Raw genomic sequence first — 56,538 nt, 5'->3', positions numbered from 1 at the left:
TGCCGTGACCGGGACGAGCGACACAGTCGCCGACGACGACGCGCTGTATGTGCTGACCGCGGTACTGCTGACACCGGCGCAGTTCCCGAGCGTGCTCGGTGACGACTACCCGGCCGCGTGCGCGGCGCTCGCCCTCGAACCGTACGCCGAGGGATACGGGCTGGTCCTGGGGCAGGACGGCAGTGGTGCGCGGTGGACCGTCGTCGTCGAGGACGTGTCGCTGGTCGCCGTGGCGATCGCGTCGTGGGACTGCGGAATGGACTACGACCTCTCTCCCGACGACCGTTCGGTGGTCTGTGCGCTGCCCGGCTGGCCGCTCGCGGTGGGGGTCGCGGCGCCGGGAGTGGCCGCCCCGCACGATCCGTTGCCGGATCCGGCGGCCGAGGGTTCCGATCCCGCGCCACTGGCACCGCCCGACACGGATTCGTGGGGCCCGGCCCAGAGGCGCATGGGTGCGGACGAGATAGCGCATCAGTGGGCGGCCTGGCGCGAGCAGATCGACGACGAGACGGCCTTCACGACGCCGAAAGTCACGGACGGCTCCAAGGGCGCAGGCGGCGCGGCCGACGACGCCACGGGGGTGCGCGCCATCACTGGGAAGGCCGAGGCAGCCGACACCGGCACCGGGACCGGGAGTCGAACCGGAGCCGGCGGCGGGGTCGAGGACGACGGTGAGGGCAAGCAGGGGGGCGCGATCGAGGGCGGACTCGAAGCCGCGGTCGGGGTCGGGGCCGATGGTGGAGCCGAGCCCGAGGCCGGACTCCCGGGCGGATCAGATGCAAAGGCCCAGGACGCGGCCGAAACCGGAGCCGGGGCCACGGCCGAGGGCGAGGCCCGGACCAGCGACCCCGGCGCCACGGCCGAGAGCCCCGCTCCGGACGGCCCTTCCGGGGCACATCCCGGTGTGCGGCGGGCGCTCGCGGAGGCACATGCCTATGTGGACACCCAGCCGCCCCCGGGCCGTGTCCGGTCCTCCTTCGCCACGGGCGAGGCCCGCATGCTGCGCGCCGACGGCCCCGGCTGGTCCCTGGTCGCCAGAACCGATGACATCGCGTTCGTCCTGCTGGACGAGGAACCGGGCGAGGTGCTGCCGGTCGGGCGGGGCGCGGCGCTGCCGGGCCTGTTGAAGGCCCTGGACGAGATCGCGGTACGGCCGGCCTGAGCACGAGACCACCACGCTCGGCAGGAGGGCGACCGCTGTCGGCAAACAGCGGAGCGCCGAGTCGGCCGAGGCGACCGGCCTCGCCTCACCCGCGCTCCGACTACACGCGTTCGAGCGCCCGATGCGGGCCCACGGGCAGCTCGACCTCGATCGGGTCGCCCGGACGGACCAGTCCGCCGACCGTGACGATGCCCATGATCCCGGCCTTGCGCACGACCCGGCCCGTCGCATCACGGCCGACGACCTGCTGGAAGTAGACCGTCCTTGAAGTTGTCGATCTGCAGACAGGGGTTACGGAGTCCGGTGACCTCGACGACGGCCATGTCACCGGGGTGCAGCAGAGTGCCGACGGGGAGCGCGAGGAGATCGACACCGTTGGTGGTGACGTTCTCCCCGAGGTCACCGGGAGCCACCTCGAAACCGGCTGCCCGCAATTCGCCGAACAGCTCCTCGTGGATGAGATGGACCTGGCGCAGATTCGGCTGGGTGGGATCCTGCGCGACCCGGGACCGGTGCTTGACCGTGCCCCCCGCGTGCACGTCCCCCTCCACGCCGAGCCCGGCCAGCAGCGTGACGCTCCGCCTGTTCGGCTTGGTGAACGAATACGCCTCGTTCCTGCTCACCGCCGTCACTCTGCCACTCACCGCGGCGCCCCCGTCGTTGTCAGCGGCCTATTTCCTTGCGGGTGATCCTGCGGAGCCTGCGCCGCTGGCCGGGATCCAGCATCAGATAGGCGACTGCCGGAACCCCGACCAGGACCAGCAGCGACAGCCAGAATCCGATGAACGGGATCAGGATGACTGCTGCGACGACTCCCCCGATGGCAATCTTCGCGCTGTTCGACATCGTCCACGCCTCCTTCGCGACCCGAGGCCGCTCCTGCTGTGAGAACGCCTGTACGCGCCTATCGGTTCCAGCCGGACGGGAGTCCTCACCTCAGGGGTTCGCCGACCTCGTGCATGTGCTGAAGTGCCTGCCGGTAGGACTCGATCAGTCCGGTCTCCGCGTACGGCATGCCGAGTGCCTCGCAGTGGGCGCGCACCATGGGCTGCGCCAGGCGCAGATGAGGGCGGGGCATGCTCGGGAAGAGATGGTGCTCGATCTGGTAGTTGAGCCCGCCGAGGAACCAGTCGGTGAGAACGCCGCCGCGCACGTTGCGCGAGGTGAGGACCTGGCGCTGGAGGTGGCCCCAACGGTCGCCGTCGGGGTCGGGCATCTCCATGCCCTTGTGGTTCGGGGCGAACGCCATGCCCAGGTGGAGCCCGAACAGTGCGTGGTGCACCAGCGCGAAGACGACGGCCTTGCCCGGGGACATGACGGTGAGCAGCAGGGTCGCGTAGAGACCGAGGTGGGCGACCAGGAGCAGTGCCGAGAGGGCGCGCTCCCCGGCGGGCTGCCGCCGCAGGTACTGGAATCCGGAGATCTTGAGCGCGATGCCTTCGAGGAGCAGCATCGGGAAGAAGAGCCGGGCCTGGTTGCGGGTCAGCCAGCGGGCGAATCCTTCGCGCTGGGCCGCCTGCTTCTGGGTCCAGACAAGGGCGCCGACTCCGACGTCCGGGTCCTTGTCGATGTGGTTGGGATTGGCGTGGTGGCGTACGTGCTTGTCGTTCCACCAGGCCTCGTTCATGCCGAGCAGCAGGTTCGCGTGGAACAGCCCGATGACCCGGCTCGCCCTGCGGTCACCGGATATCTGGGCGTGTCCGGCGTCGTGTCCGACGAACGCGGTGCGGGACCAGAAGACCGCCAGTGGCAGCGCGAGCAGCAGGGTCCACCAGCTGTTGCCGAGGAGGAACATCCCGGTGAGTACGGCACCCAGGGCGACCAGATTGGTGGCTATGCCCGCCGTGTACCAGCCGGTCCGCCGTTCCAGGAGTCCTTGCCCCTTGACCGCCCGCAGGAGCGGCGCGAAGTCGCTCCCCTGGCTCGGGGCGGCTCCGGCACCGCCGGCACTGACAGCAGCTCCCGCACCGTCACGGGTGCCTTCCACAACGGTGGCTACGGCCTGGGGCATGGGGTCTCCGGTCTCTGGAAAGCTGCGCTGACCTGTAGAAACGTATGGTGACCAGAGGCAGGGCGGCCATGGCGCCACCACCCGGGGCGTACGGGGGCAAGCCCCCTCCCTCCAAGGGGGTGCTGGCTCCACCCCGGGGATTGACACGCCGCAGTGTCCGACAGCCCCGAGGTACGGCACGCCGCCGTGCCCGGCAGCCTCGCAGGGCGGCCGGGGCGCGTGAAAGTGAGCTGGATCACGACGATTGCGCTCACGGTCGTACGTATCGGTGAAGTACCCTCGGCGACTCGACCCCGACTAGTCAAATTTGAGGAATTCGACATCGCTGTGCACAGGCTCCCCGCGGCAACGCTCTCCGAGATCTCCGCACTCTCCGGCTGCTCCGTGGTCTTCCTGCCCTCGGACCCCTCCCGTGCCGGCCGCATCGCCTTCTGGCATCCGGACGGCAGCAGTCCGCCAGACGCTCCCGGCTCCGTGGAGGAGTTGACCGTCGTCGACGCCGACGCGCGGGTCCACGCCGTGCCGGCGCTGTTGCTCCCGGTCCGCGACGCGCTGCCCGTACTGACGCGTGCCCGGACTTCGGCCCATGCCTCCGGCGCCGCCGCGTTCTGGGGCGCCGCCACGCTCCTCGCTCTCCAACTCGCCGCCCGTGGCCTGCTGCTTCCCGGGTTGACCGTCACCGATCACGATGCCTGGCGGGCCGGGCCGCTGACCGCCGACGATCAGTCCCGGATCCGTACGCTCGCGGCCTCGATGCCTCCCCGGGCACACGCCGTACCGCTCGACCGGACCGCGCGGCCCGTTCTGCTGCCCGAACCCGAGCGGCTGCTGCGCGCGTTCCTCGACGCGGTTGCGGACGGGCTGCCCCGCACCCCCGCCGCGGCCTTCGCCACCGGCGCCCCGGCGTTCGCCGTCGACGCGCCACAGCACCTGCCCGACCAGCGGGCCTGGGCCGCCGACATCGCAGCCGGGCACGACGCCGGCGTCCGGCTCTCGCTGCGAGTGGAGGTGTCCGGGCTGACAGCGCCGGACGAGGACGCCCGGCCGTCCTTCCGTACTGTTCTGCAGATCCACAGCGTCAACGATCCGACGCTGGTCGCCGATGCCGCCGAGGTATGGACGGGGTCCGCGCCGGCCGCCGCGGGCTTCGGCCCCCGTGCCCGGATGGATGCCCTGCTGGCGCTGCGCCGGGCCGCCCGTGCCTGGCCACCGCTGTCTCCGCTGCTGTCGGCCGCGGTGCCCGACTCCGTCGAACCGGCCGACGAGGAGCTCGCCGACCTGCTCGGTCACGCCGGTCGGGCCCTCGCCGCGACCGGGGTCCAGGTGCACTGGCCCCGGGAACTGTCCCGCAAGCTCACCGCACGGGCGGTGATCGGTCCGGCCGAGGACGGGGAGGACCCGGAACACGAGGCGTTCACCCGCACCGGATCCGACACGCCGCCGCTCCTGTCGGCCGATGCGCTGCTGACGTTCAACTGGTGGTTCGCCGTCGGTGACCAGAAGCTCAGCCGCGCCGAGCTGGACCTCCTGGCCGAGGCCAACAGGCCGGTGGTGCGGCTGCGCGACCAGTGGGTGCTGATCGACCCGGAGGAGGCACGGCGCGCCCGCGAGACCGAGGACCGCAAGGTCGCTCCGATCGACGCGCTCGGTGCCGTACTGACCGGATCCACCGAGGTCGACGGCCACAGGGTCGATGTGCGGGCCACCGGCTGGCTGGAGCGGTTGCGCCGTCGGCTGGCCGATCCCGAGTCCGACGGACCGGGGAGCGAGGCACAGACGGTCGGTCAGCCCCCGGCGCTCACGGCGACACTGCGCGACTACCAGCTGCGCGGTCTGAACTGGCTGCACACCATGACCTCGCTCGGCCTCGGTGGCTGTCTCGCCGACGACATGGGGCTGGGCAAGACCATCACGCTGATCGCTCTGCATCTGCACCGCCAGACCATCGAATCCGCCGCCGGGCCGACGCTCGTGGTCTGCCCGACGTCACTCATGGGGAACTGGCAGCGGGAGATCGAGAAGTTCGCTCCCGGTACGCCGGTGCGCCGCTTCCACGGCGGTTCGCGCAGCCTCACAGGCCTGGCGGACGGCGAGTTCGTCCTCACCACGTACGGCACGATGCGGCTCGACTCGGCGAAACTCGCCGGCATCCGGTGGGGCATGGTGGTCGCCGACGAGGCGCAGCACGTCAAGAACCCGTACTCGGCAACGGCCAAGCAGTTGCACACGATCGGCGCGGGGGCACGGGTGGCGCTCACCGGCACCCCCGTGGAGAACAATCTGTCCGAGCTGTGGGCGATCCTGGACTGGACGACGCCCGGTCTGCTGGGCCGGCTCGGCATGTTCCGTACCCGATACGCGCGCACCGCCGAGGGCGGCGATCCGGCGGCGGCCGAGCGACTCGCCGCGCTGGTGCGGCCCTTCCTGCTGCGACGTCGCAAATCGGATCCGGGTATCGCCCCCGAGCTGCCGCCGAAGACCGAGACGGACCGCACGGTGTCGCTGACGGCGGAACAGACGGGCCTGTACGAAGCGGTGGTACGGGAGACGCTGACCGCCATCTCCGGCGCCGACGGCTTCGCGCGGCGGGGCCTCGTCGTGAAACTGCTGACGGCCCTGAAGCAGATCTGCAACCACCCGGCGCAGTACCTGAAGGAACAGGAGCCGCGGATCGAGAACCGTTCGGGAAAGCTGGAACTCCTGGACGAACTGCTCGACACCATCCTGGCGGAGGACGCGAGTGTGCTCGTGTTCACCCAGTACGTGCAGATGGCCCGGCTGCTCGAAAGGCACCTCGCGGCGCGCGGGATTCGCACACAGTTCCTGCACGGCGCTACACGGGTCGCCGAGCGGGAGGCGATGGTGAACCGTTTCCAGTCGGGCGAGGCCCCGGTCTTCCTGCTGTCGTTGAAGGCCGCCGGCACCGGACTCAATCTCACCCGGGCCGCCCATGTCGTGCACTTCGACCGCTGGTGGAACCCGGCGGTGGAGGCACAGGCCACCGACCGCGCGTACCGGATCGGGCAGACCCAGCCGGTGCAGGTGCACCGCCTCATCGCCGAGGGCACCATCGAGGACCGGATCGCCGACATGCTGGCCCGCAAACAGGGGCTGGCGGACGCGGTGCTCGGCTCCGGCGAGGCGGCGCTGACCGAACTGACGGATGCGGAACTGGCCGGTCTGGTGGAGCTGCGAGGGGGCACACGATGAGCGACGGATACGACGGCGGAGGCTACGAGCGCGTCACGTACGGCGATGACGGTCACCGGTACGACGACGTCGGACACGACGGTCGAGGGGCCGATTCCGCCGTCGGCGACGGGCGCGACGCCCCGGTGCAGGAGCGCACCTTCGCCGCGCTGCCGCCCGCGCGCGGCCGAGGCTTCGCGGAGTCCTGGTGGGGCCGGGCGTGGCTGAAGTCCCTGGAGGACACCGCGCTGGACGGCGAACAGCTCAAGAAGGGGCGAAGGTTCGCCCGCGAGGGCCGGGTCGGCGCGGTGACCGTACGGCCCGGCCGGATCACCGCTGTCGTCCGGGACCGGGACGCGTCCACGTACCGCGGTGACGTGCTCCTGCAGGAGCTGAGCGGGGCGGACTGGGAACGGTTCCTGGACATGGCCGCCTCCCGGGCCGGGCACATCGCTGCGCTCCTCGACCGGGAGATGCCGCCCCACCTGGTGGAGGACGCGGCGGCGGCCGGGGTGGATCTGCTGCCGGGGATCGGCGATCTGGACCCGGAGTGCACCTGCGAGGCGTGGGATCACTGCCCGCACACCGCCGCCCTGTGCTACCAGGTCGCGCGGCTGCTGGACCAGGATCCGTTCGTCCTGCTGCTCATGCGCGGGCGCGGTGAGCGGCGGATCCTGGACGAACTCCAGGTGCGCATCGCGGGCCGCGCCGAGGAGCGGGCGCCGTCGGGTCCGGCCACCTCCGACGGTTCCGGCGCGCCGGAACCCGGGGCGCGGGACCGGGGCGTACGGGCGGACGAGGCCTTCGACGCGCGGGACATTCTGCCCCCGCTGCCCGCGCCCCCGTCGCTGCCGGTGGAGCCGGGCCCCGCTCCGTCGCTGGACACGGAGACCGCACCGGAGCCCGGCGTCGAACCGGCGGTCCTGGAGCTGCTGGTCGCGGACAGCGCGGCGCGCGCCTGCCGGATGCTGACGGATGCGCTCTCCCCCGGCCATGAACATCAGCCGCTGCCGATGGAATTGACGCCGGGGCAGGACGCCGTACGGCTGATCGCGGACGCCGGGCCGGAGCCGTGGATCGCCACCCGGCTGGCCGCCGGATCGGGGCGTTCGCGTCCCGGGCTCGATGCGGCGGTGCGTGCGTGGCGGTACGGCGGGGCGGCCGCGCTCACCGTGCTCGACGAGGAGTGGACCCCGGATCCAAAGACCCTGGCCAGGGCCCGTACCCGGCTCGCCGAGGCGTGGCAGGAGGGCGAACAGCCGCGGTTCTGTTCGGCCGGCAACCGGTGGACGGCCGTGGAGGAGGGTGTGCAGCTCCGGTTCGGGCGGGACGGACGCTGGTGGCCTTACCGTGCGGAGAGCGGGCGCTGGGTCCCGGCAGGCCCGGCGGACGTCGATCCGGCGGCGGCGCTGGGAGGTTGGGGCGTGACGGACGACTGAGGTCGTTGTCCGCGAGGCCCGCTCGGCGCTCGATGGCGGGACGGGCGGCGGCCGGGCAATGCGCCCGTCCCCTGTCCGTCGCCGCGTTCTGCCCCGGCGTTCAGCTCGAAGTCACCGCCCGTTGAGGGTAAGGGCGGAACCTGACGGCCGTCCGAGCTGTTCATGCCTCAGGAGGCCCCATGTCCCAGCGTGTTGTCCGTCGTTCGCTCGCCGTCGGGCTGCCGCTCGCCCTGCTCGCAACAGTGTGTGCCGCCGGGACGGCGACGGGCGCGCCGGACCGGCACGAGCACCAGGAACCCACCGCTCGGGTCATCGGGAGCGCCGTGCTCCCTGACATCCCGCTCGCCGGTTTCAGCAACGGGCTGCTCCCCGGGACGGTCGCCGACGACCGCGGCGTGATGCTCGGCGGTATCGGCAGCGACCTCTACCCGGCGTGCCGCAAGGGCGAGTTCTGGACGGTGACGGACCGCGGCCCCAACGGGCAAATCAAGATCGACGGAAAGAAGCGGCGCACCTTCCCGGTCCCTGGCTTCGACCCGGCGATCGTCAGGATCCGGGTCAGCGGCAAGCACATCAAGGTGCTGCGGGCCATTGCGCTGACCACCCGCTCCGGTGCCGCCGTCACCGGTCTGCCGAACCAGCGGGGCCGCGACGAGGCTCCGTACACGTACGACGCGAAGACCCCGCTCGCGTACGACCCGAACGGCCTGGACACCGAAGGCATCGTCCGGGCCGCCGACGGCACGTTCTGGCTCGTGGACGAGTACGGTCCCTCCCTGGTGCATGTCTCGGCCCGCGGCCGGGTGCTGACACGCTACGTCCCTCAGGGGCTCGGGCTGACGGGCGCCGACTATCCGGTGATCGAGGCGCTGCCCGGCGTGCTTCTGAACCGCAAGACCAACCGCGGGTTCGAGGGTCTGGCCCTGCTGCCGGGTGGTGACCTGGTGATGGCGGTGCAGAGCCCGCTCTCGCTGCCCGACCAGGACGCGGGCGAGTCGTCGCGCAATGTGCGGCTGCTGCGCTTCTCGACGAAGAAGCGCGCGGTCACGGCGGAGTACGCCTACCGGTTCGACCCGGTCGATGTCGTGGACCCCGGCGAGGACGACACCTCCGAGCTGAAGATCTCCTCGGTCGTCGCGGTCGGCCGCGACGGACTCCTGATCGAGGAGCGCACGGACAGGGTGGCGCGGCTGCACCGGGTGACACTCCCCCACGGATCCGGAATTCTTGGTTCCGCCTGGGACGACCCAGCGACGTCACCCTCCTACGAGGAGCTCCCCGACCCCTCGGCGTCGGGCGTACCGACGATCCGCAAGAGCCTGGTCGTCGACCTGGGCGAGATCACGGGTGTGCCGGGGAAGATCGAGGGTGTGGCGGTGACGGGCCGGGACACGCTCGCCCTCATCAACGACAACGACTTCGGGATGACCGACGGTGCCGAGGCGTTCGACGCGAACGGCCGACTGGTCGACAGCGGCATCGACACGTCGGTGACGCTGCTGAAGCTGCCGCGCCCGCTGCACGGCTGACCGCGCTCCGCCCGGCGGTACGGGGGCACACGCTCCCGTGCCGCCGTCGCCGTGCGATTCTGTCCGCTTCCCCGTCCGCGTACCCGATTCCGGGCTCCTGCCGTCTTCCGCCGCCCGCGTGACGCCCGTACGGTAGGGCGCGCGAGAAGCTGAGCCGTACATCGGACAACACCTTCCGGTCATCGGACAAAGGGAGCCACAAGGGTGTCGGGGGATTCGAGCAGCGGACTGTTACGTGATGCCGTCGGGCTGCGCGAGGTCCTCTTCCAGAGCATCACGGCGATGGCGCCCGCCGCAGCCATCGCCGCTTCCATTCCCTCCGGGGCCACGTTCGCGGGCGGGAGTCTGCCGCTCTCCGTGGTCGTGGCACTGATCGCCTGTCTGTTCACCGCGTCGTGCGTCGCGGAACTGGCCCGTCATCTGCCCGCCGCCGGTTCGGTCGCCACCTACTCCGCGCAAGGCCTGCACCCGGCCATCGGCTTTCTCGTCGGCTGGGGCTATGTCTTCGTGGAGGCTCTGGTCCCCGCACTGCTGCTGCTCCAGCTCGGCTTCACGACAGCGGGCACCCTGCACCAGGAATGGTCGTCCTACCCGGCACACCTGTGGTGGCCCTGGTCGCTGTTCGGCGCGGCGGTCATCGCGCTCGCCGGGTTTTTCGGCGTACGGGCCTCCGCCCGGTTCGGAACCGTGCTCGGAATCTTCGAGGTGCTCGTGTTCGTCGCCTTCGCCGCGCTGCTCATCGGACAGGCCGGCTCGGACAACACGCTCTCGGTGTTCGGCACTTCGCACACCGCGGACGGCTTCGACGGCATCAGCGGGATCTTCGCGGGGTCGGTCTACACCGTGCTGGCCTTCGCCGGATTCGAGGCCGCGGCACCGCTCGCCGAGGAGACGAAGAACCCGCGGCGCACCATGCGGCGTGCGGTGCTCGGTGCGGCACTCTCCATCGGCCTGGTGTACGTCCTCACCACCTATGCAATGTCCGTGTACTTCGGGCCCGACAGGTTGGCCGGATTCGGGGCTTCGGGAGCGGCGTCCTGGGAAGGCGTGGCACGCGCCTCGTTCGGGCTGTTCTGGGTGCTGCTCTTCCTCGCCGTGGTCAACTCGACGGTGGCCAACGCCAATGCCTGTGCCACCGTCTCGACCCGGACGGCGTTCGCCCTCGGCCGGATCGAGGTCTTCCCACGGGCGTTCGCACACCTGCACCCCCGCCGTCGCTCCCCCGTCACCGGCGTGGCCGTGCAGTTCGTGATCGCGGTGGGCGCGACACTCGGACTGGGGTTCGGCTACGACCCGGTGACGGCCTTCGTGCTGCTGGCCACCGTGATCGTCACGGTGATCATCGGTGTGTACATCATCGTGAACCTCTCCTGCGCCGGGTACTTCCTGCGACGGCGGCGGGACACGTTCAACCCCGTACTCCATCTGCTCTTCCCGGCATTGGGCACAGCTGCGTTCGTGCCCGCGCTGCTGACAGCCGCCGGAATCCCGGCCTTCGACTTCGTCTCCGAGCTGAGCGCGCCCGTTTCATACGCCGGTCCGGTCGTCGGTGTCTGGATGCTGATCGGAATCGTTGTACTGGCGGTGCTGCTGCGCAGACATCCGGAGCGGGTGGCACAGACCGGACGGATCCATCTTGACGACGCCCCGGAGCCGGCCGGGGAACCCGAGACAGGAGCGGCACAGCGATGAACGACCCCCGAATCCTGACCGTCCGTCCCAAGGAGGGCGAGTACGCCTGGACCTTCGGCGGAGCGGCCCCGGTCGCCAGCATCGAGCCGGGGACATTCCTCGACGTGTACACCGAGGACTGCTTCGCGGGACGGGTGCGTTCCGAGAAGGACCTGGTCTCCGAAGTCTGCGAGTTCCCGTTTCTCAACCCGCAGACCGGGCCCTTCCATGTGGTGGGTGCGGAGCCCGGTGACACCGTCGCGGTGCACTTCGTGTCCGTCGAACCGGCCAGGGACTGGGCCGCCTCGACGACCGTTCCGCTCTTCGGGGCGCTCACCTCCACGCACACCACCGCGTCGCTGCAGGATCCGCTGCCCGAGGTGGTGTGGATGTGGCAGCTCGACCGGGCACGCCGCACCTGTCTGTTCAGCGCCCGGGACAGTGACGTCCAGGTGGAGCTGCCGATGGATCCGATGCACGGCACGATCGGGGTGGCTCCGGCGAATCTGGAGGTACGGTCCGCCTTGGTGCCCGACGCACACGGCGGCAACATGGACACCCCGGAGATGAGGGCGGGCGTCACCTGCTACTTGGGCGTCAACGTCGAGGGGGCGCTGCTGAGCCTCGGCGACGGTCATGCCCGTCAGGGCGAGGGCGAGACCTGCGGGGTCGCCGTGGAGTGTGCGATGAACACGGTGGTGCTCGTCGAGCTGCTGAAGGGCGTCACGACTCCGTGGCCGCGCATCGAGTCCGACACCCATCTGATGTCGACCGGTTCCGCCCGCCCTCTCGAAGACGCCTTCCGGATCTCGCAGTTGGACCTCGTGCGGTGGGTGGCGCGCGACTACGACCTCTCCGAACTCGACGCCTATCAGCTCGTCAGCCAGGCTGGCGAGGCACCGTTGGCCAATGTGTGCGACACCAACTACACCTGCGTGGCGAAGATCCGCAAGGAGTGGCTGCCCGCGGGTGATCCCCATCGCGGACTCCACCGCCATCTGCGGGAGACGTCGACGCTGCTGTCCAGCCCGTGACCACACCACCCGCCCCTCGTCCCTCCCCCCACGCACAGGAGTGTTCATGCATCGCAGGAGGATTCTTCAGGGCGCCGCGGCGACGGCGGCCGCCGCGCTGATCCCGGCATCCGCCCGCGCCGCGGCTGCCACGACGGCAGGCGACACGGACTATCCGCTCGCCCACTGGAACCCAGCCTCGACGTCCAACTACACCGCGTCGAGCCGTCCTTCGGCCTATCCGGTCCAGTATGTGATCATCCACGTCACCCAGGAAACCTTTTCGAACACGATCGGGATCTTCCAGAATCCGGCGAAACAGGTATCCGCGCACTATGTGGTGCGCTCGGCGGACGGCTATGTCGCCCAGTGTGTCCGGGAGCAGAACATCGCCTGGCATACGGGCAACTGGGACTACAACACGCGCAGCATCGGGATCGAGCACGAGGGCTGGGTGGACCAGCCCTCGTACTTCACCAACGCCATGTACGAGAAGTCGGCGCTGCTGACCGCCTCGGTCTGCGACCGCTACAACATCCCCAAGGACCGCGCGCACATTCTCGGCCACGTCCAGGTCCCGGGCACCGACCACACGGATCCCGGCCCGAACTGGGACTGGGTGCGTTACATCCGGCTCGTCAATCTGTACTCCGCCGGCTGACGCGTCTTCGCCGCCACGTCCGCTCACTCTCCGCACCCCGGTTGTCGCAGGCGTCGACTGCGGCCACGATGGGACGGGCACGACGCCCCTGGACGGGAGAGTGAGTTGACGGACCCCTGGGTGGCCCTGACAGCCGATACGGATCCCGGTGTACGGCTCGGCCAACTGCGGCACGCGCACGAGGTGTTCACCACGGCCGGGCGGCTGGAGCGGCCGGTGCGACCGGTGGTCGGCGAGTCGTGGCGGCGCTCGGCACGGGCACGCGTCAGCCCGGACGGCGCTGCCCTGGTCGAGCTGGGCGCGGACGATCTGGGGCCGTACCGGGACGGGCACCCCCTGGCCCCCGCTATGCCGTTGATCCGTGAGCTGATGAGCGCGTACGCGATGGACGGGGAACACCTCCTCGCGGTGTGCGACGCGCACGGCAGACTGCTGTGGGTCGAAGGGCACGCGTCGACCCGTCAGGCCGCGGACCGGATGAACTTCGTGGAGGGCGCCTGCTGGGCCGAGTCCGTGGCCGGGACGAACGCGCCGGGTACGGCCATCGCCGTGGACCGGCCGGTACAGGTCTTCGCGGCCGAGCACTTCCTGCGACCGGTCCAGCAGTGGACCTGCGCGGCGGCACCGCTCCACGACCCGCACACGGGGCGGGTCCTGGGCGCCGTGGACATCACCGGTGGAAACCGACTGGCGCATCCGCACAGTCTGGCGTTCGTACAGGCGGTGGCACGCGCCGCCGAATCACAACTCGCCCTGCGTACACGCCCACCCGACGGCGGGACCATCCGGCTCAGTGCGCTCGGGCGGGACGAGGCACTGCTGGTCGCGGAGGGGCGCAAGTTCCGGCTCAGCAGACGGCACAGTGAGATCCTGGTGACGCTGGCCCGCCATCCCGAGGGCCTCGGCGGCGACGAACTCCTCGTCGAGCTGTACGAGGACGAGTCGGTGACTCCGGTGACCCTGCGGGCCGAGCTCTCCCGGCTGCGGCGGCTGCTCGGCCCCGAGCTGCTCCCCTCCCGCCCCTACCGTCTCGCCGCGCCGGTCGACGCCGATTTCGACACGGTGGCGCGCAGGCTGGCGTCCGGCGCGGTCGCGGCGGCGCTCAACGCCTACCCGGGCCCGCTGCTGCCCGGCTCGCAAGCGCCCTCGGTCGTCCGGCTGCGGGGCCGGCTCGACGGGCAACTGCGGGCGGCGCTGATCGCGCGCGCCGACCCGGGGCTGCTGGCCGACTGGGCGTACAGCCCTTGGGGCGAGGACGACCTCCAGGCCTGGCGGGCGCTCGCGGCGGCCGTACCCGCAGGACAGCGCCCCGCGCTCCTCGCCAGGATGCGAGCCCTGGACGCGGAGCGGCGGTAGCCGCGTTTCTCCGCAACGGGGTTGCAACGTGGCAGCGCCTATCCTCACGCCGAGGGCCGTCCAAGGGCGGACGGCACGGATCCGGGAGGCCACAGAGATGACCCGTTACGCTGCGCCGGGCACCGAGGGTGCCATCGTCTCGTACGAGTCCCGCTACGACCACTGGATCGGCGGCGCCTACGTCCCGCCCGCCCGTGGCCAGTACTTCGAGAACCCCAGCCCTGTCAACGGCCGGCCCTTCACCGAGATCGCCCGTGGCGGTGCCGAGGACGTCGAACGGGCCCTGGACGCGGCCCACGCGGCGGCCCCCGCCTGGGGAGCCACCGCGGCAGGAGACCGCGCCTCGGTCCTGAACAGGATCGCCGACCGGATGGAGGCGCACCTGGAGGAGCTGGCGGTCGCGGAGAGCTGGGACAACGGCAAGCCGGTCCGGGAGACCCTGGCCGCCGACATCCCGCTGGCCATCGACCACTTCCGCTACTTCGCCGGCGCGCTCCGCGCCCAGGAGGGGTCGCTCAGCGAGCTCGACGACGACACGGTCGCCTATCACTTCCACGAGCCACTGGGCGTCGTCGCACAGATCATCCCGTGGAACTTCCCCATCCTGATGGCGACCTGGAAGCTGGCCCCGGCACTCGCCGCGGGCAACGCGGTGGTCCTCAAACCGGCCGAACAGACCCCTGCCTCCATCCACGTATGGCTGAAGCTGGTGGCCGACCTCCTGCCGCCCGGTGTCCTCAACATCGTCAACGGCTTCGGCGCGGAGGCCGGCAAACCACTCGCCTCCAGCCCGCGCGTCGCGAAGATCGCCTTCACCGGTGAGACCACGACCGGGCGGCTGATCATGCAGTACGCCTCCGAGAACATCAAGCCGGTGACGCTCGAACTGGGCGGCAAGTCTCCGAACATCTTCTTCGACGACGTGTGGAACGCGGACGACGACTTCCGCGACAAGGCCCTCGAAGGCTTCACCATGTTCGCTCTCAACCAGGGTGAGGTCTGCACCTGCCCGTCACGCGCACTGATCCAGCGCGGCCACTACAGCGAATTCCTGGAAGCGGGCATCGCACGCACCGAGAAGATCGTGCCGGGACACCCGCTGGACACGGACACGATGATCGGCGCACAGGCCTCCAACGACCAGTTGCAGAAGATCCTCTCGTACCTGGACATCGGCCAGCAGGAGGGGGCGAAGGTCCTCACGGGCGGCCAGCGGATCGAGTACGACGGGGAACTGGCCGGCGGCTACTATGTCCAGCCGACCATCTTCGAGGGCGACAACCGGATGCGGGTCTTCCAGGAGGAGATCTTCGGCCCGGTCGTGGCGGTCACATCCTTCTCGGATTTCGACGACGCGATCAGAACGGCGAACGACACGCTCTACGGCCTCGGCGCGGGCGTATGGACCCGCGACATCAACACCGCGTACCGGGCCGGCCGTGCCATCCAGGCAGGCAGGGTCTGGACGAACTGCTACCACGCGTACCCGGCCCACGCCGCCTTCGGCGGCTACAAGCAGTCTGGGATCGGCCGCGAGAACCACAAGATGATGCTGGAGCACTATCAGCAGACGAAGAATCTTCTGGTGTCGTACTCGCCGAAGAAGTTGGGCTTCTTCTAGGCGCAGAAAAAGGGCGCCTGACCAGGCAAGATGCCCGTCAGGCGCCCTTCGCAGCGCACGGCTAAGTGGTCGGCTCCGGAAGTCCTTCGGGGGTTGATCAAGCTGCTGGCGCGGCGGAGGATTCTTCGTGTCGGTCGGCGGTGTGCTGGTCGAGCCTGGCCAGCAGATCGTCCAGGTCGGAGGTGGTGAACTTCCACTGGAACGGCTGTGCCGTGGCGTTGAAGCGGTCTTCGAATGCTCGGAGCCGGTCCCCGACCTGAGTGAGGTCGGTGAAGTCGTTAGGCGTCACGCCCTTGCGCTGCACGACGGAGAAGTAGATCTCCACCTGGTTCAACCAGGAGGCGTGCACCGGGGTGTGGACCATCACCGCGTTCGGGAACGCGGCCGACAGCCGGTCGGCGGCCTTCTTGCCGCGGTGGGAGGAGCCGTTGTCGACGATCCAGAACACGCGCTTGGCGCTGGCGTAGGGCTCCTGGGCCATGACCTGGGGACCAGGTGCATGAACGGGTCGATGCCGGTGGTGGGTTCGGTGCGGCCGAACACCTTCGCGGCGTGGGTGTCGTAGGCGGCCAGGTAGGCCAGGGCGCCGCCGCGTCCGTAGGTGTGGTTGACGCGCATCGCCCGGGCCTGGCCGGGGGCGAGGGTGGGGTGGCAGCGGCAGCGGGCCTGGATGGAGGTCTTCTCGTCCGCGCTGATGACGTACTCGTCCTCGCCGAGCGGGACGCCCCGCCAGGTGCGGGCGTACAGGTCCAGCACCCGCTGGGTCTTGGCACGGAAGCCGGGATCGGTGATGAAGATCCAGGAGCGGTGCTGCCAGGGCTTGAGCGCGTCGTCCCTGAGCCAGCGTCGCACGGTCGAGGCGGAGACGGGGCCGGTGATACCGCGCGCCGACAGTTCGGCGGCCAACTCCGGGCACGACCAGCGCGCCAGCGGCACCCCGGTCTCGGCGGGCAGGCGGCAGGCCAGCGCTTTGGCCTCGGTAACCTGCAGCGCGGTGAACGACGGCGGCCGCCCCGACCGCTCGCGGTCGGCCAGAGCACCCAGACCGTGCTCGGCGAACCGGCCGCGCCAGCACCGGACCGTGTCCAGGTGCAGGCCGGTGGCGCGGGCGATGCGCGCGTTGGAGCGTCCGCGTGCGGCGTGCAGCACCACCTGCGCGCGTATCCGCAGCCGGTGCTCGGTCTTGTGGCCGTAGGCCATCTTCTTCAGCCGCTCGCGCTCGGCGGCGCGCAGGGCTATCGGGCGGGCGGCGACAACGGGCAAGGCAGGCAGGCCGATCGGAAGAAGTGGATCACGACCCGCCAAAGCGTGCCGTATCCGGGGACCCGCCCGTCGGGCGGGATGGGCGCCATCCCCACGCCTTCGGAACGCCCCCAGCCGGTAATGCGTGGCGGGTGGTGGACGGCCGGTGTCAGGATGGCCGGATGCCGACATTTCCTGCCCCGGACGGAACCCGCCTCGCCTACCGCATCGTGGGGGAGGGCGATCCGCTGATCTGTCTCCCCGGAGGCCCGATGCGGGCCTCCGCCTACCTCGGTGACCTGGGCGGCCTGCCTGCCATCGCAGGGCGTTCGCTCGTGCCGCTCGACCTGCGTGGCACGGGGGAGTCCGAGACTCCGGCCGACCCGTCGAGCTACCGCGTCGACCGGCAGGTGGACGACGTCGAAACGCTCCGGGCTCACCTCGGGCTGGAGCGGATCGATGTGCTGGCCCACTCCGCCTCCGGCGACCTCGCGTTGCTCTACGCCGGCCGGTATCCGCAGCGGATCCGGTCGCTGGTGCTGGTGACCGCCCGGGCCCGGGCGGCCGGGATCGAGTTCCCGCTCGAGGGACGGCGCGAGGCGCTCGCGCTGCGCAGCGGTGAGCCCTGGTACGACGAGGCGGTGCCCGCCTTCGAGCGGGCGATGGCCGGGGAGGCGAGCGAGGACGATTGGCGGTTCCTGGACCGTCTCATTTACGGCCGCTGGGATGCGGCGACGGAGGCCCACGCCGCCTCCGGCGAAGACGGTTGCAACGAGGAGGCTGCTCACGCCTACCCTGGTCCCGGCGCGTTCGATGACGCGGCTGCAGTGCGCGAGGTGCTGACCAAGCTCGACGTGCCGGTGCTGGTGCTCGCGGGTGAGCTGGACCCGTCCCCTCGCCCGGACAAGGCTGCGGAGGTCGCGGCGCTCTTCCCGCGCGGGGAGTTCGTCGTCCAGCCGGGCGCCGTGCACTTCCCGTGGCTGGACGACCCGGAGTTCTTCGTCCGGACCGTCGGTGAATTCCTAAGCCGAAGCGACGCGTAGTGGTCGGCTCCAGAGTCAACCCCCGAAGGACTTCCGGAGCCGACCACTTAGCGACATGCTGGCGACCGCGTCGCCTCTGTGTCGGTGGCGGGCCAGGTGTACTCGAACTCGGGAAGCTCAAATCCCTGGTCGAAGCGGCAGATGCGGGACGCGGTACGGCGTCCTCCATGGCGTTCGTAGAACTTGACCGCGCGGGTGTTGCCCTGCAGGACCTCCAGGTAGACGTCCTGGCCGGGGTGTGCGGTGGTGGACCAGGCCAAGGCATGCTTGAGAAGCCGACTGCCCAGCCCCCGCCCGGTGTCGCCGGGACGGGCATGCAGGTTGTCGAGCAAGACCCGGCCATCCGGCTGCGGTTCCAGGTAGATGAAGCCGAGCAGCCCGCTGGTTTCCACGGCCAAGAACAGTGCCGCGCCGGGGACGGGATCGGCCAGCCGCGCCCGCCACACCTGTTGGCGTTCAGCGAGGAGCGGGCCGTCCAGGTACTGCGCAGGGAACAGGGTCGCGTAGGCCCATCGCCAGCTGACCGTGTGCAGCTCGGCGACGGCATCGACATCGGTCGCCACGGCGGTTGTGATCTCCACGGCCGCATTCTCGCGGCCGACGCGGCCGACGTCTATGAACTGAGGCACACACTCTCCACTCGCTCACTCACGCAGCCGCAGTCACCGAGCTGAGCGATTACGACGTGATGCGCGATCGCTGATACGCCAGCCTGAACATGCGAACGGCCGTGCGAGACAATCATGATTGTGACGTCCAGATGGACCCGCACGGCCTTGAGTCATCGTATCTGCACCGGTATCCCGCGCCGCCGCCTGGGCAAGCTGATCGCCGAGCTGGCCGAGCCGTGGACAGCCCGCAAGGAGTCCCGGCTGCGCGAACGCCGAGGCCATGAGCGGGAGCGCGCCGCTGGAGCCGGCCCGGGCCACGAGCTGGTCTTCACCGATCGGGTGGTCGCCACCTTGGTCATCCTGCGCTTCCAACTCCCCCACACCGCCCTCGCCCTATTCTACGGAGTCCGCTCCACGATCAACGCGCCGTTCACGAGGTCCGCCCCCTGCTCGCCGGCCGCGGCTTCGCCGTCCCCGGCCAGCCCGACATGCGCCTGCGTACCCTGTCCGATGTCTTCGCCTACGCAGCTTCCCAGGGCGTGGAACTGCGCATCGACGGCACCGAGGTGAGGGTGCGTCGGCCCCGGGGGAACAAGCTCCCGTGTCCACCCTCGCCTCAACCCTTCTCAAAGCGCGCGGAGCCCCACAGAGCACCGCGGTTGATCCGGGTGGGATGCAGGTCGACCATGCCTTCGTACAACTCCAGCGCGGTCGAGGTGTTCCGCGCGAGCCTCTCGAAGTCATCGATGTACTGCCTGGTCAGGCTGATGGCCTGCGGGGAATCTCCGAGCGAGGGGTCCTTGTGGCCGGCGACGACGGACGCGGGCTGCAGGGCCTCCAGCCGGTCCAGCGCGGCCAGCCATTCACGGCGCTTCGGCGCCGGCGACTCGGCCAGGAAGGGGTGCACGTTGCTGTAGACGGCGTCACCCGCCACCACGAGTCCGATGGAGGGCGCGTGCAGGCAGGTGGTGTCGTCGGTGTCGGTGTGCCCGAGCGGGATCGCCCGCAGGATGTGCCCCTCCAGTTCGATGGCGCAGCCCTCCATCGGCTGGGCCAGCACGAGGTTGGAGGCGATCTGGTCGGGGAAGCGTGCCTGCCAGAAGTTCTTGAAGGTTTCCGGGGCGGCTTGGGCTCGCATCTGCTCCACCACCGCGGGTAGGGCGAAGGCCTTCGCGGAGGGGTGGCGGCGCAGCACTTCGGCGAGCCCGAACCAGTGGTCGCCATGCCCGTGGGTGATGTAGACGGCGACGAGGCGCTTACCGCGCTGCTCCACCCAGTCGAGCAGATCGCCTACCTGACCAGTCGTCATGAGCGGGTCGACGAGGACAGCGTCCCGCTCTCCTTGGATCAAGGTGGTCGATGTCGGTGACCACAACCTGCGGTCGAGGTCCGGGGGTGTGTCCTTGACCGTGGTCTCCAACTGGGCGGAGACATACACCTCGTAGCTGAGCGATGTCTTGGGCATGACTGCTCCGTTCCCTGTACTGCGTGAGGGGCAGGCACGCCCCGTGGGAGTGCGCTCGGGAATCGTCCGCCGTCACCGGGCCCGGTGGGGCGGGTGACGGCGGCGAGGGCGCTGCGGGTTCAATCTGCTGCTGGGGTCACTCCCCGGGCTGGTGGAACAGGTCGTCGTCGACCTGGCCCTCCAGCTGCCGCCCCATCTCGGCGGAGAAAGCAAGCACGCCGGGCAGAGGTCGGTGCTGGACGACCGCCTTGGCGATCTGCCCCTCCTCGTTGCGGACGAGGATGGTCGAGCCCAGCAGCGTGGTGCCGCCAAGGGCGGTCGCCTCCCACTCGACGTATGTGCGGTCGCCGTTGTGGGCCTCATGTGTGAAGACCAGCGACTCGTAGATCCTGCTCGCCGTTCCCATGATCAGCGCAACATTCTCGCGCCCCTTGACCGGCCGGCTCAGCGTCGACCCCTCCAGGACAACGTCCTGGGCGAAGGCGCCGGCGAAGGCGTCCTCCTCGCGGGCGACGAAGGCCTGTGTCCACGCGCCGCCCGCCACTCCAGGCACCGTGTTTCCGCCCGACTTCGCTGTCGATTCACTCATGCCGCAGCCTCCTGACCACTTCCCCGCCCTGCGTCCCGCAAGAGCGAGTACCAAGTAAACATGACTTGCATCTTACACAGGTGACACTTTTAAGCGCCAGATGTGATGCACGACAGAGCCATGAGGTATATGGTTGTTTCAGTTCGCAAGCTTCCATGCATCCCGGATGGAGGAACAGCCCCATGGCTTCTCACCTTGGTTACGACGTGCTGGTCACGCCCGGCGCGGAGCGCGCCGGAAAGGTCCTTCCGAACGGCGACCCGATCATCTCCTCACCCGTCTCCACCGTCCTGGTGTACGGAGAGGAGGAGGCGGTGCTGGTCGACCCGCCGTTCCTGGACTTCCAGATCGCACAGGTACGCGACTGGGTGGCCGCCTCCGGCAAGCGGGTGCGGTACGTCTTCGCCACCCACGGTCACGGCGACCACTGGTTCGGCACCGCCGACCTGCTCCCCGACTTCCCGGACGCCCAGGTCTACGCAACGCCGGGGACGATCGAGGTCATGCACCAGCAGGCCACCGAGGGGCGGGCGGCCATGTGGGATGTCGACTTCCCCGGCCAGGTCCCGCCCTCCCCCGTGCTCGCCGAACCGGTACCCACGGAGGGTTTCCTGCTGGAGGGGGAGCTGCTGCGGGCCATCGACATCGGTCACACCGACACCGACCGCACCTCGGTGCTGCACGTGCCCTCGCTCGGCCTGGTGGTCGCCGGCGACTCCGTCTACAACGGCGTGCACCAGTACGTCCTGGAGGGCGGGGACGGCGGGCTGGAGTCCTGGCTGGAGGCGCTCGACGTGATCGAGGGGCTCAAGCCCCGCTACGTGGTCGCCGGCCACAAGAACGCGGCACTGCCGGACGACCCCGCGACGATCGCGAGTACGCGGGAGTACCTGCGGGACGTGATCCGCCTGCTGAAGGAGAAGCCGAACGCCCGCGACTTCTATGAGGAGTTGCTGCGGCTTCACCCCGACCGCCTCAATCCGGGGCCGGTCTGGTACGGGGCCGTCGGCCTGCTGGGCGCCTGAGACAGAGGGGGATGCTTCCATGGACATCGACTCGCGCACTCTGAACGCGAAAGAGGCCTACAAGCTGCTGATCGGCAGCATCATCCCGCGGCCCATCGCGTGGATCAGCACCCAGTCGGCGGCCGGCGTCGGCAATCTGGCACCTGTCTCGTTCTTCACCTGCGTGGGGCGCAAGCCCCCCAAGGTCTCGCTGTCCATCCAGCCCAAGTCGGACGGGCTGTCGCTCAAGGACAGCTTCCTGAACATCCGTGACACCGGAGAGTTCGTCACGAACCTCGCGACGCTTCCGCAGATCATGCCGCTGCACCGCAGCGCCATCGAGTTCGAGCCGGACGTGGACGAGTTCGACGCGGTGGGCGTGGAGAAGGAGCCGTCGACGCTGGTCACCCCGCCTCGCGTCAAGGGCGCGCCGGTCGCCCTGGAATGCAAGGTGGACAAGATCTTCTCCGCCCCGGACGGACTGCACCACGTGGTGTGGGGAGAGGTCGTGAGCTTCCACGTGCGCGACGACATCTACGTCAACGGCCGGATCGACTTCGGTGCTCTCGCGCCCGTGGCCCGTCTGGCAGCCGAGTACACCGTGGTCGACAACGCGTTCGTTCCCCCGCTCACCGACGAGGTCATGGCCGAGTTGGCCGTTCGACGGATGCGGCGGATCGACCGCCACGGGGAGGAGTACTCGGCGGTGGACAGCCCGAACTGGTCCGCCTCCGGGGCCGTCACCGAGTGAGCCCATTGTGTCGATCCCGCCCCACTGCGGGATCGACACAGTGTCCCTGTCCAGGCCGGGGCCGAGATGGTTCTCGGGAAGAACCCTCTAGGATCGGTTGTTCCATTCGCAGGTGGGCGGTCGTCACCGCCCACCCCCGAGACAGGAAGGCGATGCGTTCCATGGGCGCCACATGGCAGGCGACCGGGCGATACGACATCGCGTCGGCTCCCGGCGCGCTGGGCCTGGTGCAAGACCTGCTCAACACCATCCCGGCCGGCCGGCCACGGACGGCCGACCTGCTGGCGGACACTGGGACCGCTCAGGAATGGCTGGACTCGGCGTTGGCCGTCTGGGCTGCCACAACGGAACAGCCCACCCCAAGGGTGCGGCTCCACGAGGAGGATCTGGTCCGGCTCCGGGACCTGCGCAGAGCACTGCGTGACTCCGTGACGCCACCGCCCGACGGGGAGCCAGCGCCGGACGCGGTCGCTGGAGCCCCCGTAGTGGAGTCTGCGCATGCCTCGCTGGAGCTTGACGCCGCGGGTTCGGTGCAACTGGCGCCACGCGGCGGCGGCGCGGGATTCCTGATCGCCACACTACTTTTGACGCTGTGGCAGGCACAGAACAGCGGTGACCGACAGCGACTCAAGCTGTGTCGCAACCCCCGGTGCGCGGTCGCCTTCTACGACCGCTCCCGCAACAACAGCGGCGTCTGGCACGACGTGCGTACCTGCGGCAACGCAGCGAACCTGCGCGCGCACCGCGCGCGCCAGCGCGACACCGCGGCGGCCCAGGCCTGACAAGCCTGTCGGCGGCCAGCCCCCCGTTGCCGCGGTGCTCGCGGCAACGGGGTCGTCAGCCTCACATCCAAGACGATCGGTCATTTTACGTGTGTCAAGGACCATTCACAGCTGGTGCGTCCACGGAGGACAACCTGGCTTGAGTAGCAAACTGACCGGTTATCTTAGATGCCGTGCGACGCGGGCCTGAAACCGCGGGCATCGGCGTGGCCGACCAGCTGCGCGACGCCATGGCCGCGGACGGTCTCAGCGAGGAGGAGGCGACCCGGCGGATCTGGGCGATCGGCCGGCACGGGCTGCTCATCGATGACCAGGACGATCTGCGGGACTTCCAGACCCCCTAGGCCGCCCCGCGACGGAGGTGTCCCGATGGACCCGCGATCCGCAGGCAGGGACCGCCCTGGCTGAGGCGGTCCACCGGGTGCGGCCGACCATCCTGATCGGGACCTCGGGCCAGGGAGGAACCTTCACCGAGGGCATCGTCCGCGAGATGGCGGCAGCCACGGAGCGTCCGATCACCCTGCCGATGTCCAATCCGACACCGCTGGCCGAAGCCCCCCTGGGGACCTGCTGGCCTGGACCGACGGGCGGGCCCTGGTGGCCTCGCGATGGGCACGGCCGCGCTCACAGAGAAGCTCTTTGACCCGAGCAATCCCCTGCGCCCGCTGCTGAAGGACGCCGGCGATACGCCGCTACCCGTTCTGCGCGACGACATCGCGCAGGCCCTCGCAGACAGCGCCCCGGACGGTGAGAACCGGCTACTCCGCACCCAGGCGCTTCCCCCGAGCCGGGTATTGCCCCGTGCGCTGCCGGTCGGCCCCGAGGCCGCGCCGATCGCCCGCGCCGCGACCCGCGGCCAGTTGGAGGCCTGGGGCGTCGATGAGGAAACGGTGTTCGCCGCCGAACTCGTCGGCAGCGAACTCGTCGGGAACGCGATCCGCTACGGTGCCCCACCGCTTCAACTACGCCTGCTCCTGGAACGGACACTGACCTGCGAGGTCAGAGACGCGGCGCTCAGTGCTCCGCATGTGAAGCACACTCGCGCCATGGATGAGACCGGCCGAGGCCTGTTCATCATCGGGAATCTGACGGATCAGTGGGGTACCCGCTACCTGCCGGGTCTTTCAGTGGAGGGCGGGTTGACTGGCGTGGATGGCGTTCAGTGCATGTTGGACGGTTTGGGCGTTTTCGCCGACGGGGGCGACGTAGTCGAGGACGGCGCGTGCGGCGTCCTCGCCGAGGGTGCGGGTGATTACCCAGGTGGCGAGGTACTGGGAGGCCAGGCAACCGCCCGCGGTGGCGATGTTGCCCTCGGCGTGGAACGGGGTGTCCAGTACGGTGAGGCCGCAGGCTTCGACGAAGGGGCGGCTAGTGCGGTCGGTGCAGGCCGGCATGCCCTCGAGGAGTCCGAGGCGGGCCAGGACCAGCGCGCCGGAGCACTGAGAGCCGATCAACTGCCGGGCAGGGTCGAGCGGCAGCATCGAGATCAGCCGGTCGTCGGCGACCACGTCGCGGGTCTTGATGCCACTGCCGATCAGCACGACGTCCGCCTCGGCCGCGAACTCGAGTGGCCGCTGCCCTGACACCTCCACACCGTTCATCGACGTGATCACCGGCGTCGGCGTCGTGATGAACGCCTCCAGGCCGTCCTTACGACACCGGTTGACCAACGCCGAAGCGATGAAACTGTCCAACTCATTGAACCCATCGAACGTCACCACAGCTACCTGCATCACAACTCCTTCATCAGAAAGCCGACTAGCCCGCCTTGTTCGGACTCCGAGCCCTTGGTGCCGGTGAGGGTCACCAGCGAGGTGTTGTCTCGGCGAGCTGAAGCTCGCCTCTGCCGAAGGAGAGGTTCTCATTCGGCACCAGGATCAACGCGATGAATACGTCATGGGTTCTCGCCGACACCGGGAAGGTACTGGACCACGCTGATCCCGATCACGGCCAGATGTCGCCGTGGGCCGACACCGGAGAGCATCACGAGCTGGGCGGACCCGATCGCTCCCGCTGCGAGCACGACCTCTCGCTGGCAGGTCACCCGCACCTGGTCCGGGCCGAGGGTGTAGTCCACTGGCACGTCCGTCCTCGATGCTCACCCGGTGTACGGGGGTGCCGGTCACCACGGCGAGGTTCGGCCTGTACAGCGCCGGTGACAGGCAGGCGTCGGCCGCGCTCTGCCGCTTGCCGTCGATGATGTCGAGGTCGCTGGGCGCGAACCCCTCCTCGATGCCTCCGCTGATGTCGTCAGCCCGGCGATACCCGGAGTCAACTGCCGCGTCGAAGCGGGCAAGCAGCACCTCATTGGGCGGATCCGCCAGCCAGACGGTCAGCGAGCCCCACTCCCGAACAGACAGGTCCCGGCCGAGAGCATTCCCGCTCTCTGGAAGTACGGGAAAAGGCCCTCGAAGCCCCGGTCCTTCCCGCCCGCATCGGGCCAGGCGCCGTAGCTCGACCTGCGCCGCCGGGCGAGGCGTCTCAGCTCCCAGCGGACCCGGTGAGGTGTTCGCGGAACCAGGCGAGGGCGGCGCTGCTCGCCTCGTCGAACTGGGCGATGTAGGGCGCGAAGTGGCCGCCGGAGATCAGCTGCAGCCGCTTGGGCTCCAGGGCGCGCTCGTAGGCCGCCAGGGCGAGGTCGGTCACGGTGACGGTGTCGCCGAGAGCGACCACCATCAGCAGCGGCGTCGGGGAGACACGGGTGGTCCAGGTGCCGGGCTCGTACAGGCGAGCCGCGCGCGTGGAGCGGACCGTGACCTGGTTCTCCCACACGCCGTCGGGCACGGGCTGGAGGTAGAAGTCGATGGCCTCCTGCGCGCGGTAGGATGCTGCCACCGCAGGGTCGCCACTGACGATGGTCTGGGTGCGCGGCGCCTCGCCGCGGGACTGGGCCCGCTCGTCCTCGTTGAAGACCTCCTCCAGGGCGGCGACGGCCTCCGGGGCGATCCGGCGCAAGCCCTGCTCGTAGCCACTGATCGTCGGCACCTGGGAGACCACGGCACGCAGCCGGCGGTCGGTCGCACCCAGCACGATGGCATGACCACCGGCATAGCTGGTACCCCACAGACCGATACGTCCGGGGTCGACCTCCGGCCGGCTCTCCAGGTAGGAGATGGCCCGCCGCCAGTCGGCGATCTGCCGCCAGGGGTCGACGTCCTGACGCGGCTCGCCGTCACTGGCCCCGAAGCCACGGTGGTCGTGGAGCAGCACGACGAACCCGTTCTCGGCGAAGGTGCGCGCGAACGGTTCCAGGCCATGCTCCTTGACCCCGGCGTAGCCGTGGGCCATCGTAATCGCCGGGTGGGGTCCGTGGCCGTCCGGCAGGTAGAGCCAGCCACCCAGCATCACACCTGCGTCGGCTTCGAATTCGACATCCGTGCGTTCAACCATGGGAAAGTCTCCTTGACGATTGCCAGGGCGCCAGCCCTGGTGGAAGAGGTCCGCGCGGGTGCGGCGCCGGGCTAGAAGAGTCCGGCGAGGAAGTGGTCCATGTGGGCCGCGACCGCGGCCGGCTGCTCGAGGTGAACCCAGTGCCCGCCCGAGCCGACCGACACCGACTGAACGGTGCCGAATCTGGGCGCGACGGCTGTGTTGACGAGTTCCTCGGTGATGAACCCGTCCTCCGCGCCGCGAACGATAAGTACCGGGCCGGCGAAGCGGCTTGGCTGCTCGCCAGACGGGTGGCCGTTGTTCCAGCAGTCCGCGTAGGCCCGGACGGCCTCAGGCCGTACGCGCTCCCCAACCGCCACCAGGCGGTCGAGTTCGCCGTCCGGGAATGCCGCAGCCAGCTGGATCCTGACCGCGCGCTGCCCTGGGCCGTCGCCGCCCAACGCCCGGAACGGGCCGACCGCCTCGTCGGGCAGGCGGGTGCCGGCCAATGGGACCGGCGTCACCAGGACCAAGCCGAGGGACCGGTCGGGGCGCCGGGCTGCAACCAGCTCGGCGACCGCCGCACCCATACTCTGCCCGACGATCACGAAGCGCTGGTCGAGGGCGTCGACCACAGCGCCGACCTCGGCCGCGAAGCGGTCGTAGGTGAACGGCTCGCTCGCCGCGGTACGGTCCCCGCTTCCGGCCAGGTCGACCGTGACGTGCTCGATGCCGGGCGTGGCGAGCTCGGCGATCAGGGGGTCCCAGACGTATTGGTCGTCCAGGAAGCCGTGGACGAACACCACGACCCGGCCCCCCTCGCTGCCTTGGCGGTAACGGACATCGGTCTGCCCGACGCGCTCCGTCTTCATGGTCGTCCTCACCCTCTGGGGCTCAGGTGAAATGGATGTCGCTGAGGTCGATGGAGACCATGACCCGGCCCGGGATCGGCCGCAGCTCGGCGTCGCGGTTGAAGGCGCGGCGGCGGGTGGGAAGAAGTATGCCGTCGGCCTCGACGATGTCGTAGACGTACTGGGCGGCCGCGAAACCGCCGGCGATGTCGACGTGGTAGTCGTGGCGACGCAGCAACCGGTCCGGGCCGAAGTAGAAGTCCTGGACGGTGCTGTGACTCGCGATCGGGCCAGGGAACGTCGCGCGCAGTCCGCGCCACTCCTCATCATCCTCGCGCCAGGGCTGGATCTCCTCGATGCCGACGCCGGGCATGGCGAGCAGGAACGGAGTGGTCAGGTACGTCCACAGGGCGTAGCCGTTGAAGTACGCCCGGTCCAGCGCGTCCCACGGGGTCTGGAGGACGTGCCCGTCGAAGGCCTTGCGCGGCTGTGCGCGCTCGGTGACCACGGTGCCGTCGGTCTTCTCGATGGCGACGCGGTCCGCGGTGAAGTCGGTCTTCTGGTCGGGTGCTCCGAAGGGGGCCACCGAGGCATGCTCCTCGTGCAGCCGCGCCGTCATCTCGCGAGGCGTCGGATCCTGCGGAAGTCCTTTGATGGCGAACAGGTCCCCACCGCTGACGATCGTCGCGCGGACGGAACTGAACCGGCGCCAGCGGTCCAGACCACCATGGGCCTCGAGAACCTCATCGAGCAGCGCGCTCATCTGTACTCCTCCTTGCTTCATTCACAGACCCCCGACCGGCCGGAGATGGGTCAGTGATGCTTCGGCCGGCGGAGATGGCTACTTGCCCTTCAGGGGCTCTTGGAAGGTCTTGCGGAACACGGAGCCGGCGTACGGGAGCACCATGGCCACCATTCGGCCCTTGAGTGTGCTGGCGTGCCGGGTCAGTTCGACGTCGACACGGGTGCCGTCACCGTCGGGGGTCATCTTGAACACCCACCCGCCGCCCGGACCGAAGACCTTCGAGTCGAGCGTCGTGACGGTGACCGTGTCGCCGGCCGGGTCCCACTCATAGCGGGCACGCTCCCACGCGGAAGCCGTGCCCTCGGTCACCTCGGCCCAGGTGTCGCCCACGTCATGGACGGTGAAGTGCTCGGCGTCGATCGACGGCCAGGTCTCGGCCCGCGCCGGACTGAAGTCGGTCAGCACCCCCATCACCTCCTTCGGGCTGAGCGAGGAGTTGAGCTGAAAGCGCAGGGCGGTCATGGCCTGCTCCTTTCGTCGAAAGGACGGTTCTTGTCGGCGCTTCTGACTCGGCCCATGTCGCGGAACCTTGGAGCACTCATTTCAAATATGGCCGGTCGTCTTGACCGTGTCAACCTGGTTGGCTACTGTCCATCGACAGGCCCGCGGGCGGGCTTCAAACAAGCACAGCAACCTGAAAGGGGCCGTCACATGTCCCCCACTCACGAGATCGCTGAAGACCTCGTCCTGGCCGAGTCCACGCAGAGCGTGGTCATCAACGTCCCGCTCGAGAGCGTCGACCTGGGCACGTGGCTGACCCGGCTCACGGATGCGGAGTATCAGGCCTGTGCGGTGCCCGACCACCGGGCCGCCGGCTGGAGCCGGAACGCCGCCGGCGAGTTGGTGAGCATCAACGTCGAGGTGGTGGGCGGAGCGCTGCTCATCCAGCACTACGTGGCAGAGATCCTCGAGCCGCACCACTGCCGCATGGTGTCGCTCTCAGAGGCGCAGGCCCCGGATGGCTGGCAGTACCAGCAGGTCATCTGGGATCTCAGCGTCACCGAGCTGGACACCGACCGCTCGACCTTCACGAACAAGATCACCAGTCGGCCCACGCTCGCCTTCGTGGCCCACCTCGAAGAGCGAGGCATCCCCTTCGAGCAGGCCGCGGAGGCACGCAGGCGGGCCGTGGAGGACCACAACGCACTTGAGGCACCGAGCTACGCAGCCAGCGTGGAACGCGCGGCCCTCAACGCGCAGGGTTCACGCTGAGCATCTCAACCATCGGCCACTGATCAGGCCCAGGCGCCCCGCACCTCGACGTCGTCGGGCGCTCGATGCGCTGGGCCCGTATGTACTCCCCCGGGCAGTGGACCGACCAGATCGACCCGACTCCCCTGATGGTGCTCGTCGCCGAGCACGACTACGTCACCGGGACGGATCTGGCGCTGACGGCCTACGAGCGGGCGGTGCAGCCCAAGCGCCTCGTCCTGCTGGAAGGTGAGCACTTCGACCCCTACCACGCCCGGTTCAAGGTGGCATCCGGAAGCGCCCTGGAGTGGTTCCAGCAGAACCCGTGATCGCCCTCCTCTCCCCCTCATCCACGCACTTCCAGGAGCCATCATGAGCTTCGACTACTCCTCGATCCGGACCCGACTGGAGGACGGCGTTCTGTTCGCCACCCTCGACGCCGGCCCCCTCAACCTCATCGGCGTCGACCTGGTACGCGACCTGGCCTCACTCGTCGACACGCTCTACACCGGCCCCGGTGACGTGCGGGTCGTCGTCATCGACAGCGCCTCGGCCGACTACTTCTCGGCGCACGTGGACCTCACAGCCGTCCCGCAGTACACCGCCGAGGCCGCGAAGGCCGGCGGCCCCGGTGACGCCTCGCTCGGCATGTTCCTCCACAAGCTGGCACAGGTCCCCGTGATCACCATCGCCAAGGTGCGCGGCCGCGCCCGCGGCGGCGGCGACGAACTCGCCCTGGCCTGCGACATGATCTTCGCCTCGCGCGAGAACGCGGTCTTCAGCCAGTTCGAGACCGGCACCGGCGCACTGCCCGGCGCCGGCGGCATTCAACACCTGACCCGGCGACTCGGCCGGACACGCGCCATCGAGGCCATCATCGGCGCGGACGACTTCGACGCCGACCTCGCCGAGCGCTACGGCTGGATCAACCGCGCCCTGCCCGACGCCGAGCTGGACGACTTCGTCGAGCGCCTGGCCAAACGCATCGCAGGCTTCCCGCCCGAGGGGGTCAAGGCCGCCAAGCGCGCCATCAACGACCTCACACTGGCGGACCCCGCGCAGGTCCGCTCCGACGCCGCCACCTTCCAGGGCCTCATCGCCCTGCCGGAAACCCGCGAGCGCCTCGGCCATCTCGCGAGCCGAGGCCTTCAGACGCCGGGCGATGTCGAAAGCAACCTGGGCAAGGCCGTTGCGGAATTCCCCCGCTGAACCGAAGACCCGTGAGGGGCCGCGTAGTCGTCCGCCGGAATCTCAACCGGCGGACGGCTACGCGGCTTCTTCTGCGCGCCAAGGGATACGTTTGACTTTCAGAAGACGACCGGACATATTGTGTCGCAGAAGGAGTGCACATCATGCCCAGACCCAGTATGCGCGAACAGCTGATCGAAGCCGCTTATGACTACTTCCACGAGCACGGCTTCAACGGCAGCGGCATCAAGGACATCGCCGATGCCGCCGGCACGCCGAAGGGTTCGTTCTACAACCACTTCGACAGCAAAGAGGCCATGGCCATCGAGGTGATGAGCCGCTATGCCGATACCCGCCAGATGGGCATGCTGGCCGACGAGTCGATCCCTCCCGTCGAGCGCATCCGCAAGCACTTCGAGTACCTGGCGGGAGACTTGGAGCGGTTCGGCTACACCCGTGGTTGCATGTTCGGGAACTTCGGGGCCGAACTGTCCACGCAGAGCTCGGTGATTCGCGAGGAAGTGGGCAACAGACTCGGGCGGTGGGTCTCATTCCTCACCCCGGCGCTGGACGAAGCCCGAGCGGCCGGGGCCCTGAAGAGCGACATGGACACATCGCTGCTGGCCCGGTTCCTGGTCAGCGCCTGGGAAGGAGCGGCGCTGCAGGCAAAGGTCGCCCGCAGCGGCGAACCGCTGGGTGACTTCTTCGCCATGTTCGATTCGATCACCGCCTGAGCCCGTCACCTTCCGAGGGAACGGTGCGGGCTGGGGCAGTGGCGTGCTGGGCGCTCCGACGGCCGCGATCACGATGGCCGCCGCGCGTCCGACTTGGCCCTCGACTCTGCTGTAGGCATTGCCCGCGAAGTAGCCGAGGGTGTACCCGACAGCCCAGGCCAGTCCCCCGAGGGTGTTGAACAGTAGGAAGCGCCGGTAGGGCATACGGGAAGCAAGCGCGGGCATCATGGCGCGAAAGAAGGCGATGAAGCGTCCCAGGAAGACCGCTTCGGGCCCACGGCGCCGGGTCAGGTCCTCCTCCTTCTCCACGCCCGTCCGGTGACGGTGCAAGGGGCGCACGTTCAGGATTCCGGGCCCCGCTCGGCGGCCGATCTCGTAACCCACGCTGTCGCCGGCGACTGCGGCGACCACGACCATCGCGCACAGCAGCCGAGCGGAAACCTTCCCCTGACTCGCCAGGACGCCGCCGATGACGACGGAGCCCTCGCTGGTCGCGCAGCGGCCTGCTGGCCTCCACGCGTGACGCGGGCGCCCCCGACCATGCCGGTCTGAGGCAGCGGTGACTACCGGTCAGCCATTGCGATATACGCTGCGATCGCGACCGCCCTGTATCGCCGGGAACAGACGGGACATGGCGCCAACGTCGGGACGTCGCTGCTCGCCGCCGGAACCTGGGTCACCGGAACCCTCGTGGCCGCCGCGCTCGCCAACGGCGCGCCGTACGTGCTGCACGCGCCGGCCAACCCCTACCAGTCCGCAGACGGCAAGTGGTTCATGCTTGCGACGTCGCTCACGCACCTGCCGGGACTGGCGCGGGCCATCGGGCGCCCTGAGTTGATCGGCGACCCCCGGTTCGCTAATCTCGGAAGCTTCGCCAAGAACCGCGCCATGCTGGCCCAGCTGCTCGACTCCGACTTCCGCGCGCAGCCTTACTCCTACTGGAAGGACGCGCTCACCAGAACGCGTCACCTTCAGCCTCATGCAGACACCGGAGGAGGCCGCCCAGGACCCACAGCTGCGCGCGAACGACATCGTCGTGCCGATCGAAGGAGTCACCGGGCCGGAGTACACCGTCAACAGCCCGGTCAAACTTCGAGGCGTGGCGAAGGTGCCGGCGAAGCGGGGCCCCGACCTCGGAAAGCACAGACGACGAAATCCTCGCAGGGCTGGACTTCGGCCCCGCTGAGATCGCCGAGCTGCGCGGCCCGGGGAGGGATTCCCGGACTCTGAGCGCCCATCAGAAGGCCCGTCCGACCAGCGCGCTGCGGCTTCCTCGGCCTTCGGGCCAAGGAAGCCGCAGTCGTGGTTATGCCTGTGATTGCCCGCAGCCGTGCGCGTGCATTTACACTCGGCCGTTGCTGACCGACGAGGCTATCCGGGACGCCGAGCGTCGCCTCGGGCTGAGACTGCCGTCCTCACGACCAGGGGCCTGCGGCTTGGAGGGAGAGCCGTCAGCGCTCCCACCGTCAGCCCCCTGCTGAGGTCAAAGGCCAGCGGCCCCGGCTGCACTCACCGGGGCCGCTGGCCAGGGAAGACGAGAACCTCAGCTGCGGCACTATCCGAAGAAGGCGCGGACGTGGTGCAGCCCGTCGATCAGGGCGTCCACCTCCGCCTCGGTGGAGTACAGATAGAACGACGCCCGCGTGGTCGCCGGAATTCCGTAGCGCAGGCAGACCGGGCGCGCGCAGTGGTGACCGACACGCACGGCGATGCCCTGCTCGTCCAGCACCTGGCCCACGTCGTGCGGGTGGATGTCGCCCAGGGTGAACGAGATCGCCGCGCCGCGGTCCTCGGCCGTCGTCGGGCCGATGATCCGCAGCTCGGGGACCTCCTGCAGGCGCTGCAGCGCGTACTCGGTGATCGCGTGCTCATGGGCGGCGATCGCGTCCATGCCGACGCCGTTCAGGTACGCGATGGCCGCACCCAGGCCGACCGCCTGCGCAATCGGCGGGGTGCCCGCCTCGAACTTCTGCGGCTCGGGGGCGTAGGTCGAGGACTGCATGGAGACGGTCTCGATCATCTCGCCGCCACCGAGGAACGGCGGGAGGTCTTCCAGCAGCTCCTGGCGGCCCCAGAGCACGCCGATGCCCGTGGGCGCCAGCATCTTGTGGCCGGTGAAGGCGACAAAGTCGGCCTCCAGCGCCCGCACGTCCATGACCATGTGCGGGGCGGCCTGCGAGGCGTCGATGACGACCAGCGCGCCCACCTCCTGGGCACGGCGGACGATCGCCTCGACCGGGTTGACCGTGCCCAGGATGTTGGAGACCAGCACGAACGAGACGACCTTGGTCTTCTCGGTGATGATCTCGTCGATGTCGGACAGATCGAGCCGGCCGTCGTCGGTCAGGCCGAACCACTTCAGCTTCGCGCCGGTGCGCTGCGCCGGCAGCTGCCACGGCACGATGTTGGAGTGGTGCTCCATCTCCGTGATGACGATCTCGGAGTCGGCGTCGACCCGGTATCACCCATCCGCCCAACCCAGCACGTTGGCGACCAGGTTCAGCGACTCCGACGCGTTCTTGGTGAACACGACCTCGTCGCGGCTCGGCGCGTTGATGAAGGACGCGACGGCGTCGCGCGCGCCCTCGTACAGCGCCGTGGCCTCCTCGGCGAGCGTGTGCACGCCGCGGTGGACATTCGCGTTGTACAGCTCGTAGTAGGCCGTCAGCGAGTCGAGGACCTGCTTGGGCTTCTGCGAGGTGGCCGCGTTGTCCAGGTAGACCAGCGGCTTGCCACCCTGCAGGATCCGGCCCAGGACCGGGAAGTCCTTGCGGATCGCGCCCACGTCCAGCGTGCGAGAGGTATGGATCACTCGGCTGCGCCGCCCTTCACGTACTGCTCGTAGGTCCTTGGTGGAGTCCGGGCGGCGGTCCAGTGAGGTGTGCCGATCCATGGGTCGCCGCCCGGGGCCGGTGAGTCAGCAGAGCAGGGCCTCCGGCTGAACATGCTTGCGCATCAGCGGCGATGGCGCGTCTCGGCGACTTCGGCGTCGCTATGACAGTGGCTAGTTCGCCTGCCACCAGCGAGTGATGACCTCGGCGTAATCATCGGCGTTCTCCTCCCAGGCGAAGTGGCCGGCGTCGATGATGTCGAGCTTGCTGTTGGGCAGGTACTTGTGCAGGTACTCGGCGTTCCCCGGAGGCACGACCGGGTCGTTGCGGCCGGCCAGGATCTGGACCGGCGTCTCCAGGGTGGGCAGCAGGTCCCGGAGGACCGGCAGCTCGGCAGGGTAGGCGCGGACGTAGGACAGCTGGTCGACGAAACGCTGTCCGACGTAGGCGGCGAGGTAGTCCTCGCGCACCACGTCTGGCAGTTCGTAGCCGTTGATGGTCTTCATCGCAGCGATGACGGCCGCCTTCGGGCCCATGGCGCGATACGGGGCCAGGTCCTCGGCGAGCACCCAGTCCTTCAACGGGTTTCCCAGGCTCAGCGGGACCGCCGCCCCGCCGGTGCCCACGACCAGGCTCCGGAACCGGCCGGGGTGCCGGGCGGCGGCGAACAAGGCAGCAGCGGTGCCGATGTCCGGGCCCACGACGTGGGGGCTCTCCAGCCCGAACGCGTCGGCGATCCGTACGACGAACTCCCCCATCGCCGTGGGCGACAGCAGGTCGCTGCGCAGCTCGGAGTGCCCGAATCCGGGCAGGTCGACCGCGATCAGACGCGCCTGCCGGGCCAGCTTCGACCAGGTCGCGTCATAGGAGTACAGGCTCTCCGGCCAGGGGCTCAGCAGCAGGGCCTCGTGCTCGCGCGGTCCGTTGCTCTCGGCGTACCGGACCGACAGCCCGTCGATCGTGCGGAACCTGGGGTTGATCTCACTCATCGTGTTGTCCGTTTCTGTAGTGCTTTGAGTAGACATGAAGGTGGGTCGCCGACTCACGCTCCGCGCGGACGGAAGGCCAGGAAAGAGCCAAAGGGGTACGACCCGGGCGGACCGCACCCCGTTCCTTCGTCAGCGCGAGGTGGCCCCGGCGGCCTGCTCGATGATGTCGGTCACCGCGTCCGGGTGCGTCTGCGGAACCGCGTGCGAGGAGGCAACCTTCTCGGTGTGCGCGTGGGCGCGCTTGGCCATGAACTCCTGCTCAGCCGGGTTGATGGCGTGATCCTGGGTGGTGATCAGGTCCCAGGACGGGATGGTCTTCCAGGCGGCCTGGGTGATCTTCTCGGCGAAGACGCTCGCCGCCACGGGGCGCTGGGCGGCCGCCGCCACATTGGCAACCGCTGCCGGCGCGTCGGCGGCGACCACCTCGTGGAACTTGTCGGGCTGGACGTACAGCTCCACGCCGGCGCCACCGTCGGCCATCGGGTAGGGGGCCGGCGTCAGCGCCGTGCTGAGCTCGGTCGCCGGGAACTTGTCGCCCAGCGAGTTCACGCTCTCACCCTTGGCGGGGGCGAACGCGGCGATGTAGACCAGCGCCTTGACCTGTGGGTCGCCGGCGGCGGCCTCGGTCATCACGGCGCCGCCGTAGGAGTGACCGGCGAGCACGATCGGCCCGTTGATGGTGTTGAGGAAGCTGCGGAGGTAGGCCGCGTCGCTGGCCAGCCCGCGCAGCGGATTGGCCGGGGCCACCACCTTGTAGCCGTCGTGCTGCAGGCGCCCGATCACACTGTCCCACTCGGAGGCGTCCACGAAGGCGCCGTGCACGAGCACGACCGTGGGCTTCGGCTCCGACGACTGCGCGGCGGCGTGGACCGCCGGAACGGCAACAGAAGCCGCGATCGCCGCCGCGGCCGCGCCGACAGTGGCCGCAGACTTGAGGGGATGACGCAGGACGGTCTTTGTGACCACAGAGACTCTCCTTCAAAGAAGGCCTAGTTCAGCCGATTCGAGCCCGAGCGGATCGTTCAAAAGCTCGCACTCCAAACGCACTCATGTCGGTTGGAGCACGGCAGCGGTCACCTTCGGGCCGCCATCCGGCGGGTTGCGGAACATTTCTAAGATGACCGGTCATTTTCACTCTGTCAACCCTACTCCTCGGATCGCTACCGAGATCTGCACGCTCGATCCTCGCGGCGGGAAGAATCGGAGATGGAAAGATGCTATTAACATATGCCTATGTCGTTTGAAGTGAGCCTTCGAGCGCCCCGCCGAGGCGGACCCCCCCTCGAGACCCCCGAGGCCCCACGGACACCACGCCCGTGACCGAGCCGAGCGGCAGCACGGCCATTCCCCAATCCCAGTCGGCCCCGCCGACGAAGCCGCCTGTTCGGGCGCGGCTACCCCCTGATCACACTGGTCGTCGTCGCGGCATTCATCAGCCGCTACGTCGGCTTCGCCCGCGCCGCGAAGCCCCACCAGCTCCCAGTCGCCGTCGTCGGCAGCCAGCTGTCCACGGAGATCCAACAGGCCGCGTCATACGCCGCTACAAACGCAACCGGCGCGGCGAACTCGCACACGTCGACATCGAAAAGCTCGGCAACATCCCCGACGGCACAAAACCCTCGGGCGCCAGGCGGGCCGCAAAACCCGCTCCGGCGCCGGCTACGGCTACCTCCACAACGCCGTCGACGACCACTCCCGCCTCTCCTGCAGCAAGATCCTCGCCGACGAGAAGAAAGAGGCCCGCCGTAGCCTTCTAGCAACGGGCCCACGCCTTCTTCACCCAGGCCGGAGTCACGGCCGAACGCGTCCCGACCGACAACGGCTCCTGCTACAAGCAGTCACCTGTGGCGCAACTGCCTCACCACTCAGGGCATTTCGCACAAGCGGACTCGCCCCCTACCGGCCCCAGACCAACGGGAAGCTCGAGAGGTTCAACCGCACTCTCCTGGACAAATGGGCCTACGCGCGGCCCTACCGGACCGAGGCCGACAGACGTGCCGCCCACCCGGCCCGGCTGCACACCTGCGATCACCACCGCGGACACACCGCGCTCAAGGGGCAACCACCCGCCAGCCGCGTCCCCAACCTCACGGGTCAGTACAGCTAGCACATGATCCCCCTCGACGCCCGCCATCCTCTTGCCCTTCTGAAGACGACCGGCCATATTAGAGTTGGTGATGAACAAAGGAGACGACATGCCCAGGCTCAGCGTGCGAGAGCAGTTGATCGACGCTGCCTACGACCACCTCCACGAACATGGGTTCGCAGGCAGCGGAGTCAAGGACATCACCAACGCCGCCGGAGTGCCCAAAGGGTCCTTCTACAACCACTTCGACAGCAAGGAGGCCATGGCCGCCGAGGTCATGCGCCGCTATGCCGCCGACCAAGGCACTGAGATCCTCACGGACCGGTCGAAGGCACCGCTGGAGAGGATCCGCGCACATTTCGCCTACGTGGCTGCGGGGTTGGAGCGCTACGCATACGCGCGAGGCTGCATGACCGGGAACCTCGGCGTCGAACTGTCCGCACAGAACTCCACGATCCGCGACGCGGTGGACTACAGCCTCAACTGCTGGGTAGCCCGCCTGGCCGCCGCGCTCGACGAGGCCCGCGCGGCGGGATCCCTCGCCAGCCCCGTCGACGGCCTCACGCTCGCGCGGTTCCTGGTGAACGCCTGGGAGGGCACGGCAATGCGGGCGAAGATCTCCAAGAGCCGGGCCCCTCTGGACGACTTCACTGCGGTGTTCGAATCGCTGGCAGCCGATGCTCGGACGACGCAACCCGACGTTCGGGAGTGCGCGGCCACCACGACTGCAAACTGACCCCGGTGGCCCTCGCGGCGGTCGCGACGGCCACCGGCCGCTCCCTTCGCGCCCATGAAGTTGTCCGCCCTCAGCGGATCAAGCTGATGCGAAGACCTCCCCACAGGGACCACCCGCCCGACTACCCGAGAGACAGAGAGACGGCCATGGACGACCACGACCTTCAGGTGGACCTCGACCCCGCGCACGCGGGTGCTTTCCTACGGGCGCTCGGCCTGCACTTCGACAAGATCTCGCCCCACGAGGTCCGCGCCCACGTTGGTGTGACGAACGAGCACCACACGCCCTGGGGCATCACTCACGGGGGCGTGTACGCCACGGTCATCGAGAGCGTGGCGTCAGTCGGCGCGTCCGCCGCCGCTGCCGAGTCCGGTGGGTACGCGGTCGGTGTGAACAACCAGACAGACTTCCTGCGACCGCATCGCGAAGGCCGACTCGACGTGCTGGCGCGGCCCGTCCACCAGGGAAGGGCGCTACAGCTGTGGACGGCCGAAATCACGGACACCAACGGCCGACTGATTGCCCGGGGACAGGTTCGTCTCTTCAACCACCTGCCCGAGAAATGAGCACGCGCCCCGCGACGTGCAGGCTCCGGATCGAACGACAGGGGCTCGACCGCGGCCGGGCCACTGATCCTGCCCTTCCCTGCCCAAGGCCGGCCCACGGGCGTTCATGGAGCACCACGACGTGCGGCAAGGTGTGCTCCGCGACCCAGCTCCAGTGCGGACCACCGGCGCGGACGCGGCCGACGACAAACCGGGGCCGCGAAAGCCGACCACCAGGAGATCCAAGATGACTTCAGAGCGCAGCGAGCGCGGTCAAGGCGCGCCGACAGGCCGACGGGTGTTCCTGTAGACCCTCGCCCTCAGAGCGGCAAGCCTGACAGCCGCGCCAGTCTTGCGCCGCAGCCGGGACCACGTCCTCAGCACCATAAGTCAGCACGACCCCACGGGCCTGAGCAACCTGCTACCCAATCCCGGGGGCTTTCGCTACTACTCGGTCACGTCGAGTGTTCCGCGCAGAGACGCTTCCACCTACACGCTCACCGTGGACGGCCCGGTCGGCCGCCCGCGCTCGTACCGGCTCGCAGAGCTGCAGGCCATGCCCCAGACCCGCCTCGTGCGCGACGTGCAGTGCACCGACGACTGGGGCGTGGCGAACACGCCCTTCGAGGGGGGCGGCGCTCGGAACTCCTTGCCACCGCCGACGTCCGCCCCGAAGGCAGAGCCATCCGGTTCACGTGCTTCGACGGGGCCTACATGGAGCAGGCCATGCGCCCCGACGTGCTGGTGGCACTAGGCATGCAGGACGCGCCGGTCTCGCACGAGCACGGAGGGCCAGTGCGGCTGTTCGTCGCACCGATGTTCTTCTACAAGTCGGCGAAATGGCTCTCCGGCATCACCATGACCGACAAAGTGATCCCCAGGTACTGGGAGGACTACGGCTATGACGTCGGCGGATGGCTTCCCGGCGCCGACACCGGCCAAGGCCTGTCACGTGCCTGACCAACCGCGGCGCGTGGCCCGGTTCACCTGCGCCGAGCGCCTCGTCCACCGCACAACCGGCCTGCTGATGCTCGCGTGCGTCGGCCGCCTGCCTGTCCTTCCCGCCGCCCACCGAACTCGTCGGCAGGCGGCGGCTGGTGGAAGTGGTCCACGAATGGTCCGGCCTGATGCTGCCGGTCCCACTACTGCTAGAACTCGCCTCTTTTGTACTGCGCGCCGACCTGCGGCGACTCAACCGCCTCGTGCCCTACGACCGCGCCTGGCTGCGCGCAGTGCGCCACCGCTGGACCGGACCCAGGGCAAGACCGGCCGGCAAGTTCAACCTCGGCCAGAAGATCTACGCCGGCTGGATCGCAGGAGCTCACTGGAATGCGCACCAGCGAAGTCGACCGCGCGTGGGCGGCCCGCGAACACCCCAAGTGGCTGGACGACACCAGCGACGGCAGCGCCTGAAGGCCAAGACCAGGCAGCGAGCTGACTCTGGAACGGCTGAGGGACCGGGCAAGGCGGGTCGCCGGCTCCGACTTCGGCATCATGCAGCTCGGTTGCTGTGCCGGTTCGGCAGCGCAACCCGGACGGCGGAGCAACCTTCAGTCTTGGCCGCGTGCCTGTGGCCGGCGACGCCGCGCACATGAGCTTCCCGGCGGGGCGGGGGCGGCCTCACCATCGGTCTGCAGGGCGCGATGAACCTGGGGTGGAAGCTGGCCGCAGGGATCCAAGAACGTGGACCTCTGAGGCTCCTCGGCACCTACCGCAGCCAACGCTACCTGGCGGCCCTGAGCTCGCTCGGGACACATGGCCGAGACGGCGCTCATCGGAGACACGTCCTCTCAGACCCGCGCGCTGCACGACTTGTTCAGCAAACCCAGGGTCCTCCGGCGCGGGTGCCCCTGAGAACGCCGGGGCCCGTCTCCGGCTGTCGGTCAGTACGTGGTGAGCGGAAAGATCAAGCAGCTGCTCATCGCGGAGGCGAGCAGTCGATCCCGACCGTCGAACAGCTCCGCCTGAGCGAGGGCGGTGCGGCGGCCGTGGTTGAGGATGGTGCCGACGGCGCGGACCTTGCCGGTGTCGACGGTGATCGGGCGCAGGAACTTCACGGTCAGATCCAGCGAGGTGTATCCCGTACCTGGAGGCAGCACGGTCTGGACGGCGCAGCCGGCGGCCGAGTCGAGCAGGGTGGCGTAGACGCCACCGTTGCACGCTGCCGATCGGGTTGTAGTGCTCCTCACCCGGTTCCAGCATGAACGTCGCGCTGCCGAACTCGGCGTGGTCGAGGGTGAACCCAAGCACGGCTGCGAGGGGCGGTCCGGGCACTCGTCCGGCGATGAGGTCCTGGACGAACTCCAGACCGCTGCGCTGTCCGACGGCGGCTGCGGTGACCTGCGGGTCGCTCCAGGTGATGGTGCGGGTCCTGGTCATGTCTGTACTCCCTCGTCATCTGGGCGGGGGCTGCCAGGCGTGGTCGGCCTGGCAGCCCCCGTGATTCCTTTGCTACCGCAGCGTGCGGAAAGCGGTGCGCAGTTCCTGGGTCAGGAGCTGCGGCTGCTCCCAAGCGGCGAAGTGACCGCCGCGGTCGACTTCGTTCCAGTGGATGATGTTGCCGAAGGTCCGCTCGCCCCAGCTGCGCGGTGCGGGGTAGATCTCACCAGGGAACACGGTGACCGCGACGGGGACGTCAGGGATGGGGACGGCGTTGAACGGGCCGCCGCCGGCCTGGTAGCCCTCCCAGTACAGCCGGGAGGAGGATCCCCCGGTGTCGGTCAGCCAGTACAGGGAGATGGCGTCGAGGATCTCGTCACGGGTGAGGACCTTCTCCGGTACGCCGCCGGAGTCGGTCCATTCGGCGAACTTGTCGTAGTAGTAGGCGGCCATGGCGACCGGCGAGTCGTGGAGGGCGTAGGCGATGGTCTGCGGGGTCTGGTTCATCATCGCCGCGTAGCCGAAGCCGTCGTGGTAGAAGTGCAGCAGCCGGTTGTACGCCCGCACTTCCGGTGCCGTGAGGTTCGCCGGAGCGGCGTCGAAGTTGAGCAGGTGGCGCAGGATGTCCGGCGGGACGGTGCCGGGCATGTTGACGTGGATGCCGAGCAGTCCCGGAGCGCGTTGTGCGGCGAGGTTCTCGGAGATGATCGCCCCCCAGTCACCGCCCTGGGAGACGTAGCGCGGGTAGCCGAGGCGCTGCATCAGGGTGTGGAAGGCGCGGGACGTGCGGGCCGGGTCCCAGCCGGTGGTGGTCGGCTTGCCGGAGAAGCCGTAGCCGGGCAGCGTCGGCAGGACGAGGTGGAAGGCGTCCTCGGCGCGCCCGCCGTGGGCCGTGGGGTTGGTCAGCGGGTCGATGACCTTGAGCAGCTCGATGATGGAGCCGGGCCAGCCGTGCGTCATGAGCATCGGCAGGGCGTCGGCGTGCGGCGAACGGATGTGGGCGAACTGGATGTCCAGGCCGTCGATCGCGGTGATGAACTGAGGCAGCCCGTTGAGGCGCCTCTCGACCTTGCGCCAGTCGTACCCCTTGCCCCAGTACTCGACCAGCGGCCTGAGCTTCGCCAGCTGTGCGCCCTGGGACCGGTCGGACACGGTCTCCTTGTCGGGCCAGCGGGTCGCGCGGATACGCTGCCGCAATTCCCGCAGGTCGTCTTCGGGGACCTTGATGCGGAACGGGCGGACACCGGCGATCTCCGGGACCGGGGCGGAGGCGTCCGCCGCGGGCGGCAGGGTCGCCCCGGCGGCCGCCGCTTGTGCGTTGCCGGGCATCGCGAGCTGGGTGGCGGCAGCTGCGCCCGCCGCCCCCGCGGCCAAGCCCAGGAACCGGCGGCGGTCGGTGCCGGATCCACGGGAATTGTCTTTCGTTACCATCACAGACTCTTTCTCTCGGGTCGCGCCCCATAGCTGGTGCCATGCGGTGGCAGGCGGGCAGGTCCCGCCGTGGCAGTCACAGTTCAGTTCAGATCACAGTTCGTGCTCGCCATGCCCTTGATGCGATGGCGGTGACCTCGCCATTGACGGGCTGGACATCGCTGTCAGGGCATGCCCCTCTGCCCCGCCTGTTCCAGGCAGGACAGGTTCACGCCTCACCGTTGCCGGCGAGGTATCACTCCCCCGCCCCCAGACGCAGGGCGTTGGAGAGCTGCTCGGCGTTCATGTGGTACGACGCGTCCACGGCTTGGACCGAGCGGAAGACTTCGACCGTCTTCTCGTTGTCGTAGGTGACCTGGAGTTCGGCGGCCAGGGAGAGCCAGGTGGTGAAGGAAACTCCGAGCTGAGTGAGTCGGGCCAGGGCGGTGTCGTGGGCGACCTGGGTGGATCCGGCGCAAGCGTCGACAACCACCGTGACGCCGAGCCCCCGCCGCAGTGCGCCCACCGAGGTACGCAGCACACAGCCCTCGGTGGTGAGTCCGGCGATCACCAGATGCTGAACGCCGGTCGATTCGATGGCCTCCTCGAAACCGGGGTGGCCGAAGGCGTCGAATGTGCCGGCCCGGTGGATCACTGGCAGGTCACCTATCTCCCGGGCGAGTTCGGGGTACAGCGTGCCGCGCGGATCACGCTCGGGGCCGAGCGTCACCACCAGCGGCGCCCCGTACCCGAGCGCCATCCGGGCCAGGGCGACGGCTCCGGTGACGTTGTCGGTGATGGACTGGGTCCGGATGAGGTTGGCGTAGCCGGTGACATAGTCGACCAGGACGAACGCGGTGTTCTCCGGGGTCCTTGCTTCGATGTCCATGACGGTCCCTCTGCGGATACGGATACGGGTGTGCGTACGGGTGTTCTCAGAGGAGCTGGGCGCGTTTGCGCACGAAGAGCGCTGCGGCCAGTGCGGCGAGGAGGGCTCCGACCGCTGGAATCAGGACGGCCAGGTGGAGTGCGGCGGTGAAGGCGTCCCCGAAGGCGGCCGAGACGTTGTCGCGGGTCCCGGCCGATACGGCGTCGAGCGGTGTGCCGGAGGCTATGCCATTGGTGATGTCCCGGGTGGCTTCGGACGGCACTCCATGCCGGGTGAGCTGGTCGGGCAGCCGGTTGATCAGCCCGCTGGTGACAATCGTTCCGGTGACGCTGGCGCCGAGGGTGTTTCCGATCTGCCGGAACAGGTTGACGGTGCCGCTGGCCATACCGGCCTCGGCCGGGGGAACACTGACGACCGCGGCCGCGGTGCTCGGCGGGAGGACCAGGCCCGCGCCCGCACCGAAGACTGCGAGATACACGCCGATCAGCGCCGCGGAGGTGTGAGCGGTCTGGGTGAGCATCAGCAGGGTTCCGGTGGCTGCCGTCAGGGAGCCGAGCACGAGGGTGACCTTGAAGCCGAGTCTGCCGACGACCCGCCCGGCCACCGCGCTGACCAGCAGATAGGAACCGGTCACCGGCAGCATGATCAGTCCGGTCTCAAGGATCGATTCGTGGCGGACACGCTGGAAGTACAGGACCTGGGCGATCGCCATGGCCACGAATGCGTACTGGGCCACCAGGGCGACCAGATTGGCCGTGGTGAAGGAGGGGTTGCGGAACAGTCGCAGGTTGAGCATCGGGGTGCGGGTGCGGCTCTCGACGATCAGGAAGACTCCGAGGACCAGGACGAACCCGGCGAAGGACCACAGGACTTCGGGGGTGCCGAAGCCCTCGTATCCGCCCTGGATGACAGCGAAGTTCAGCAGGGCGATGACGACGACGGTCAGTGCGAGACCGGGTGGGTCCAGGTGCCGTCCGGGCTGCCGGCTCTCGGTAACGTAGCGGGGGGTGAGTACCAGGATCAGCACCGCCAGCGCGACATTGACCAGGAAAGCCGCGTGCCAGGAGAAGTACAGCAGGACCGCGCCGGCGAGGATCGGGCCGAGGGCCAGACCCAGGCCGGAGACGGCGACCCAGATACCCACCGCAGTCGTACGCGATCGGGGGTCCTTGAAGGTGCTGGTAACGATCGCCAGGCTCGTGGGCAGGATCGCGGCTCCGCCCAGACCCATGACGGCCTGGCCCGCCATGACGACCGCCGCCGACGGTGCCAGGAAGACCAGGAGGCTGCCCAGTCCGAGCAGGAACACCCCGCCGGTGAAGACACGGCGGCGGCCGAGGATGTCGCCGAGCGTGCCGGCGGCCAGGACGAAACAAGCCACCATCATCGCGTAGATGCTGGCGATCCAGACCAGCTGGGAGCTGGTGGTGTGCAGCGCGGCCTGGACGGAGGCGAGCGTGGAGGTGGTCTGGGTGATGTTGATGAACAGTCCGAGCTGCCCGAGGCTGACGACCGTGAAGCCGGGCCAGGGACTCCTCGCCCGCTCCGATACCGCTGCTGTCACTGCCCGTGCCGGTGCGGATTTCGGTGCTGGTGTCTGGTTCTCCACCATCCGGACGAAGGTGATCTGGGGAGACATGGGAACCCTTCCACGGGTGAGTCGAGCTTGGAGGGCAGGTCAGTGCAGCGGGACGTCGAGGACGGCCTTGCGGTGGCTGAAGGTCTCCAGGGAGTAGCGGCCGTGGTAGTTGCCCATGCCGCTCTCGCCAACACCCCCGAACGGCAGGGTCGGCACGGTCACATGAAGGACCGGCAGGCCGAAGCTGACAGCACCGGAGGAGGTCTCGTCTATCAGCCGGTCGCGGGTGGTGTCGTTGCCGGTGAAGGCGTAGGCAGCCAGAGGCTTGGAGCGGGCGTTGATGAATTCGATGGCCTCGGTGACGTCGGCGACCGTCAGGATCGGCAGGATCGGCCCGAAGATCTCCTCCTGCATGACCGGCTCGTCCGGCCGCACGTCCCGCAGCACCGTCGGAGCGATGTACTTCTCGGTCCGTTCGTGCTCACCACCGAGCGCGGTACGGCCCGAGCCGATCAGGCCCATGAGGCGCTGGAAATGGCGGTCGTTGACGATACGTCCGTAGTTGTCGGCCACCTTCGGGTCGGCGCCGTAGAGCTGCTCGACGGCCTTGGCCAGGGCCTCGGTCAGGGCGTCGGCGGTCTCGGGGTCGGTGAGGACATAGTCGGGGGCGATGCAGATCTGGCCCGCGTTGGAGAACTTGGTGGCCGCCAGTCGGGCGGCGACCGTGTCGATGTCGGCGTCGCGGTCGATGAAGACCGGGGACTTCCCGCCGAGTTCGAGGGTGACAGGGGTGAGGTGCTCGGCGGCGGCACGCATCACGATCCGGCCCACAACGCCATTCCCGGTGTAGAAGATGTGGTCGAACGGCTGGGCCAGCAGGGATGTCGTCTGCTCCACACCGCCCTGGACCACGGCCACGGCGTCGGTGTCGAGGTAGGCCGGCACCAGTCGGCCCAGCAGTTCGGAGGTCCGCTCGGCCAGCTCGGAGGGCTTGAGGACCACCGCGTTGCCAGCTGCCAGCGCGCCGGCCACAGGGACCAGCAGCAGATAGATCGGGAAGTTCCACGCCGAGATGACCAGGGTGACGCCGAGGGGGTCAAACCGGGTGTGGGCCGTGCTGCCGTCCGGCAGGTAGGGCACGGAGACCTCGGCTGGCTGCGGGGCGAGCCACTCCTCCAGGTGCTCCAGGTAGTCGTCGATCTCCAGGACCGTGGTGCCGATCTCGTCGGAGTCCACCGCGGCACGGTCCTTGCGCAGATCCGCCCACAGGGCGTCGGCTATGGCCTCACGGTTCTCGGTCAGCAGTGCCCGCAGCCGGGTGAGCTGCTCCATGCGCCAGGCCAGCGGCTTGGTGCGCCCGTCAGCGAAGGTCCGGCTCAGCCGCGCCAGCAGGGCGGCGGCGGCGTCGGAGGTGAGGGCGGGGTACGTGGTCATGATGGTGTTCCGTTCTGTGGGAAGGGCTGGATCTGAACAGGCCGCTGGTGTGAGCGAATGAGGAGCGCATGGGGTTCCGGCGTGGTCAGAGGCGCGGACGGAAAGCCAGCATCGATGCGGCGCCATCGTCCGCGTTCGCCGGGAGTGTCAGGCGGTGGTGTCGAGGACGATGCGGAACCGGGCCTGGCCGGACATCATGCGCTCGTAGGCGGCGGGCGCCTGCGACAGCGGGATCACCTCGGTCATGGGCAGGACGCCATGGCGCAGGGTGAAGGCGAGGTTGTCCTCGTTCTCGATGGAGCTGCCGGTGAGCGAGCCGCTGACGGTGCGGGTGCCGAAGATCAGGTCGGGTGTCCCGACGGTGATCGGGTCGGGGGCGGCGCCCACCACCATCAGATGTCCCTGCGGGGCCAGACCTGTGACCAGGCCGTTCATCGAGGCGCCGCTGGCTGCGGTGGCGATGATCGCGTCGGCGCCACCGAGGTCCCGCAGTGCCTGCCCGGGGTTCTGGGCCGTGCTGTCGATGTAGTGATCGGCACCAAGGTGCCGTGACAGTTCGTCCTTGCCCTCACCGCGGGCGATGGCCGCCACGCGGTAGCCGAGGCGGGCGGCGTACTGAAGCCCCAGATGGCCCAGTCCGCCGATGCCCTGGACCGCAACCAGCGCGCCCGGCCGGATCGGCAGCCGTCCCAGGGCCGTGTACATGGTCAGTCCGGCGCACAGCAGGGGTGCCGTCTCCAGCACACTGAGACCCTCGGGAACCCTGACCAGCGCGCTGCTCCTGGCGTGGACCACCTCGGCGTATCCGCCGTCGACCGTGGTCCCGGTCTGCGGCTGGTCGGAGCAGTTGACGAAGTCGCCCCGGCGGCAGCGCTCGCACTGCCCGCACTGCCCGCCGAGGAACCCGATCCCGACACGCTCCCCGACACTCCAGCCCCACACGCCGTCACCGACCGCGTCGATCACGCCGACGATCTCGTGTCCCGGCACGATCGGCGCGCTCGGGTCGGCACGCCATCCCTCCACCGCCACGGCATCGGAATGACACACGCCGCAGGCTTCCACTCGCACTCGCACATGACCCGGCTCCGGCTCCCGGACCTCCCGCTCGACCAGCCGGAAACGGCGGCTCTCCGTCACCTCGAAAGCTCGGTACGTGGGCAAGGTCTCCTCCTTCATCCTCATCATTGGGCCAATATGACCGGTCACTTTAAGGAAGTCAAGAGGCCGGTAGAAGCATGAAATAGCGCCGCCGCACTGCGCCGCGCATTGCGAACTGGCCTGACTTGTTCGCGATGCACATGGCTCAGGAGCAACAGGCTGGAGAAGCGGGATCCAACCGCTTCAGGCACCTGCCCGCACGCATCGCCCTGGACGACACGATCGCCACCCATCCGGCCACCCCGAAGCACGACCCCGACGGCGGGCGCGATCACGAACGCGACTTCCTGCTGCACTACGGCGCCGACGACTGACCCCTCGGCGGACCGACTCACCGTGGTCGTCCATCGCAGTGCCGGAGCCGCGGACGAGACGGACGTGTGGGTAATCGCGCCAACGATCTGGAACACTCTTCAGCTCCGTCGCGACAGGCTCGCATCACACCCAGTTCTTCCGCATGAAGAACCTCCACTGCCGATGTGACCGGGCCATTTCGCTCTCAGTTAGTAGTCCAGTGCGGTTTCGTGATCTATCCAGCGGGTTCGCCCGCGGTTCGTCGTTGGTAGTGGCTGCGTCGGGCTGTTGCCTGGTGGCGTCGGCGCCAGCTGGACCAGCGCAGCAGCCTGGTCGCGGTCACGGCTGGTGGGTTGAAGACGGCGACGAGCAGGTGTCGGATTTCCGGGACGGTCAGCGTGACCGGATCGCGGCTGCGGATGAAGTGGTGCGTATCGGCAGGCGGTTCGGGGGCCGCGTCGGCGGCGAGGACGGTCAGGAAGGCCAGGGCGAGCATGGCCAGCGTGATGTGCCGGTGCCAGGAGGTCCAGTGCCTGACCTGGTAGTGGTCGAGTCCGACCTGGCCCTTGGCGGCCTGGAAGCATTCCTCGACGCTCCAGCGGACACCGGCCACGCGGACCAGCTCGGACAGGGGCACTTCGGTGGGTGACCAGCACAGGTAGAAGGCGAGTTCGCCGGTGGACCGGTTGCGTCGGATGAGCAGGTGCCGGTGGCTGCCGGTGCCGATGCGGATCCAGGCCCAGTCGTAGTAGCGCGGGCCTTTCGCGCCGTTTCCGGCGCTCTGACAATGCCAGGCCGTGGCGGGCAGGCGGTCGGCGACGGTATCAGCGCGGACGAGAGTGCGGCCGTGGTTGATCCTCACCCTTGCGCCTCTACCACCTTCCGGCACGCCTGGCCCGCCATGCCCGCCGTCGCATCCTGCGCATCGAGAGGACCTGGCCCTGGGCGGCGGCATTCACCGCCAGTTGGAAAAGGCTCACGCAGCTTCCGGTCGCCACCTGACGGCCGGACTCCGTCCCGACGAGGACCAGGAAGGAGGACAACCCGCATTCTCCGGGCCCGTGGAACCCGGCGCACCCCGCGGCGTCACGCGACGGCCCGTCCTCCAACGGCCAAGGACATTACGGCGAACAGCCGCGCTGATCAGCGACCACAACCCACTGACGAATCGAGGTTACGAGCACGCGGCGAGGGGTCTCCGACACACACCGGAGGCCCCTCGCCGATGCGAGACGACCGGAGCTCTGGCCCGCCCTGGATCGGTTCAGTACGGCTGGCCTGTCGGCATGATGGTGACTTGCTGGAAGTTCACCCGGCGCGGGAGCGAGGCGAGGAAGCCGATCGTGTCGGCTATGTCCTGGGGCGTCAGCCACTCGATGGCCTCCTTTGAGCCCTCCAGCCAATCGATCGCCCCCTGGTCGGTGACGTGCTCCTGTAGCTCGGTACCGACGATGCCTGGTTCGATGGCCGAGACGCGGACGTGCTTCGGGCCCAGTTCCACGCGCAGGTGGCGGGAGAGCTGGGTGACGTACGCCTTGGTGCCGGAGTAGACCGCGAAGTTCCGGAAGATGTTCTAGGCCGCGATCGACGACGTGTTGATCAGGTCGGCCACGCCGTCTTTGCCGGCGGCGTTCACGAGCTGCGGGACGAACACGCCGATGACGTTCATCAGGCCGGTGATGTTCAGGTCGATCTGGCGCTGCCACTGGTCGGTTGCCAGTTCCTCGATCGGGGCGGGGAGCATGACGCCGGCGTTGTTGAGCAGCAGGTCGGCGCCGCCTCGTTCGGCCGCGACCTGGTCGGCGGCCGCTTGGACCGCCGCCTTGTCGGTCACGTCGGCGGTGATCGCGGTGGCGCTGCCGCCGTTCTTCTCGATCCTGGCGACCAGGTCGGTCAGCCGGTCGGCGCGCCTGGCCAGGACGACGGCGTGTGCGCCGAGCGCGGCCAGCTTCTCGGCGGACGCCTCTCCGATTCCGCTGGAGGATCCGGTGATGACCGCGACGCGGCCCTGGAGGGGGTGGGCGGTGTGCTGTGTGGACATGGGTTCACCTTCCGGAGGAGGAGCCAAGTTGGCGTGCCGCCGGGCCGCGTCTGGGATGTCCGGATCCCAAGGCCGGTCTCAGGAAAGAACCTTGACCACTTCCCGCGCCAGCGGCTCCGACGAAGCCGGATTCTGTCCCGTGTGGAGGTTGCCGTCCGACATGGTGTACGGCTCCCAGGCGGGACCACGTGTGTACTTGGTGGGGAGCTTCTTCAGCTCGTCCTCCAGCAGCCACCTCGCGTCCTTGGCGAAACCGACGCCCTCTTCTTCCTCGTTGCAGAATCCGGTCACGTTGAGGTCCGCGAAGGGCGTTTTGCCGTGCTCGTCGCGGGTCGCGAGGATCGCGGCAGGAGCGTGGCAGACGATGGCGAGGGGCTTACCCGACGCGAGTGCCTTGCGGAGCAGTACAGCGGAGTCCGCGTCGAAGGCGAGATCTTCCATTGGGCCGTGCCCGCCCGGGTAGTAGACCGCGTCATAGTCCTCGAGCCGTACGTCCTTGATGGCGATGGGATGGCGGAGCTGTTCGGCCGACTCGATGACCGCTGCCTCCTTGAGCATGTTCTCCTCGCCGCCCGCGTACCGGGGCTGCAGGCTCATGGTGTCGACGACGGGGATAACGGCGCCCGGTGTTGCCACGGTGACCTCGTAGCCGGCGTCCGTAAAGACGTCGTAGGGTGCTACGAATTCCTCGGCCCAATATCCAGTCGGATGGCGATGCCCATTCTTGAATGTCCAGTAACTTGCGCCGGTAAGTACAATAAGAATTCGACCCACGACTGATCTCCCCTTGATGTCAGGGCGGGCATATGTCCCTTTTATGCTACCCACGCCGGGCGGCCGCGGCAACCGGAAGTCGTATTCGCGGCGACGCGGAAATTCAATACATGGCGCCCATATTCACTTTCCTGTCCGCGTCGGTTTCAATGCTGCCTGATTTTCGGGGTCGTGGGGCAAGTGAAAATCACCAGCAGGCCACGTTCATTGCCCTCCTGGCGCTTCTACGGGGGCAACTCGCTCTGGCGGATCTCCGGCGGACGCGCGTCGGTCTCTATTCGTTCAGGTGTACCCGCCCCAGCAAAGGTGGAGGCGGCTACTCCAGCGCGGTGGAACGGCGAATTCGGTGCCTGAGGTCGGCGGCGCTCGTGATGATCATTCGCTCCGGGGTGCTGCACCATCGAAGCGTCATACCGAGACTTCGTCCATAGCCTGCTACTGTCTCGTGACCGTTTCGATTTCATCTCCGGCGAACCATATGCAACCTGTTGACCAGTGCTCTTGCGTAGAGCAGTTTGACACGAGCAGCAGAACGAGACCCTAGATAGGGTCCTTCCGTTTCGCATCCATCGTCATACGTACCTGCGGCTCCACCGCCTGGACTTACTGCGCCCGGCCTTGCGCCACTCGGTCTCATTGCATTCAGCATGGCAAACATCATCCAGAGTTTCTTCAATGCCGGCATCAATCCGGCCCTCTTTCCCGCCGCGTTCCCGCTCGAGTTCTTCGTGGGCGGCCTTGTCCAGATGATCGCGGGAATCTTCGAGTTCCGGCAGGGCAGCAGGCTCGACGCCGCCGCGTTCACCGTGCTGGGCGCGTTCTGGCTGTGCTTCGTGGTCTACGCCAAGTACATCGTCTCTATTGTGCCCCCAGAACAGGCTCACACGGGGACGGGCCAGTTTCTGCTGCCGTGGGCAGTAATCCTCCTCGTCCTCACGCTTGCGGCAGTTCGAACTACGGGCGTGCTCCTGGCCGCATTCGTCTCCACTACCATCAACGTTTCCGTGCTCACGGCAGGCGAGTTCGTCGAATTCCACCACGTTGATCAGAGTTGCGAGCGGCTTCGGCTTCCTCACCGCGGCGCTCGGCCTGTACGGTGCGTTCGCGGGCCTCGTCAACGGAACGTGGGGCCGACACGTGATCCCGACCTACCCGGACCCCGGCAAACGTCTCGAACGGCTTGCCCGCAGCAAGGCACGCCCTACGTCGGTGACCTCGTCGGCGGCGGAGAACCCTGAGCTCTCCAACTGAGCCGCGGTGGAACGCGAGCTCCGGGTAAGCCTTCGAAGTCAATCGCCCAATAGCGCCGAGATGCCGGAAAGTTGGCACCTGAATTCAATGCGGGCCAGGTCGAGTTCGCCGAGTTGCCGGGAGCCGCATGCGGGCCCAGACTGAATATCAGGTACGGCGTGGGGACCATCGGTGCCCGATCTGAAGATCCAGGTGGCGCTGCGTGTGGCAGGCGGCTTCGAGGCTCGACCACAGTCACCTCATCCAGCCTCACCTTTTGCTCCAAGCCACCGCGAGGCGCGTGCCGTTGGGCGTTTCCTGCAGTGCGCCGGTCCCTGCAGCGCCGTGAAGGACCGAGGACGTGAAAGGAACGACTCCACATGGCGAATGCAGCATTGAAGGACCTGAAGAAGGTCCTCATTACGGGAGCAGGCACCGGCTTCGGGTTCGAGGCCGCCATGCGCCTCGCCGAGAAGGGCTTCGACGTGATCGCCGGGGTGGAGATTTACGCCCAGGTGCAGACGCTGAAGTGGCAGGCGGCGGAGCGAGGAGTCGAGCTTCAGGTCGTGAAGCTCGACGTCACGAACGACGGAGACCGCCGCAAGGCCCTCGACTGGGGTGTGGAGATCCTGGTGAACAACGCCGGGGTCGGTGAGGGCGGCTCCACCGTTGACATTCCCGAGGCGAACATCCGGCATCAGTTCGAGGTCAATGTCACGGGTCCGCTGGTCCTCACCCAGGGAATCGTCAAGCAGATGATCAAGCGCGGGGCCGGCCGCGTCGTTTGGGTGTCCTCGCGGGAGGGCCTGAACGTCAATCCCTTCACCGGCATCTACTCCGCCTCGAAGCACGCGGTCGAGGCCATCGCCGAGACCATGGCCTACGAGTTGCAGGAGCACAACATCGAAGTCGCCACGGTCAACCCGGGGCCCTTCCTGACCGGCTTCAACGACCGCATGTTCCAGACCTGGGAGAGCTGGGAGGACGACGCCTCGGAGCGCCTCTTCGACTACTCCAAGCTGGCCTTCCCCCGCCCGCAGTTCGACCCCGAAGCGGTGTTTGCCACGCTGACGGCCGTTGCCGCTGGGGAGGTCGATAGCTTCCGAAACCTGGAGCCCAAGTCGATGCTTGAGGAGACCAAGCAGCTCCAGGCGGTTCCATGGGAGCGCAAGGTCACGGACGGCCTCGGGACCCGGCATCCGGCTATCCAGCACTCCTACGAGATGAAGCCCGAGACTCCCGTGGCCGTCTCAAGGGGCTGAGGGCAGCGGCACGGGCAGGCCGTGGACGCAAAGCAAGGGCTTGGCGGAAGCCGACCGGGGGCCGGACGTTTTCCCGTCGTGTGAAGCCACGCTCACTCATGAGCGCGCAGCACTCGCAACAGCTGGAGGTACACCACAATGCGTGTCAAGCCGACCGTGCTGCAGGATCGCTATCGCAACCGCGGTACCGCGTACACGCTGGAGGAGCGGGCGAGGCTGGGGATCACGGGGCGACTGCCGGCAGCGGTCGAGACTCTCGACGAGCAGGCCCGTCGCGCCTACGCACAGCTGCTGCAGCAGCCTTCCAACCTGCACGAGTACATCTACCTCAACGAGGTCCACGACCGGAACCAGGTGTTGTACTTCAAGCTGCTCGCCGACCACCTCGAGGAGTTGCTCCCGGTCGTCTACGATCCCACGGTCGGCGAGGCGATCGAGAAGTGGTCGGTCGACTACCGCGACTCGCGCGCGGTGTACCTGTCGATCGACCGTCCGGACGACATGAAGGCGTCGTTCCAATCGCTGGGCCTCGGCGCGGACGACGTCGATCTGATCGTCGTCTCCGATGCCCAGGAGATCCTGGGCATCGGAGACTGGGGCGTCAACGGGACCGACATCTCCATCGGGAAACTCGCCGTCTACACGGCCGCCGCGGGCATCGACCCCAACCGCGTGATCGCCGTGAACCTCGACGTGGGGACGGACAACGAGCAGCTGCTCAACAATCCGTCCTATCTGGGCAACCGGCACGCACGGGTCAGCGGCCGGCGCTACGAGGACTTCATCGCCCGGTATCTTCAGACCGCGTCCGAGCTGTTCCCGAAGGCGTTCCTGCATTTCGAGGACTTCGGGCCGTCGAACGCCCGGCGGATCCTGGTGGAGAACGCCGACAAGTACCGGATCTTCAACGACGACATGCAGGGTACCGGCGCGATCGTCATGGCTTCGGCGTTCTCGGCCCTGAAAGTCACCGAGGGACGCTGGCCCGAGCAGCGGCTCGTCGTCTTCGGGGCGGGCACTGCAGGCACCGGCATGGCCGACCAGATCCACGCGGCGATGCTCAGGGACGGTGCGACCCCCGACGAGGCGAAGAGGAACATCTGGCTGATCGACATCCACGGCCTGGTGACCGATGCCATGCCGGACCTCCCCGACTACCAGCAGGTCTACGCGCGATCGAAGTCCGAGGTCGGCGGGTGGGGCGACGGTGAGATCGATCTCCTCACCACGATCCGACACGTCAAGCCCACCATCCTCATCGGCACCTCCACGGCCCACGGCGCGTTCACCGAGGATGTCGTGAGGGCGCTGGCGGAGGGTGTCGAGCGTCCGATCCTGCTGCCCTTGTCGAATCCGACGAGTCGCATCGAGGTCATGCCGTCGGACGCGGTGCCCTGGACCGAGGGCAGGGTGCTGATGGCGGTCGGCATCCCGGTCGAGCCGGTGCAGTACAACGGGGTCTCCTACGAGATAGGGCAGGCGAACAACGCCCTCCTCTACCCGGGGCTCGGTCTCGGCACGATCGTGTCGGGAGCCAGCCGCGTCACGGACAACATGCTGCTCGCCGCCGCCGAGGCAGTAGCAGGCCAGGTCGATGTGTCGGCGCCCGGAGCATCGCTCCTGCCGCCGGTTGCGAACCTGAGGGCGTCGTCCGCGACGGTCGCGGTCGCCGTTGCCAAAGCCGCGGCAGCGGACGGTGTCGCGACAAAGTCTCACGACAACCTCATTCAGGCGGTCCAGGACGCGATGTGGGACCCGGTCTATCGCCCGGACGACCTGGAGGGCGGCCAATGAGCGACAACCAGTCGACCCCGGAGATGAAGGACCTGCCGATCGGGATCCAGGCCGGCGGGAGCCGGCAGGAATTCGACAGTATGGGCACGGTCGACGTGCCGGCTGACCGGTACTGGGGGGCGCAGACGCAGCGCTCGCTCCTCCACTTCTCCATCGGAGGCGACCGGATGCCGAAGGAGGTCTACCACGCCTACGGCTACGTGAAGAAGGCGGCGGCGCTCGTCAACGCTGCCGCTGGACGGCTGCCCGACTGGAAGGAGCAGGCCATCGTACGGGCGGCGGAGGAGGCCATCACGGGCAAGCTCGACGACCACTTTCCGCTCTACGTCTGGCAGACGGGGTCGGGCACCCAGAGCAACATGAACGTCAACGAGGTCATCTCCAACCGCGCGTCGCAGTTGCTCGGCGGCACGCTCGGGACCCAGAAGCCGGTCGCCCCGAACGACGACGTCAACATGGGGCAGTCCAGCAACGACAGCTTCCCGACCGCGATGCACGTCGCCTCCGTCCAGGAAATCGACGAGCACCTGCTGCCGCAGGCCCGGGAGCTCGCCGCGTCCATCGAGGCAAAAGCCACGGAATGGGCCAAGGTCGTCAAGATCGGCCGCACGCACCTTGAGGACGCCGTACCGCTCACCGTCGGGCAGGAATGGTCCGGCTACGCGGCGCAACTGCGCGCCTGCATCGAGGAGATCGAGCACAGCCGCGACGGCCTGCTCGAACTCGCGCTGGGAGGCACCGCCGTCGGCACGGGGCTGAACGCACCCGAAGGCTTCAGCCACGACGTCGCCGGCAAGATCGCCGAGCTGACCGGCAAGTCCTTCGTCACAGCCGAGAACAAGTTCATGGCACAGGGGGCCCTGGACCCGATGGTGCGGGCGCACGGCGCACTGCGCGGGCTGGCCGTCGCCCTGATGAAGATCGCCAACGACATGCGGTGGCTGGCCTCGGGCCCGCGTACCGGCTTCGCAGAACTGGAGCTCCCGCAGAACGAACCCGGTTCCTCGATCATGCCCGGCAAGGTCAACCCGACCCAGTGCGAAGCCATCGTCATGATCGCCATTCAGGTGCTCGGCAACGACACGGCAGTCGCCTTCGCCGGCAGCCAGGGCAACTTCGAGCTGAATGCCATGCGCCCGGTGATCATCAACAACTTCCTCCATTCCACGCGCATCCTCGCCGACGGAATGGAGAAGTTCCGCACCTTCTCCGTCAGCGGTACGCAAATCAACCGAGAGAAGATCGGACAGTACGTGGACCAGAGCCTGATGCTGGTCACGGCCCTGAGCCCCGTCATCGGGTACCAGAACGCGGCACACATCGCCGAAGCTGCGCTGGCCAACGGCCAGACGCTAAAGGAGGCCGCGCTGGCAAGCGGTCACGTCGACGAGAAGACGTTCGACTCCGTCATCGACCCCCTTTCCATGGTCGGCCACGGCGCCTCCGGCGCCTGACACACTCTGGCGGCGGACAGCCCGCCGGCTCGTCGGCGAGCTCCAGTGAACGCCCGCGAGGTCAGCCAAGGCATGCAGGAGAGGCCCTGGTTGATCACTCCTTCTCTGAACTACGAGTTGCGAGGGCCGGGGTCGATGCCAGACCGACATGGCCGGTCACACTCCGATGAAGCTCACGGTTTCTGTCATGTTCGCTCGCCCAGTACGCAGCCGTGGCACGCCTTCCTTTTCGAATCCTACCGAGACACCGCAGAACAGTACGAGCCCGTCATCGGCTCCCCCTCTCTGTCAGCCTTGGGTGAGACATCCCGTTCTGCGGGGTTAGCCTGAGAGGGCACGACAGGAGAACCGTCCCTTATGCCCAGCACAGAGC

The 56,538-nt window shown here is 68.5% G+C and carries 50 protein-coding genes and 13 pseudogenes (1 of these 63 only partly in view); 34 read left to right on the top strand and 29 right to left on the bottom strand.

All coding sequences use genetic code 11. The features are described from left to right. Positions 1–1,162 carry the 3' portion of a hypothetical protein gene (locus ACZ68L_RS31310; protein WP_469583476.1) on the top strand. The gene continues 17 nt to the left of window position 1, outside the view, so the window shows 1,162 of its 1,179 coding nt (coding positions 18–1,179); its start codon lies beyond the left edge, outside the window; the stop codon is at positions 1,160–1,162. Positions 1,163–1,262: 100 nt separating this feature from the next. Here the strand turns inward: ACZ68L_RS31310 and ACZ68L_RS31305 are convergent. The 3 genes and pseudogenes from ACZ68L_RS31305 to ACZ68L_RS31295 form a co-directional block, all read right to left on the bottom strand. Then, positions 1,263–1,806: pseudogene (locus tag ACZ68L_RS31305) on the bottom strand (MOSC domain-containing protein). A gap of 19 nt (positions 1,807–1,825) precedes the next feature. After that, positions 1,826–2,008, bottom strand: coding sequence for a hypothetical protein (locus ACZ68L_RS31300; RefSeq protein ID WP_351082883.1), 183 nt, complete (start codon positions 2,006–2,008; stop codon positions 1,826–1,828). 85 nt (positions 2,009–2,093) lie between these two features. After that, a complete protein-coding gene (locus tag ACZ68L_RS31295) occupies positions 2,094–3,173 on the bottom strand; it encodes a fatty acid desaturase family protein (RefSeq protein ID WP_469583474.1) in 1,080 nt (359 codons plus the stop codon). A 327-nt stretch (positions 3,174–3,500) separates the two neighbouring features. Here ACZ68L_RS31295 and ACZ68L_RS31290 point away from each other — a divergent pair, with 327 nt between their 5' ends. The 8 genes from ACZ68L_RS31290 to exaC all read left to right on the top strand — a co-directional run bounded on the left by ACZ68L_RS31290 (position 3,501) and on the right by exaC (position 15,652). Then, complete coding sequence (locus ACZ68L_RS31290; protein WP_469583471.1) at positions 3,501–6,383, top strand: DEAD/DEAH box helicase; 2,883 nt, start codon at positions 3,501–3,503, stop codon at positions 6,381–6,383. Further along, positions 6,380–7,801 carry an SWIM zinc finger family protein gene (locus ACZ68L_RS31285; RefSeq protein ID WP_469583468.1) on the top strand — a complete coding sequence of 474 codons (1,422 nt, stop codon included), beginning with the start codon at positions 6,380–6,382 and terminating at the stop codon, positions 7,799–7,801. Before ACZ68L_RS31290 ends, ACZ68L_RS31285 begins: the two co-directional genes overlap by 4 nt. A gap of 179 nt (positions 7,802–7,980) precedes the next feature. Continuing rightward, entirely contained in the window at positions 7,981–9,330 is a 1,350-nt protein-coding gene (locus tag ACZ68L_RS31280) for an esterase-like activity of phytase family protein (RefSeq protein ID WP_469583465.1), read from the top strand. A gap of 204 nt (positions 9,331–9,534) precedes the next feature. After that, positions 9,535–11,022: an APC family permease gene (locus tag ACZ68L_RS31275; RefSeq protein ID WP_469583462.1), complete on the top strand. Its 1,488-nt coding sequence runs from the start codon at positions 9,535–9,537 to the stop codon at positions 11,020–11,022. Further along, positions 11,019–12,035, top strand: a complete 1,017-nt coding sequence (locus ACZ68L_RS31270; protein ID WP_469583458.1) for an acetamidase/formamidase family protein — start codon at positions 11,019–11,021, stop codon at positions 12,033–12,035. The genes ACZ68L_RS31275 and ACZ68L_RS31270 overlap by 4 nt, the downstream gene beginning before the upstream one ends. Positions 12,036–12,081: 46 nt before the next feature. Then, positions 12,082–12,675, top strand: coding sequence for an N-acetylmuramoyl-L-alanine amidase (locus ACZ68L_RS31265; RefSeq protein ID WP_469583455.1), 594 nt, complete (start codon positions 12,082–12,084; stop codon positions 12,673–12,675). Between the two features lie 105 nt (positions 12,676–12,780). Next, the gene (locus ACZ68L_RS31260; RefSeq protein WP_469583452.1) at positions 12,781–14,031 is read left to right on the top strand and encodes a GAF domain-containing protein; all 1,251 of its coding nucleotides are present in this window, start codon (positions 12,781–12,783) and stop codon (positions 14,029–14,031) included. 97 nt (positions 14,032–14,128) lie between these two features. Beyond that, positions 14,129–15,652: an acetaldehyde dehydrogenase ExaC gene (gene exaC / locus ACZ68L_RS31255; protein WP_469583450.1), complete on the top strand. Its 1,524-nt coding sequence runs from the start codon at positions 14,129–14,131 to the stop codon at positions 15,650–15,652. Positions 15,653–15,749: 97 nt separating this feature from the next. Here exaC and ACZ68L_RS31250 read toward each other — a convergent pair whose 3' ends face one another. Both ACZ68L_RS31250 and ACZ68L_RS31245 read right to left on the bottom strand, forming a co-directional pair. Continuing rightward, complete coding sequence (locus ACZ68L_RS31250; protein ID WP_469583447.1) at positions 15,750–16,100, bottom strand: transposase; 351 nt, start codon at positions 16,098–16,100, stop codon at positions 15,750–15,752. Further along, positions 16,016–16,915: an IS630 family transposase gene (locus ACZ68L_RS31245; RefSeq protein WP_469583445.1), complete on the bottom strand. Its 900-nt coding sequence runs from the start codon at positions 16,913–16,915 to the stop codon at positions 16,016–16,018. The genes ACZ68L_RS31250 and ACZ68L_RS31245 overlap by 85 nt, the downstream gene beginning before the upstream one ends. Positions 16,916–17,076: 161 nt before the next feature. On the opposite strand from ACZ68L_RS31245, the gene ACZ68L_RS31240 reads away from it, so the two are divergent. Further along, complete coding sequence (locus ACZ68L_RS31240) at positions 17,077–17,937, top strand: alpha/beta fold hydrolase (protein WP_469583443.1); 861 nt, start codon at positions 17,077–17,079, stop codon at positions 17,935–17,937. A 47-nt stretch (positions 17,938–17,984) separates the two neighbouring features. Here the strand turns inward: ACZ68L_RS31240 and ACZ68L_RS31235 are convergent, their stop codons facing one another. Continuing rightward, a complete protein-coding gene (locus ACZ68L_RS31235) occupies positions 17,985–18,518 on the bottom strand; it encodes a GNAT family N-acetyltransferase (RefSeq protein ID WP_469583441.1) in 534 nt (177 codons plus the stop codon). A 195-nt stretch (positions 18,519–18,713) separates the two neighbouring features. Between ACZ68L_RS31235 and ACZ68L_RS31230 the strand changes: the two genes are divergently transcribed. Beyond that, positions 18,714–19,118 (top strand): hypothetical protein, encoded by a 405-nt coding sequence (locus ACZ68L_RS31230; protein ID WP_469583438.1) that lies wholly within the window; start codon positions 18,714–18,716, stop codon positions 19,116–19,118. 46 nt (positions 19,119–19,164) lie between these two features. Here ACZ68L_RS31230 and ACZ68L_RS31225 read toward each other — a convergent pair whose 3' ends face one another. After that, positions 19,165–20,013, bottom strand: coding sequence for an MBL fold metallo-hydrolase (locus ACZ68L_RS31225; protein WP_469583436.1), 849 nt, complete (start codon positions 20,011–20,013; stop codon positions 19,165–19,167). Positions 20,014–20,149: 136 nt separating this feature from the next. Continuing rightward, entirely contained in the window at positions 20,150–20,602 is a 453-nt protein-coding gene (locus tag ACZ68L_RS31220; protein ID WP_469583433.1) for a nuclear transport factor 2 family protein, read from the bottom strand. Between the two features lie 182 nt (positions 20,603–20,784). On the opposite strand from ACZ68L_RS31220, the gene ACZ68L_RS31215 reads away from it, so the two are divergent. The 6 genes and pseudogenes from ACZ68L_RS31215 to ACZ68L_RS31190 form a co-directional block, all read left to right on the top strand. Further along, a complete protein-coding gene (locus ACZ68L_RS31215; RefSeq protein ID WP_469583430.1) occupies positions 20,785–21,627 on the top strand; it encodes an MBL fold metallo-hydrolase in 843 nt (280 codons plus the stop codon). A gap of 19 nt (positions 21,628–21,646) precedes the next feature. Next, on the top strand, positions 21,647–22,357 hold the full coding sequence (locus ACZ68L_RS31210; RefSeq protein WP_469583428.1) for a flavin reductase family protein: 711 nt from the start codon (positions 21,647–21,649) through the stop codon (positions 22,355–22,357). 161 nt (positions 22,358–22,518) lie between these two features. Beyond that, a complete protein-coding gene (locus ACZ68L_RS31205) occupies positions 22,519–23,139 on the top strand; it encodes a CGNR zinc finger domain-containing protein (RefSeq protein ID WP_469583425.1) in 621 nt (206 codons plus the stop codon). A 173-nt stretch (positions 23,140–23,312) separates the two neighbouring features. Continuing rightward, positions 23,313–23,483, top strand: a complete 171-nt coding sequence (locus ACZ68L_RS31200) for a malic enzyme-like NAD(P)-binding protein (protein WP_469583422.1) — start codon at positions 23,313–23,315, stop codon at positions 23,481–23,483. A 17-nt stretch (positions 23,484–23,500) separates the two neighbouring features. Then, a complete protein-coding gene (locus ACZ68L_RS31195; RefSeq protein ID WP_469583419.1) occupies positions 23,501–23,782 on the top strand; it encodes a malic enzyme-like NAD(P)-binding protein in 282 nt (93 codons plus the stop codon). Beyond that, positions 23,748–24,224: pseudogene (locus tag ACZ68L_RS31190) on the top strand (ATP-binding protein); the annotation flags it as partial. The gene ACZ68L_RS31195 and the pseudogene ACZ68L_RS31190, both read left to right, overlap by 35 nt. A 39-nt stretch (positions 24,225–24,263) precedes the next feature. Here ACZ68L_RS31190 and ACZ68L_RS31185 read toward each other — a convergent pair. From ACZ68L_RS31185 to ACZ68L_RS31155, 7 genes and pseudogenes are all read right to left on the bottom strand, one after another. Continuing rightward, a complete protein-coding gene (locus ACZ68L_RS31185; RefSeq protein WP_469583418.1) occupies positions 24,264–24,872 on the bottom strand; it encodes a DJ-1/PfpI family protein in 609 nt (202 codons plus the stop codon). Between the two features lie 161 nt (positions 24,873–25,033). Further along, entirely contained in the window at positions 25,034–25,222 is a 189-nt protein-coding gene (locus ACZ68L_RS31180) for a GMC family oxidoreductase N-terminal domain-containing protein (RefSeq protein WP_469583415.1), read from the bottom strand. Between the two features lie 43 nt (positions 25,223–25,265). Next, positions 25,266–25,442, bottom strand: a pseudogene (locus tag ACZ68L_RS31175) (choline dehydrogenase); the annotation flags it as partial. 178 nt (positions 25,443–25,620) lie between these two features. Continuing rightward, a complete protein-coding gene (locus ACZ68L_RS31170) occupies positions 25,621–26,529 on the bottom strand; it encodes an alpha/beta hydrolase (RefSeq protein WP_469583412.1) in 909 nt (302 codons plus the stop codon). Positions 26,530–26,600: 71 nt separating this feature from the next. Beyond that, complete coding sequence (locus ACZ68L_RS31165; RefSeq protein WP_469583411.1) at positions 26,601–27,380, bottom strand: alpha/beta fold hydrolase; 780 nt, start codon at positions 27,378–27,380, stop codon at positions 26,601–26,603. A gap of 22 nt (positions 27,381–27,402) precedes the next feature. After that, complete coding sequence (locus ACZ68L_RS31160) at positions 27,403–28,122, bottom strand: hypothetical protein (protein WP_469583408.1); 720 nt, start codon at positions 28,120–28,122, stop codon at positions 27,403–27,405. Between the two features lie 78 nt (positions 28,123–28,200). After that, entirely contained in the window at positions 28,201–28,626 is a 426-nt protein-coding gene (locus ACZ68L_RS31155) for an SRPBCC family protein (RefSeq protein WP_469583405.1), read from the bottom strand. Positions 28,627–28,815: 189 nt separating this feature from the next. On the opposite strand from ACZ68L_RS31155, the gene ACZ68L_RS31150 reads away from it, so the two are divergent. From ACZ68L_RS31150 to ACZ68L_RS31135, 4 genes are all read left to right on the top strand, one after another. Next, complete coding sequence (locus ACZ68L_RS31150) at positions 28,816–29,376, top strand: hypothetical protein (RefSeq protein ID WP_469583403.1); 561 nt, start codon at positions 28,816–28,818, stop codon at positions 29,374–29,376. An 80-nt stretch (positions 29,377–29,456) separates the two neighbouring features. After that, positions 29,457–29,684: a hypothetical protein gene (locus tag ACZ68L_RS31145; RefSeq protein ID WP_469583400.1), complete on the top strand. Its 228-nt coding sequence runs from the start codon at positions 29,457–29,459 to the stop codon at positions 29,682–29,684. Positions 29,685–29,727: 43 nt separating this feature from the next. Further along, positions 29,728–30,564, top strand: coding sequence for an enoyl-CoA hydratase/isomerase family protein (locus ACZ68L_RS31140; protein ID WP_469583397.1), 837 nt, complete (start codon positions 29,728–29,730; stop codon positions 30,562–30,564). Positions 30,565–30,707: 143 nt separating this feature from the next. Continuing rightward, entirely contained in the window at positions 30,708–31,277 is a 570-nt protein-coding gene (locus ACZ68L_RS31135) for a TetR/AcrR family transcriptional regulator (protein WP_469583394.1), read from the top strand. Positions 31,278–31,427: 150 nt separating this feature from the next. Here ACZ68L_RS31135 and ACZ68L_RS31130 read toward each other — a convergent pair. Then, positions 31,428–31,694: pseudogene (locus tag ACZ68L_RS31130) on the bottom strand (DedA family protein); the annotation flags it as partial. 159 nt (positions 31,695–31,853) lie between these two features. Between ACZ68L_RS31130 and ACZ68L_RS31125 the strand changes: the two are divergent. Beyond that, entirely contained in the window at positions 31,854–32,507 is a 654-nt protein-coding gene (locus ACZ68L_RS31125; RefSeq protein WP_469583633.1) for a CoA transferase, read from the top strand. 325 nt (positions 32,508–32,832) lie between these two features. Here ACZ68L_RS31125 and ACZ68L_RS31120 read toward each other — a convergent pair. From ACZ68L_RS31120 to ACZ68L_RS31110, 3 genes and pseudogenes are all read right to left on the bottom strand, one after another. Beyond that, positions 32,833–34,089: pseudogene (locus ACZ68L_RS31120) on the bottom strand (cysteine desulfurase). A 192-nt stretch (positions 34,090–34,281) separates the two neighbouring features. After that, positions 34,282–35,097, bottom strand: coding sequence for an alpha/beta fold hydrolase (locus ACZ68L_RS31115; protein WP_469583391.1), 816 nt, complete (start codon positions 35,095–35,097; stop codon positions 34,282–34,284). Positions 35,098–35,226: 129 nt separating this feature from the next. Continuing rightward, positions 35,227–36,063: an alpha/beta fold hydrolase gene (locus ACZ68L_RS31110; protein WP_469583389.1), complete on the bottom strand. Its 837-nt coding sequence runs from the start codon at positions 36,061–36,063 to the stop codon at positions 35,227–35,229. Between the two features lie 748 nt (positions 36,064–36,811). On the opposite strand from ACZ68L_RS31110, the gene ACZ68L_RS31105 reads away from it, so the two are divergent. The 6 genes and pseudogenes from ACZ68L_RS31105 to ACZ68L_RS31080 all read left to right on the top strand — a co-directional run. Next, the gene (locus tag ACZ68L_RS31105) at positions 36,812–37,204 is read left to right on the top strand and encodes an integrase core domain-containing protein (RefSeq protein WP_469583629.1); all 393 of its coding nucleotides are present in this window, start codon (positions 36,812–36,814) and stop codon (positions 37,202–37,204) included. 88 nt (positions 37,205–37,292) lie between these two features. Further along, entirely contained in the window at positions 37,293–37,919 is a 627-nt protein-coding gene (locus ACZ68L_RS31100; RefSeq protein ID WP_469583386.1) for a TetR/AcrR family transcriptional regulator, read from the top strand. A 146-nt stretch (positions 37,920–38,065) separates the two neighbouring features. Beyond that, positions 38,066–38,485: a PaaI family thioesterase gene (locus tag ACZ68L_RS31095; protein WP_469583383.1), complete on the top strand. Its 420-nt coding sequence runs from the start codon at positions 38,066–38,068 to the stop codon at positions 38,483–38,485. 313 nt (positions 38,486–38,798) lie between these two features. After that, positions 38,799–39,424: pseudogene (locus ACZ68L_RS31090) on the top strand (molybdopterin-dependent oxidoreductase). Between the two features lie 67 nt (positions 39,425–39,491). After that, positions 39,492–39,786: pseudogene (locus tag ACZ68L_RS31085) on the top strand (cytochrome b/b6 domain-containing protein); the annotation flags it as partial. Between the two features lie 297 nt (positions 39,787–40,083). Continuing rightward, positions 40,084–40,185 (top strand): annotated as a pseudogene (locus tag ACZ68L_RS31080) (hypothetical protein); the annotation flags it as partial. A gap of 162 nt (positions 40,186–40,347) precedes the next feature. Here the strand turns inward: ACZ68L_RS31080 and ACZ68L_RS31075 are convergent. The 6 genes and pseudogenes from ACZ68L_RS31075 to ACZ68L_RS31050 form a co-directional block, all read right to left on the bottom strand. Further along, positions 40,348–40,843: pseudogene (locus ACZ68L_RS31075) on the bottom strand (PaaI family thioesterase). 72 nt (positions 40,844–40,915) lie between these two features. Continuing rightward, complete coding sequence (locus tag ACZ68L_RS31070) at positions 40,916–42,274, bottom strand: epoxide hydrolase family protein (protein WP_469583381.1); 1,359 nt, start codon at positions 42,272–42,274, stop codon at positions 40,916–40,918. A 235-nt stretch (positions 42,275–42,509) separates the two neighbouring features. Further along, on the bottom strand, positions 42,510–43,142 hold the full coding sequence (locus tag ACZ68L_RS31065) for an isochorismatase family protein (RefSeq protein WP_469583378.1): 633 nt from the start codon (positions 43,140–43,142) through the stop codon (positions 42,510–42,512). 46 nt (positions 43,143–43,188) lie between these two features. Continuing rightward, the gene (locus tag ACZ68L_RS31060; protein WP_469583375.1) at positions 43,189–44,781 is read right to left on the bottom strand and encodes an MFS transporter; all 1,593 of its coding nucleotides are present in this window, start codon (positions 44,779–44,781) and stop codon (positions 43,189–43,191) included. A 39-nt stretch (positions 44,782–44,820) separates the two neighbouring features. After that, positions 44,821–46,155 carry an aldehyde dehydrogenase family protein gene (locus ACZ68L_RS31055; RefSeq protein ID WP_469583372.1) on the bottom strand — a complete coding sequence of 445 codons (1,335 nt, stop codon included), beginning with the start codon at positions 46,153–46,155 and terminating at the stop codon, positions 44,821–44,823. Positions 46,156–46,302: 147 nt separating this feature from the next. Then, positions 46,303–47,319, bottom strand: a complete 1,017-nt coding sequence (locus ACZ68L_RS31050; protein ID WP_469583370.1) for an alcohol dehydrogenase catalytic domain-containing protein — start codon at positions 47,317–47,319, stop codon at positions 46,303–46,305. A gap of 131 nt (positions 47,320–47,450) precedes the next feature. On the opposite strand from ACZ68L_RS31050, the gene ACZ68L_RS31045 reads away from it, so the two are divergent. Then, the gene (locus tag ACZ68L_RS31045) at positions 47,451–47,630 is read left to right on the top strand and encodes a hypothetical protein (protein WP_469583365.1); all 180 of its coding nucleotides are present in this window, start codon (positions 47,451–47,453) and stop codon (positions 47,628–47,630) included. Positions 47,631–47,845: 215 nt separating this feature from the next. Here ACZ68L_RS31045 and ACZ68L_RS31040 read toward each other — a convergent pair. The 3 genes and pseudogenes from ACZ68L_RS31040 to ACZ68L_RS31030 all read right to left on the bottom strand — a co-directional run. Continuing rightward, positions 47,846–48,475 (bottom strand): annotated as a pseudogene (locus ACZ68L_RS31040) (transposase family protein); the annotation flags it as partial. A gap of 399 nt (positions 48,476–48,874) precedes the next feature. After that, a pseudogene (locus tag ACZ68L_RS31035) lies at positions 48,875–49,651 on the bottom strand (SDR family oxidoreductase). Positions 49,652–49,729: 78 nt separating this feature from the next. After that, the gene (locus ACZ68L_RS31030) at positions 49,730–50,425 is read right to left on the bottom strand and encodes a type 1 glutamine amidotransferase domain-containing protein (protein WP_469583363.1); all 696 of its coding nucleotides are present in this window, start codon (positions 50,423–50,425) and stop codon (positions 49,730–49,732) included. 647 nt (positions 50,426–51,072) lie between these two features. Here ACZ68L_RS31030 and ACZ68L_RS31025 point away from each other — a divergent pair. The 5 genes and pseudogenes from ACZ68L_RS31025 to fumC all read left to right on the top strand — a co-directional run. Then, a pseudogene (locus ACZ68L_RS31025) lies at positions 51,073–51,411 on the top strand (acetate uptake transporter); the annotation flags it as partial. Positions 51,412–51,466: 55 nt separating this feature from the next. Further along, positions 51,467–51,676, top strand: a complete 210-nt coding sequence (locus tag ACZ68L_RS31020; protein ID WP_469583638.1) for a hypothetical protein — start codon at positions 51,467–51,469, stop codon at positions 51,674–51,676. Between the two features lie 359 nt (positions 51,677–52,035). Beyond that, positions 52,036–52,917: an SDR family oxidoreductase gene (locus ACZ68L_RS31015; protein ID WP_469583362.1), complete on the top strand. Its 882-nt coding sequence runs from the start codon at positions 52,036–52,038 to the stop codon at positions 52,915–52,917. A gap of 138 nt (positions 52,918–53,055) precedes the next feature. Then, complete coding sequence (locus ACZ68L_RS31010) at positions 53,056–54,711, top strand: NAD-dependent malic enzyme (RefSeq protein ID WP_469583359.1); 1,656 nt, start codon at positions 53,056–53,058, stop codon at positions 54,709–54,711. Beyond that, positions 54,708–56,165, top strand: coding sequence for a class II fumarate hydratase (gene fumC / locus ACZ68L_RS31005; protein ID WP_469583355.1), 1,458 nt, complete (start codon positions 54,708–54,710; stop codon positions 56,163–56,165). Before ACZ68L_RS31010 ends, fumC begins: the two co-directional genes overlap by 4 nt. A gap of 156 nt (positions 56,166–56,321) precedes the next feature. On the opposite strand, the pseudogene ACZ68L_RS31000 reads toward fumC, so the two are convergent. Beyond that, positions 56,322–56,444, bottom strand: a pseudogene (locus tag ACZ68L_RS31000) (nitroreductase family protein); the annotation flags it as partial. Positions 56,445–56,538: the final 94 nt, after the last annotated feature.

The organism is Streptomyces sp. NPDC104309, assembly GCF_055584025.1.
This window is presented reverse-complemented; position numbering and strand designations above follow the sequence as displayed.

Excerpts from the sequence above, each read along its gene's own strand:
- ACZ68L_RS31300 (WP_351082883.1), bottom strand. The coding sequence starts at position 2,008 with ATGTCGAACAGCGCGAAGATTGCCATCGGGGGAGTCGTCGCAGCAGTC.
- ACZ68L_RS31295 (WP_469583474.1), bottom strand. The coding sequence starts at position 3,173 with ATGCCCCAGGCCGTAGCCACCGTTGTGGAAGGCACCCGTGACGGTGCG.
- ACZ68L_RS31285 (WP_469583468.1), top strand. The coding sequence starts at position 6,380 with ATGAGCGACGGATACGACGGCGGAGGCTACGAGCGCGTCACGTACGGC.
- ACZ68L_RS31280 (WP_469583465.1), top strand. The coding sequence starts at position 7,981 with ATGTCCCAGCGTGTTGTCCGTCGTTCGCTCGCCGTCGGGCTGCCGCTC.
- ACZ68L_RS31270 (WP_469583458.1), top strand. The coding sequence starts at position 11,019 with ATGAACGACCCCCGAATCCTGACCGTCCGTCCCAAGGAGGGCGAGTAC.
- ACZ68L_RS31265 (WP_469583455.1), top strand. The coding sequence starts at position 12,082 with ATGCATCGCAGGAGGATTCTTCAGGGCGCCGCGGCGACGGCGGCCGCC.
- exaC (WP_469583450.1), top strand. The coding sequence starts at position 14,129 with ATGACCCGTTACGCTGCGCCGGGCACCGAGGGTGCCATCGTCTCGTAC.
- ACZ68L_RS31240 (WP_469583443.1), top strand. The coding sequence starts at position 17,077 with ATGCCGACATTTCCTGCCCCGGACGGAACCCGCCTCGCCTACCGCATC.
- ACZ68L_RS31225 (WP_469583436.1), bottom strand. The coding sequence starts at position 20,013 with ATGCCCAAGACATCGCTCAGCTACGAGGTGTATGTCTCCGCCCAGTTG.
- ACZ68L_RS31220 (WP_469583433.1), bottom strand. The coding sequence starts at position 20,602 with ATGAGTGAATCGACAGCGAAGTCGGGCGGAAACACGGTGCCTGGAGTG.
- ACZ68L_RS31215 (WP_469583430.1), top strand. The coding sequence starts at position 20,785 with ATGGCTTCTCACCTTGGTTACGACGTGCTGGTCACGCCCGGCGCGGAG.
- ACZ68L_RS31210 (WP_469583428.1), top strand. The coding sequence starts at position 21,647 with ATGGACATCGACTCGCGCACTCTGAACGCGAAAGAGGCCTACAAGCTG.
- ACZ68L_RS31205 (WP_469583425.1), top strand. The coding sequence starts at position 22,519 with ATGGGCGCCACATGGCAGGCGACCGGGCGATACGACATCGCGTCGGCT.
- ACZ68L_RS31185 (WP_469583418.1), bottom strand. The coding sequence starts at position 24,872 with ATGCAGGTAGCTGTGGTGACGTTCGATGGGTTCAATGAGTTGGACAGT.
- ACZ68L_RS31170 (WP_469583412.1), bottom strand. The coding sequence starts at position 26,529 with ATGGTTGAACGCACGGATGTCGAATTCGAAGCCGACGCAGGTGTGATG.
- ACZ68L_RS31165 (WP_469583411.1), bottom strand. The coding sequence starts at position 27,380 with ATGAAGACGGAGCGCGTCGGGCAGACCGATGTCCGTTACCGCCAAGGC.
- ACZ68L_RS31160 (WP_469583408.1), bottom strand. The coding sequence starts at position 28,122 with ATGAGCGCGCTGCTCGATGAGGTTCTCGAGGCCCATGGTGGTCTGGAC.
- ACZ68L_RS31155 (WP_469583405.1), bottom strand. The coding sequence starts at position 28,626 with ATGACCGCCCTGCGCTTTCAGCTCAACTCCTCGCTCAGCCCGAAGGAG.
- ACZ68L_RS31150 (WP_469583403.1), top strand. The coding sequence starts at position 28,816 with ATGTCCCCCACTCACGAGATCGCTGAAGACCTCGTCCTGGCCGAGTCC.
- ACZ68L_RS31145 (WP_469583400.1), top strand. The coding sequence starts at position 29,457 with ATGTACTCCCCCGGGCAGTGGACCGACCAGATCGACCCGACTCCCCTG.
- ACZ68L_RS31140 (WP_469583397.1), top strand. The coding sequence starts at position 29,728 with ATGAGCTTCGACTACTCCTCGATCCGGACCCGACTGGAGGACGGCGTT.
- ACZ68L_RS31135 (WP_469583394.1), top strand. The coding sequence starts at position 30,708 with ATGCCCAGACCCAGTATGCGCGAACAGCTGATCGAAGCCGCTTATGAC.
- ACZ68L_RS31115 (WP_469583391.1), bottom strand. The coding sequence starts at position 35,097 with ATGAGTGAGATCAACCCCAGGTTCCGCACGATCGACGGGCTGTCGGTC.
- ACZ68L_RS31100 (WP_469583386.1), top strand. The coding sequence starts at position 37,293 with ATGCCCAGGCTCAGCGTGCGAGAGCAGTTGATCGACGCTGCCTACGAC.
- ACZ68L_RS31095 (WP_469583383.1), top strand. The coding sequence starts at position 38,066 with ATGGACGACCACGACCTTCAGGTGGACCTCGACCCCGCGCACGCGGGT.
- ACZ68L_RS31070 (WP_469583381.1), bottom strand. The coding sequence starts at position 42,274 with ATGGTAACGAAAGACAATTCCCGTGGATCCGGCACCGACCGCCGCCGG.
- ACZ68L_RS31065 (WP_469583378.1), bottom strand. The coding sequence starts at position 43,142 with ATGGACATCGAAGCAAGGACCCCGGAGAACACCGCGTTCGTCCTGGTC.
- ACZ68L_RS31060 (WP_469583375.1), bottom strand. The coding sequence starts at position 44,781 with ATGTCTCCCCAGATCACCTTCGTCCGGATGGTGGAGAACCAGACACCA.
- ACZ68L_RS31055 (WP_469583372.1), bottom strand. The coding sequence starts at position 46,155 with ATGACCACGTACCCCGCCCTCACCTCCGACGCCGCCGCCGCCCTGCTG.
- ACZ68L_RS31045 (WP_469583365.1), top strand. The coding sequence starts at position 47,451 with ATGCACATGGCTCAGGAGCAACAGGCTGGAGAAGCGGGATCCAACCGC.
- ACZ68L_RS31015 (WP_469583362.1), top strand. The coding sequence starts at position 52,036 with ATGGCGAATGCAGCATTGAAGGACCTGAAGAAGGTCCTCATTACGGGA.
- ACZ68L_RS31010 (WP_469583359.1), top strand. The coding sequence starts at position 53,056 with ATGCGTGTCAAGCCGACCGTGCTGCAGGATCGCTATCGCAACCGCGGT.
- fumC (WP_469583355.1), top strand. The coding sequence starts at position 54,708 with ATGAGCGACAACCAGTCGACCCCGGAGATGAAGGACCTGCCGATCGGG.